The organism is Mesorhizobium sp. M5C.F.Ca.ET.164.01.1.1 (genome assembly GCF_004792125.1).
Taxonomy (GTDB): Bacteria; Pseudomonadota; Alphaproteobacteria; order Rhizobiales; family Rhizobiaceae; genus Mesorhizobium; species Mesorhizobium wenxiniae.
In genome coordinates, this window is sequence record NZ_SRTG01000003.1 from 179,460 (window position 1) to 233,893 (window position 54,434).

The following is a 54,434-nucleotide window of genomic DNA, read 5'->3' on the forward strand; positions in this document are numbered from 1 at the left end:
AAATGTCTGCCAGCCTTGCCCGAGCGCGTCAACAGATTTATGTATCAATCAACACAGAAAGGATGCCATGCCAGAACGAGGCCGCCCCCGCACCTTCGATCGAACCGCTGCCTTGCGGCGTGCAATGGAGGTGTTTTGGGCAAAGGGTTACGAGGGCGCATCGATGAGCGAGCTGACCGCGGCGATGGGCATCAACTCGCCCAGCCTCTACGCCGCCTTCGGCAGCAAGGAAGCGCTCTTCCTCGAAGCGGTCGAGCTCTACACGCAGGTCGAAGGCACCGATATCTGGTCCGCACTGGAAAAAGCGCCGACAGCGCGCCAGGCGGTCGAACGCTTCCTGCGCCAGACGGCCAAGGCCTATTCGCAGACCGATCGTCCGCAAGGCTGCCTGATCGCACTCGGCGCGCTGCACCAGGATTCAAGCCGCGGCGCCATCTGCGATGACCTGCGCCGCCGTCGCGCTGAAAGCCGCGCAGCTTTGCTGAGACGGCTGGAACGTGGCGTGGCGGAAGGCGAATTGCCGGAAAATTTCGACTGCGGCACGGCCGCGACTTTCTATGCGACGGTGCAGCACGGCATGTCGATCCAGGCGCGCGACGGCGCATCGCGTGCCGCCCTTCTGGCGACGGCGACCGGGGCTATGGCGGCGTGGAAGGTCCTGGCTGGCACGGACATGGTGTGACAAATAATGGCGGCCGAACTCGCGTTCGGACAGAAGAAATAAGATATTCAGGTCAATGCAGCAGCGACGGTTCCCGGTGTTCGGCAACGAAACCGATCGCACGCTCGACCACGCCCCTATCGGCGAGAATGCGGCGATGGCCGAGCCCGTCGGCCCAATAGAGCCGCACATGGTCGCCGGCGCCGGCATAGAGCCTTGCATGGTCGGCGGACACTTCGCGGTCGTCCGGCGCATGGATGACCAGCGTTGGCACCGGCGTGCTGGCAAGCTGGCGGTCGCCGACGAATTCGTGCAGCGGCCGGCCAGCGATACGTTCGACCCGGTCGGCCATGGCGGCCTGCGAGCGTGGGCCGACACTGAGCATGCGGCTGAAATCATTGAAGATCGCCGGCAGGGAACTCGGCGCCGCAATCAGCACCAGCCGCTCGGCGGCCAGCGGCGGAATGTTCTTGACCGAACCGACGACGGCATTGGCGGCGACGGCACCGCCGAAGGAGTGGCCGACGACCGCCACGAACGGGCCGAACCATTCGCCGGTCAGCCGTGCGGCTTCAACAGCGCTGACCAATGTGAGCCGGCGGCCCTGCGATTGGCCGTGGCCCGGCAGGTCGAGTGAGACAACCTTGTAACCGGCGTCGCGATAGCCTTCGATCAGCGTGCGCATATATTCGGTGCGCGAACGCCAGCCATGGATGACGAGTACCGTGCCGGCGGCCCGCCTGCCCGGCTCTGGCCTGAATTCATGCACCATGACGCAGCCGTTTTTGGTCTTGAGCCGATGATGGCGCGCCTCGGTCATGAAGCCGGCGGCGCGGTCGACGGCGCGTCGCTCGCCGTCGCTGAGAACCTTGGCGTTCGGCGTGCGGCAGAACAGTTCGAACGCCGCGCGCCCGGTAAGGCGGGGAGCCACGTGTTCGGCAGCGGCAAACACGCGCCGGATGACCTTCAATCCAAATGATGCCATAGTGGCGAATCCGCCCGTTCGTTCAAGCATGAACATAATAGTTCAAACATGAACATTAAACAAGAGCTACCCTGGGACAACCCGCGTTTTCGCAACTGGGTCGCAGTGGCGCGCGCCTGCCACGTACTGGAACGCACGCTGGCGGCGAAGCTCGCGCCGCTGGACCTGAAGCCGGCGCAGCTCGACGTGCTGATGAACCTTTACCGCCATCCCGGCATGTCGCAGCATGACCTCGCCCGCCGGCTGCTGGTCGGCCGCTCCAACATCACCATGCTTTTGCCGCAACTCGAGACACGCGGCCTGCTGCGCCGCGAAGGCGATCAGAAGGACAAGCGGGTGCTGCGGCTGACCTTGACCGAAGCTGGCACGGAACTGCTGATGCAGGCGCTGAAGGTCCATATGGCGCTGATCGAGAAAGCGATGAGCCAGTCGACGCCGGAGCAATGCGACATGATCGGCGAGCAGATGCGCAAGATTGCCGACGTCCTCAAGGAGGCGTGACTGGAGCATCGGACCCAAAAGCGAAAACCGGTTTTGGGAAAATCCGGTGCTCAAACAAAGGATGGAGCTCGCGGAGCGATCCGCTCACCACATCGACTTTTTCGCGCGCTCCGGCCATTCCGTGTCGTAGGTCTCGCCGTCGATGCCTTTCCGGCTGGTGATTTCCAGGATTTTTCCGGGTGTCGGCAGCGACTTCGGGTCGACATGCCTCGCCGGGTTCCAGAGTTCCGACCGATGGACGGCGCGAGCGCACTGGAAATAGACCGAATCGACATCGATGACTGTGACCGAGCGCGCCGGCTTGCCGTCGACGCTGAACGAGGCGCAGAGCGCGGCATCCGTGGTGATATGGGCGCGGCCGTTGACTCGCAGCGTCGTGCCGGAGCCAGGTACCAGGAATAAAAGGCCGACGCGCGGATTGCGGAGGATGTTCCGGAGAGAATCGGCGCGGTTGTTGCCGCGCCGGTCCGGCATCATCAGGGTTTTCGGATCACGGATGCGGACGAAGCCGGCGAGATCGCCGCGCGGCGAGCAATCCAGCCCTTCCGGCCCGCTGGTCGCGAGCGCGGCAAAAGGCGAGGCTTCGATGAAGGCGGCGTATTCGGGAATGATATGGTCGAGTTCCTTGACCAGCGAGGTTTCGCCGGGCAGGCCATAGAGCGCTTCGAGCTGCTCGACCGTGGTGATGACGGACATGTTTTCGTCTCCGAACCTTTGCCGGCGTTACTCCAACTCCATGACGTTTTAGCGACGCGCAAGTGGCTGGCTGTCAGGAAACGGGTGTCGAGGGGACGACATGAAAGTGCAAGCCATGCTGACCGCATGAAACGGATCATGCCGGCAGCACGGAGATCAACAATGGACAAAACCCTCGATCGGCGAAGCACCGCCATGGAACTTCTCGAAAACATGTTCGACATTGAAATGCGTTTCCTGCGCTCAGACTCCGACAGGGTCGATATGCTTGCCGGCGCATTCCACGCCGAGGTCGTCGTGCATGAGCCGCAATCGCTTCCCTATGCCGGTGACTGGAATGGGCTCGACGGCATCGGTGCTCTTTTCCACAAGATGCAGGAAATATGGAGCGATGTGGCTGTGGAGGGTCTTCAGGCCTCCCAAAGCGATGACACGGTGTATATGAGCTGTACGCTCCGCCTGACTGCCCGTGCAAACGGTGCCGTTGTCGTACAGCCATTTGCGGAGGTCTTGCGTTTCAAGGAGGGTCGCCTGATTGAAGGCACGCCGTTTTACTACGACACCGCCGAGATAGTGACGACTCTTGGCTCGTCGGTGCTTGCGGCAGAGACCGCTTAACGATCGCGGCTTAGCCCCTTCTCTTCCAGCTCGGCGAGATAGGCGGCCCAGCGTGCCTCCTTCTCATGACCCAGCGTATGCAGGTAATTCCAGGTGAAGATCCCGGTATCGTGAAAATCGTCGAAGGTGATGCGGACGGCATAGTTGCCGACCGGTTCGATCTTCAGGATCGCAACGTTGCGCTTGCCGGGAACGGTGACACGCTGTTCGGGCGAATGGCCCTGCACTTCGGCCGATGGCGAGGCCACGCGCAGAAACTCCGCCGCCAGTTCGAACGGCTGATGGTCAGGGAACGTCACGGTAAGCAGCCTGCGGTCCTTCGAGACCCTGAGTTCCTTCGGCGCCGTCATGGTGATAGGTTCCGCATCATCTGTCCTCTCCCTACGCCGCTTCGCGCAGCGGGAAAAGGCCGCTTCTAAACTTCCGACACAATCTGTCGGGGGCGCGATGCTACCAAGGATCGAGACCTCTTATCTTGAATGGCAGGTTGGATCGTATCACATAGCCATATATAACGATGCCGTTCGCAGCCACTGGAAACGCACTAGCATGGACATGATCGATCCTTTTGGTCGCACGATCAGCTATCTCAGGGTGTCGGTCACCGACCGCTGCGACTTCCGCTGCACCTATTGCATGGCCGAGGACATGGCGTTCCTTCCCAAGAAGGATCTGCTGTCGCTGGAAGAGCTCGACCGGCTGTGCACGGTTTTCATCGAAAAGGGTGTCAGGAAACTGCGTCTTACCGGCGGCGAGCCGCTGGTGCGCAAGAATATCATGCATCTGGTGCGCCAGATTTCGCGTCATCTCGAAAGCGGCGCTCTGGAAGAACTGACGCTGACCACCAACGGCTCACAGCTTTCGCGTTTTGCCGCTGAACTCGCCGATTGCGGGGTCAAGCGGATCAACGTCTCGCTGGACACCCTGGACCCGGAAAAATTCCGCCAGATTACCCGCTGGGGCAATCTCGACAAGGTCATGGAAGGCATCGACGCTGCGCAGGCAGCGGGACTGAAGGTAAAGCTCAATGCGGTGGCGCTGAAGGATTTCAATGACGCCGAGCTGCCGGAGATGCTGCGCTGGGCGCACGGCCGCGGCATGGAGTTGACGATCATCGAAACCATGCCGATGGGCGAGATCGACGCCGACCGCACCGACCAGTATCTGCCGCTGTCGCTTCTGCGTGCAGCGCTGGAGCGGCAGTTCACGCTGACCGATATCCCCTACAAGACCGGTGGTCCGGCCCGCTACGTCCATGTCGCCGAGACCGGTGGCAGGCTCGGCTTCATCACGCCGATGACGCATAATTTCTGCGAGAGCTGCAACCGCGTCCGGCTGACCTGCACCGGCACGCTCTATATGTGCCTCGGCCAGGAAGATGCCGCCGATCTGCGTGCACCGTTGCGTGCCTCCGAAGGCAACGAATTGGTCGCCGATGCCATCGATGAAGCCATTGGCCGCAAGCCGAAGGGCCACGATTTCATCATCGACCGCCGGACCAACCGCCCGTCGGTGTCGCGGCACATGAGCGTCACCGGCGGCTGATCTTCTCGATCACACCCAGAAAAAGTCTGGTCCGCAAACGGTTGCCGATTTACTGGCGAAACGTTCCAGCCTAGCCTCCTGCTCCGGAGCGGATCCTCGCTCGGTGGGGGAACACAACATGCAACATGCGCAAATTCAGTCTTTCTCTTGCATTGCTTGGGCTCGCGGCTGTGCCCGCGGCCGCCCAGTCGATCGGCGGCACCTATATCGTCGCCGGCACCAATTTTGACGGATCGTCCTATGGCGGCGAGGCAACCATCACGCTGACCAGCGAGACGACCTGCACAATCCACTGGGAGACAGGCGGCTCGTCCTCGGACGGCATCTGCATGCGAAACGACGATGTCTTCTCGGCAGGCTATGTCATGGGCAAGGCGGTTGGCCTTGTCGTCTATAAGGTACAGGAGGACGGCTCGCTGCACGGCCTGTGGACGATCGCCGGCAAGGAAGGCAATGGCACCGAAATGCTGACGCCGAACTAAGTTCTGCTGTCCTGGCACACCAGACATCGCTAAGCCACGCGAAAGGCTGTGGCCCAGCCTTTTGACGTTGCTGTCTTATGACCGGCTGCTACAGGCTTGATGCAAAAGCACAACCCGGTAACGCCTTTGCGTCTTTCTCCAAATCTTCGCGGCGCGCTGTTCATGGTGGTGGCCATGATTGGTTTCACCCTCAACGACGCGATCACCAAAGTCTCGTCGGAATCCATGAACATGGCGCAGGTCATGCTGATCCGCGGCGCCTTCGCTTCGCTTTTCGTGGGCCTGCTTGCCTGGCAACGCGGTGCGCTTGCCCTGCCCGGCTCGATGCTGCAGCCGATGGTTGCAGTGCGCGTCGCCGGCGAAGCCGGCGCTACTGTGTCGTTCCTGGTTGCTTTGGCGCATCTGCCGATCGCCAACGTCTCGGCCGTGCTGCAGGCGCTGCCGCTGGCGGTGACGATGGGCGCAGCGCTTGTGTTCAACGAAGGCGTCGGCTGGCGGCGCTGGCTGGCCATCGCCAGCGGCTTTGCCGGGGTGCTGATTATCGTGCGGCCCGGCTTCGAGGGATTCAGTGGCTATTCGCTGCTGGCGCTGGCCTGTGTCGCCTGTTGTGCGGTGCGTGATCTCGCCACCAAGCGGATACCGCAAGCCATTCCGACATTGCTGGTGTCGACCGCCACGGCACTTGCCATGACAGTGCTCGGCGCGGCGCTGCTTTCGCCAATGGGTGGGTGGACACCGATGACGGGAGAAAGCACGGCGTTGCTGGCATTGGCGGCAGTGCTCGTGGTCATCGGTTACCAGTTCATCATCATGGCGATGCGGGAGGGCGACATCTCGTTCATCGCGCCATTCCGCTACACAGCCCTGCTCTGGTCGATCCTGCTTGGCCTGTTCATTTTCGGCGACGTCCCCGACCTGCCGATGATCCTCGGCGCCAGCGTCATTGTCGGTTCCGGCCTCTACGCCCTCTACCGCGAACGGGTCGTCGGCCGGCAAAAGACAGCCGCCGAAAGCGCTGGACCTGACATGGCGCCGGACGGCATATAGGCTTGCCGATCGCGGCGAGCGACCGCATGGACGAAAGACGATGACTAAAGACATTGCCGGCGTCATTCTGGCCGGTGGCCAGTCGCGGCGAATGGGCGGCGGCGACAAGGGCCTGCTTGCGCTCGGCGGCGGCAGCCTGCTGGACCATGTCGTTGCGCGCTTTGCTCCGCAGGTCGGTCCACTGGTGCTCAGCGCCAATGGTGACCCGGCACGGTTTGCCGGGGTTGGGCTTCCGGTGTTTGCCGATACGGTGAAAGGTTTCGCCGGACCGCTCGCCGGGATCCTGACCGGCCTCGAATGGGCTGCCGCGAACACGACTTGCGAGGCACTTGTCACGGCTGCGGGCGATACACCGTTCCTGCCCGAAAATCTGGTTGAGCGGCTGGCCGCGGCAGTCGACGAACGTCCCGGCGCGATCGCCGTCGCCTGTTCCGGCGGCAAACGGCATCCGACATTCGCGCTTTGGCCGCTGGGGCTGCACGACGCATTGCGGCGTTTTCTGGTCGATGAGGATGTCAGGCGGGTTTCCGCTTTCATCGACCGGCATGATTTTGTCGATGTGGAATTCCCGATGCTGATCTCGGGAGGCCATCTGCACGATCCTTTCTTCAACATCAATACGTCAGACGACCTCGTTCGGGCCGAACGTCTGTTGCAGAGCACGGAGCCATGATGAGACGCGTCTTCGGTATCACCGGCTGGAAGAATTCCGGCAAGACGACACTGACCGAAAAGCTGGTCGCCGAACTCGTTCGGCGTGGCTGGAAAGTCTCGACGGTGAAACACGCCCATCATGATTTCGACATCGATAAACCGGGGGCGGACAGTTTTCGCCACCGGCAGGCCGGAGCCACTGAAGTCGCCATCGTGTCTGACAGGCGCTGGGCGCTGATGCACGAATTGCGCGGCGATGACGAGCCGACGCTGGACGCGATCCTGTCGCGGCTCGGCACCTCCGACATCGTGCTGGTCGAAGGCTACAAGCGCGAGGCGCACAGCAAGATCGAAACGCGGCGGCTGGAGGCTAAGGACCAGGCACCGCTTTCGGCAAATGATCCACAGATCGTCGCCATCGCCGCCGACTTCGCCTTAGCGTACGAAAGGCTGCCTGTCTTCGATCTCGACGACACGAAATCGATAGCCGACTTCATCGAGCGCGCGACAGGTTTGAGGCGCTGAGGGTACTGCTGAAGGAGCATTCTTCCGCCCCCCTATTTCCTCGCTGATATGCCTGCCCCAACGTCAGCATTGTCTGGGAATACGAACCCCCGCAAGCAACGGTTTTACAGTTGCTTTTTTTTGGGAAAGAATGGGAGTATCGCGTCAGCGGGGCGGTCAAAAGAACCGCCCACAGAGCCGTTTGGAACGACGGCCGGGAACATACAGAGAGGACCATCATGCGTACTGCACTGCGTATAGCGCTCGCCGCATCGGCCGCGCTGCTGACCCTGGGCGTTGCCCAGGCCCAGGAGAAAACCTTGAGGATCGGCACGGAGGGAGCCTATCCGCCATTCAACAACCTGACTGCCGATGGCCAGCTCGTGGGCTTCGACATCGACATCGCCAACGCGCTTTGCGAAGAGATGAAGGTGAAGTGCACCTTCGTCGCGCAGGATTGGGACGGCATTATCCCGGCGCTTCAGGCCGGCAAGTTCGACGCCATCGTCGCCTCGATGTCGATTACGCCGGAGCGTGCCGAGAAAGTCGACTTCACCAACAAATACTACAACACGCCGCCGGCGATCGCCGCGCCCAAGGACAGCGACATCAAGGGCGTGACTAAGGAGGACCTAGCCGGCAAGACGATCGGCGTGCAGGCGTCCACTACCCACTTCAATTATTCAACCAAGGCTTATACCGACAGTACAATCAAGCCGTACCCGACCGCGCAGGAATACCAGCTCGATCTCGCCAATGGCCGCGTTGATGCGGTCAACGATGATATCACTGTTCTCGAAGGCTGGCTTGCCACGCCGGACGGCGCCTGCTGCAAGCTGATCGGTGCGATCACACCCGACATCGAGATCCATGGCCCGGGCGCCGGCATCGCGGTACGCAAGGGCGATACCGAGTTGGTCAATCAGTTCAATAAGGCGATCGACGCCATCCGCGCCAACGGAAAGTACAAGGAAATCAACGACAAGTACTTCAAGTACGATGTCTACGGCGGCGAGTCCTGATCCTTCCGGATTGACAGCGAACGGCGGGACATTCCCGCCGTTCGCACAAGGAGCGGCGCACGAGGAGTGACGCCGCGCTGCTCTCAAAGAACCCATACAGGAGAACAGGCAGGCGGATGCAAAGCGTTTGGACGCTGCTCAGTTGGGGACCCGAGGGCTGGCTCGACGATATTGCCTACGGCGTTTTCATCACCGTTTCGCTTGCTGCCGCGACCCTGCCTGTCGGTCTGATGATCGGGTTTCTGGTCGCACTGGCCAAGCAGTCCAATGAGCCGTCGCTGCGGCTGGCCGGCAATATCTACACCACGATCTTTCGTGGATTGCCCGAGCTGCTGACCTTGTTCATGATCTTTTACGGCGCGCAAATCGGCATCCAGCAGTTGATGCGCCTGTATGACCCGACCGCTGCGGTCGAAGTGAACGCATTTGTTTCCGGCATGATCGCGCTCGGCGTCGTCTTCTCGTCCTACGCCAGCGAGGTCTTCCTCTCCGCGTTCCGCGCCATCCCGAAGGGACAGTATGAGGGCGGCTATTCGGTTGGCCTGTCGGGCTGGCAGACGATGCGACTGGTGGTGCTGCCGCAGCTTATTCGTATTGCCCTGCCGGGCCTTGCCAATCTGTGGCTCATCCTGCTCAAGGATACAGCGCTGGTTTCCGCCATCGGTCTTGCCGACATATTGCGGCAAGCGGGCGTCGCCGCCCGCGTCACCAAGCACGCATTCCTTTTTTTTGGGGTCGCTGCTCTTATCTATCTGCTCCTCGCCATCATCTCGTCCTTCGGCATCAATGCCATTGAACGCAGGGTTGGCCGACAACAGGTGCAGCGATGAGCGCGGCAGCAGCCGACGTGGCGACCAAGGTCGAAAAACCGCCAGCAATACCGCGCGGCTGGTCCCGGCAACGTGTATTGGGATATGCGTTGGTCAGTCTCTGGATCGTGCTCGGCATCGGCATGATTGTATACTTGGTCGAGGCTTGGAATTCCGAACTCGTCCAAAAATACGCCCCGGGCTACATCTCTGGCCTGGGCGTGACTCTCACGCTTGTCGCTGTGTCGATCGTGTTGGGAGCCGTCCTTTCAGTTCCTGTCGCCTACGCGCGGATGTCCAGGAACCGGATCCTGTCCAGCTTTGCCTACGCTTATGTCTACTTCTTCCGCGGTACTCCGCTTTTGACCCAAGTCTTTCTTATCTACTATGGAGTGGGTTCGTTTCGACCGGCACTTGAAGCTGTCGGCCTGTGGGGCTTTTTTCGGGAAGCCTGGTACTGCGCCATTTTCTCGTTCACCCTCAATACGGCAGCCTATCAGGCTGAGATCCTGCGTGGCGCAATCGAGAGCGTCCCCAGGGGTCAGTGGGAAGGCGCTGCCTCGCTTGGCCTGCACAAACTGCAAACACTGCGCAAGATCATCCTGCCACAGGCGCTGATCGTGGCGCTGCGTCCCTATGGCAATGAGATCATCCTGATGATCAAAGGCTCTGCCATCGTGGCCCTCATCACCGTCTATGATCTGATGGGCATTACGAAGCTCACCTATTCGCGCACTTTCGACTTCCAGTCCTATATCTGGGCGGCGATCATCTATCTGATCATTGTCGAGATACTCCGCCACGCGGTCGAGTGGATAGAACGGCGTATTACCATCCATCTGCACCGCTGACTCCCATAGCTTTGCCCGATCCGCTAAGAAGGCCGGAAACACGGCTTGAAGGGATTCGAAATATGACATCGGTGGCATTTCTCGGTCTTGGCGTCATGGGCTATCCAATGGCCGGACATCTCAGGAACAAGGGCGGCCACGACGTCACCGTCTACAACCGCACCAAGGCAAAGGCCGAGCAATGGGTTGCCCAGCATGGCGGGAGTGCCGCCAACACGCCGGCAGAAGCGGCCGACGGCAAGGATTTTGTCTTTTCCTGCGTTGGCAATGACGACGACCTGCGCGCGGTGACGATTGGAGCCGAGGGTGCGTTCCAGACGATGAAGAAGGGGGCCGTCTTCATCGACAACACCACGGCCTCCGCTGAAGTCGCGCGCGAACTGGCCGAGAAGGCGGTATTGGGCGGTTTCTCGTTCCTCGACGCACCGGTCTCCGGCGGTCAGGCCGGCGCCGAAAACGGCGTGCTGACCGTCATGGTCGGCGGCGATCAGAATGCCTTCGAGCAGGCGAAGCCTGTCATCGATGCTTATGCCCGCATGGTCGGGCTGATGGGCCTGGCCGGCTCCGGCCAGCTCACCAAGATGATCAACCAAATCTGCATCGCCGGTCTTGTCCAAGGGCTGGCCGAAGGCATCCATTTCGGCAAGAAGGCCGGGCTCGACATCGAGAAAGTCATCGAGGTGATCTCGAAGGGAGCGGCCGGCTCGTGGCAGATGGAGAACCGCCACAAGACGATGAATGCCGGCAAATATGATTTCGGCTTCGCTGTCGACTGGATGCGCAAGGACCTCGGCATCTGCCTGGCGGAGGCCGACCGCAATGGCGCCAAGCTGCCGGTGACGGCACTTGTCGACCAATTCTACAAGGATGTGCAGGGGATGGGCGGCAAACGCTGGGATACGTCTTCGCTGCTGGCGCGATTGGAAAAGTAGGCTTGCCGTGGCCGAGCTGTCGCCTCAATCCAGCGCCGAGGAAATTGTCGTCCATCTGCGCTCGATCGGCTCGGAGGAGAATCGCCTTGGCATGCTGCGCTACGGCATCAAGATCGAACGTGCGCTCGGTATCTCGCATGGCGTGCAGCGGCAGATTGCCAAGAAAATCAAGCGCAACCATGAGCGTGCCTTCGAGCTATGGCAGACAGGCATCATGGAAGCGCAGTTCATCGCTTCCGTCACGGCCGATCCGAAGCGGTTCTCTGCCGCGGATGCAAGGCGATGGGCGGCAACTTTCGACTCATGGGATATCGTCGACGGCGTCTCAGATCTCTTTGTCGATACGGATTGCTGGAGGGAACTGATCGCCGAATTCGCAGTCGACGAACGGGAATTCGTTCGACGCACGGCTTTTGCCATGATGGCCTGGTCGGTGGTCCACCGGAAGAATGAACCAGAGGCGACCTTTCTCGACTTCCTGTCGATCATCGAAGTGCATGCCACCGACGGCCGCAATTTTGTGAAGAAGGCGGTGAACTGGGCGCTTCGTTCGATCGGCAAGCGATCGATGAATTTGCACGGCGCTGCCCTTGCCTTGGCACAGAAGCTGGCTGTTTCGACCGACAAGACGGCGCGCTGGGTCGGCAAGGATGCCGCGAGGGAACTTTCCGATGCCAAAACGCTCGCGCGACTCGCCAGGAAAGGCTGACTGGGACGAAATCCTCTTTACGGAGGTGACGCGTTCGACACGCGCTGATTTCGAAAATCTGTTCGAGCAGGCGGGCGGCCCAAAATATTGCTGGTGCATGGCCTGGCGCCACCTCGAAAACCGCGAACATGCGTCCAACTATGAGAGGAGACGGGCTATGATGGCGCTCATCGAAGCCGGCACGCCGGTCGGCATCGCCGCCTGTGCCGAAGGCAAGACCGTCGGCTGGTGCTCCGTGGCGCCACGCGAGACCTATCGCAAGCTGTCGCAGGAGCAGGACCACAGCGAGGCGGGCGTTTGGTCGATCGTCTGCTTCTATGTGCCGAGGGCGTCGCGCGGCCGTGGACTGGCAAGCGCACTGCTCGACGCGGCCATCAATCACGCCTTCGCCAAAGGCGCCAGGACGATCGAGGCTTATCCGGTCGACCAGGCATCGCCGAGTTACCGTTTCATGGGCTTTCGAGACATGTTCGTGGCCCGCGGATTCCACGAGATCGGCATGGCCGGCTCGCGCCGGCATGTGATGCGGCTCGACCGTTGACCCTGTCGGCGACGGCAGCTTTACTCCTGTCAAATGGAGAGCACACGATGAGCAATCGTCCCAAATCGACTGCGGCGCTGGCGGCCGTGCTGATTTCCATCGCGGCGGGCAGCGCTTCCGCCGAAACCGCGCGCATATTCTGGAAGGATCTGCGTCCGGAGACCCAGCCTGCTGCCGAAAGTGTCGGTTTGCCGATGATCGCGGCAAAAATGCCCGATCATGGCGAGACGCTGTCTCTCAATCTGCAGGACAAGACCGTCCAACTGGCGGGGTACGCGTTACCGGTCGATCGCGAAGACGATCTCGTCTACCAGTTCCTGCTGGTGCCGTGGACAGGTGCGTGCAGCCACATGCCGACGCCGCCACCCAATCAGATCGTCCTCGTCACGCCCGTCCGCCCCTACCGGATGTCGGAAGCCTATCAGCCGGTTTCCGTGACCGGCGCCCTGGAGCCGGGCATGGAGAAAAGTCAGCTCTTCATCCTCGACGGTGTCAGCGTCATCCAGTCGGGCTACACGGTACGCAAGGCGGAGGTGATGGACGTCGACGTGGTGCCGGACACCATCACACAGCCGGCAAACTCACCGTGGCGTTTTCTCAACAAGAAGAAGAACTAAGCGACAAAAACTCATGCAGCGTTCGCGCCCGATTCCTTGTCCAGCACCATGTAGTCCAGCGGCATTTCGGTCGTGTACTTGATCTGCTCCATGGCAAAGGACGATGAGACGTCGCGGATCTCGATCTTGGCGATCAGCCGCTTGTAGAATGCGTCGTAAGCAGCGATGTCGGGCACCACCACGCGCAAGAGATAGTCGACGTCGCCGCTCATGCGGTAGAACTCGACCACTTCCGGAAATTCCTGGATAACCTCCGAAAAGCGCCGCAGCCATTCATGGCTGTGCGAATTGGTGCGAATCGACACAAAGACGGTGACACGCACATTGACCTTTTCATGGTCGAGGATGGCGACGCGCCGCTTGATGACGCCTTCCTCCTCGAGCTTCTGGATGCGCCGCCAGCAGGGCGTGGTCGACAGTCCGACTTTTTTGGCGACATCGGCGACCGCGAGCGTCGCGTCCTCCTGCAAGAGGCGGAGGATTTTTCTGTCAAGACGGTCCATTGGGTGCTCCCACAGGGATAGACTAGGAATAGATTGGCTATAGTCCTTCTTATTTAGGCCATTCACAAGAAAGAAATTCTGCCGGATGGCGTAAAAGCAAGTGATTTCTTGCTCACGCTTCAGCCGAGGCGATAGCGGATTTCCGATCTCAGAAACGGCAGCAAATCCATTTCAAACCATGGATTGCGCTTCAGCCAGCCGGTGTTGCGCCACGACGGATGCGGCAGCGGCAGCACTTTCGGGTTGCTGGGCACATCCCAGATGGTGCGCCAATCCATCACCGTCTCCGTCAGCGAGGGCCGGCGCGCGCCGCCCATGTGCCAGGATTGCGCGTAGCTGCCGATCGTCAGCACCAGGTCGATGCGCGGCATCAGTGCCATCAGCGGCGCACGCCAGGCCGCTGCACATTCGCGGCGCGGCGGCAGGTCGCCGCCCTTGGCATCCTGGCCGGGAAAGCAAAAGCCCATCGGCACGATAGCGAATTTTGTCGTGTCGTAGAATTCTTCGCTGCTGACGCCCAGCCAGTTCCGCAACCGATCGCCGGAGGCGTCGGTGAACGGCATGCCTGACACATGCACCTTGGTGCCCGGTGCCTGGCTGGCAATCAGGATACGGGCGCTCGACGACGGTCTCAGCACCGGGCGCGGCTCGTGCTGCAACGGGCGGCCGACCGGGTTTTCGACGCAGATACGGCAGGCGCGTACCCTCGCCGCGAAGTTTTCCAGCTCTTCGCTCATTCTCGGGAACTCATTCTCAGGCGGCGGCGCTCGGCCGGATGGAGATCGCCTGATGCCAGCGCAGCACGTTGGGACAATCTTCCGGCACCTTGATACGCGCCGGCTTCATGAAGTCGATGGCAATCAGCCCGGTGATGTCGGCGATCGAATAGGCATCGCCGGCGACGAATTCCCGGTTCGCCAACTCGTCGTCGAGGAGTTTCAGGAATCCAACGGCTTTCGGCTTGTTGGCCTCGCCCCATTCGAGAATTTGCGGAACCTCCCATTCCTTCATCGCCGGATGAATGTGCCGGAACGCGGCGGCGACGCAACTGAGCAGGTTGAGCTCCATGCGTCTTTGCCACATCTCGACTAGCGCCTTGCCGAGCGCGCCGCGTCCGAACAACGCTGGTTCCGGGTGCAACTCCTCGAAATAGCGGCAGATGGCGACGGATTCGGTGATGACGGTGCCGTCGTCGAGTTCGAGCACCGGCAGACGCTGCAGCGGGTTGCGCGAACTGACCGGCTGCTCTCTGTGTTCCAGCGCCCCCATGTCGACGGGCACCAGCGGAACTTGAAGCCCCTTTTCGGCAAGGAAGACGCGAACCCGCCGTGGATTGGGCGCCCGGCCGCCGTCGAAGAGTTTCATTCCATCCTCCTATCGCATCGGCCCGAAATCCGAATCGATTTTCGTAAACACGATGCGAAGATTCAAAAATCTTAGCGCATGCCTTGTCCAATGAAAGCACGTCGCTCTGATCAGGTCTGTTGCAATAACTATAAGGTTGACCATCACCAGAAGCGAAAAATTTCTTGCAAGCCATCGCCGATCGAAGCCAAACGACCGTGCTTTCTTTCGACCACCTCGGGATCGTGGCTCTCGCGCCAATCGTGCGGCTCGTCGAAAGTGCCGGCCCAGATGCCGGCCTTGCCGGAGCGGGCAGCGGCTTCCTCAGTTTCGAAATCGCCATAGGCAACCGCCCAGCCGGCCTGGACTTGGGCGCGGTTGAGGTCCTTGCCGCCGGCGTTGCAATCGCCGAGCAGCCGGCCGTAGCGGTCGCGCTGCCAGCCGGTGCAGGAGACGGGTTTGCCTGATATCAGGCGCACCAGCGACTGCCGCGCCAGCTTGCCGCAGGGATAGTCGGCGCCGGCCTTGCGGCAGACTTGCGAATATTCGGGGGCGTCAATGCCGCGCATACGGATGCGCTCGGTACCGAGCGTGATCGTATCGCCGTCATTGATGACGGCGGCACCCTCCGTCTTGCGCGTCTCGATCCGATCAAGGCGCGCCGCCAGAAGGATCAGCAGACCGAGGACGATGACGGTTAGTGCGTAGTCTACCAGCCGGCGCCAAACGCTTCGCGGCCGCGGCGGGACGTACCGCTGTCGCGATCGCCGCGACCACGAACGGTTCATATGGCAAACCGTTGGTTAATCATTCGAATGTAGCTTAACAATTTGAAACCGCTGCCCGCATAAATTGAAGTCTCCATGCCCTTGCAACGCTCGACCACAGCGGACAAGTTTATTGTGGACCGCAGGAAACCCCATCGCAACAGCGATGTGGCGCGTGCGGTGCGCAAGACGCGCGACCGTCTTTCGCAGCAGAACGGAAATCCTGATTTCGACCGCGAGCTTTTGAAACTCCATGCCCGTGCGATGAAAGGAGGCGCGATCATCGTTCCGCTTCTCGTCCTGGCGACCGCCGCGACGGGTCTGTTTGCTGGAGTGGGTAAGGGAATTGGCGTCTGGGCGCTTTTTATACTCATCTGCTACACCATCGTCGTGTTCATGGCGAGGCGTGTCGACCGAACGGAAGCTGCCGAACTCAACCCGCTGCAAACGCACAGTGATTTCCTGATAGGCCATTTCCTTTGCGGCCTGGGCTGGGCCTGGTTCGCCTGGCTCGGTTGCGACGCTTGCCAGGTCGACCAGTTCCAGCTGCTAAAGGCGGTGGTGATGTTGCTTGCCATGGCGGCGACCGCGATCTCGGCCTCATCGCTGCGCGGTGCGTTGCTGGCGACCTTCGCCGTTCCGGTGGTTGCCTATGCCTATGCCGGTGCCAGGCAGTGGATGCCGGTCGAACTGATCATGGCCGGGTTGCTGATTGTCTCGCTGCCCTTCTTCGCCTATGTGGCGCGCCGCCTCAATCGCTCGTCCTTGATGTTGCTCTCGTTCCGCTCCGAAAAGGACGCGCTGATCGCCGAATTGGACACCGCGAAATCGATGTCGGACGAAGCGCGGCGACGGGCGGAGGACGCCAATCTGGCAAAGTCGCGGTTTTTGGCCTCGATGAGCCACGAGCTGCGGACGCCGCTCAACGCCATTCTCGGTTTCTCCGAGGTGATGGCGAACGAGGTGCTCGGCCCGATGAGCAACCCGACCTATCGCGACTATGCTCGCGACGTCCATGACTCTGGCCAGCATCTGCTCGACCTGATCAACGAAATCCTTGACCTGTCGCGCATCGAAGCGGGCCGCTACCAGCTCAACGAAGAGCCGATGATGCTGCTTTCTGTTGTCGAGGATTGCTGTCACATGATGGAGCTGAAGGCGCGCAACAAGGATATCCGGATCGTCCAGGATTTCGAAAACGCCTTGCCGCGCCTGTTCGCCGACGAGCGCGCGGTGCGACAGATCGCGCTCAATCTTTTGTCGAACGCCATCAAGTTCACCGGAACTGGCGGCGAGATCCGCGTGCGCGTCGGCTGGACGGCGGGCGGCGGTCAATACCTCTCGGTTAAAGACAATGGGCCTGGCATACCGGAAGATGAGATTCCGGTCGTGCTGTCCGCCTTCGGCCAGGGCTCGATCGCCATCAAGAGCGCCGAACAAGGCACCGGGCTTGGCCTGCCGATCGTCCAAAGCCTGCTCGCCATGCATGGCGGCGAGTTCGAACTCCATTCCAAACTGCGCGAAGGCACCGAGGCGATCGCCATCTTTCCGTTGAGCCGGGTGATGGAGGAATTACCGGCGCTGCCGACCAGAGCCGTTGCTGCGCGCCGGCGATAGTCGCTTAATGAACCGCCGCCATGCCCGAGCTGGTGAGCGCAGCGGCTTTGACCAGGCCCGCCGCAAGGGCGGCCCCTGCCCCCTCACCGTGGCTTACGCCAAGATCAAGCAGCGGGCGCAAGCCGAGCCGCTCGGCGGCCCGGCCATGCGCCGGTTCCGGCGACAGGCTAGCAAGCAGGCAATGGTCGAGCGCAGCCGGATTGGCTGCCTGGAGCACCGCGGCGGCGGCTGTCGCCACCAGTCCATCGAGCAGAACGGGGACCTTCTGCATCCGGGCGGCGAGGATGGCGCCGGCGATCGCCGCGAACTCACGGCCGCCAACCCGGCGCAACGCTTCGAGCGGGTCGCTGAGACTTGTGCCGTGGAAGGCAAGCGCGGCAGCGACCACTTCCGCCTTGCGCGCCCGCATCGATGCATCGGCGCCCGATCCGGATCCGACCCAATCTGCGCTACTGCCTCCGAAGAGTGCCGCACACAAGGCCGTTGCAACGGTCGAATTGCCGACACCGAGGTCGCCAAGGCAAAGCAGATCGGTGCCGCCGGCGATCGCCTCCATACCGAAGGCCATGGTGGCGGCGCAGCCGCGCTCGTCAAGTGCTGCATCCTCGGTGATGTCGGCGGTCGGAATGTGCAGGGCAAGATCGAACACTTTCAGCCCGAGATCATAGGAGATGCAGATCTGATTGACTGCCGCACCCCCGGCCGCGCAAAGCTCGACGGCGTTGGCCGTGGCAGTGACGGGCCGCGGCGAAATGCCGTGGCGAGCGACGCCATGATTGCCGGCGAAGATCGCCACCAGGGGCCGGTTCACCGCCGGCGGCGCACGGCCGGTCCAGGCGGCAAGCCATGCGGCGACGTCCTCGATGCGGCCGAGCGAACCTTTGGGTTTGTCGGCCTTGGCAAACAGCGCACGGACGCGGGCTTCAGCCGCCGTGTCGGCCGGCGGCAGGGTCGCCAGAAGATTGCGAAAATCGTCGAAGGGCAGCGCGCTGGTCATGTTCGTTGGTAATCGTTCCCGGAGTTGATGAGCGGCATACCCGCCTTGTTCGGCCGGCACAACTGCCTGAATTGGCGCGAAAGCGGTTGCCGGCGGCGCATTCCGGAGGGCTTGCATTGGCCGTGCCGTTACACCATGTGGAGGCGAGACAAGGGATTCCTGACGGAATCCTGAGAGAACATCATGACGGTCATCGAATCCCCATGCATCCTGGTCTGTTCGATCGATATGAAAACCGGCTTCTGCTTCGGTTGCGGCCGCACGCGCGAGGAAATCGGCGCCTGGATCGAAATGACCCCTGAAATCCGCCGCAGCGTCATGGCCGAGCTGCCGGCCCGGCTGGAAATGGTTGAACGCAGGCCGCGCCGGGAAACGCGCCGCACCCGCCTCGCGCGCGAACGCGACGTCCTCTCATGAGCCATATATATGAACCGGTTTTTTTGGACTTTGATGATCGTGATCGGGGCAGGCGTGGTCCTGCTCATGCTCAACGATTCCGCCGGCAGCACATTCGGCGTCGAGAACTACGATTTCAGCCGGCTGATCTGGCTTGGCGCATTGGTCGCGCTCATCGGCGCCGGCCTGCTCAGATCAGGCAGGCCCTTGGGCGCGATGGCCCGCAACTTCGGCACCTGGGCCGTCATCGTGCTCGCACTGATCGCCGGCTATCAGTACCGCTATGAATTGCAGGATTTCGCCAGCCGGGTAACCGCCGGCCTTGTACCCGGCAGCCCGCTTGCATTGGGCCTGGAAGACGGCCACGCCACGGTGACCCTGGACAAGGCCGGCAATGGCCATTTCGAAGCGCGCATCATGGTCAACGGCACGCCGGTCCGGGCCGTGGTCGATACCGGCGCAACCAGCACCGTGCTGACCGCGCAGGACGCGCAAGCGGCCGGGTTCAATCCAGTCGCTCTCAATTTCACTATACCTGTTTCCACCGCCAACGGCATGGCGCGCGCCGCCGCCGTGAGAACCGACGAATTGGCGATCGGCGGGATCGTGCGCAAGGACATGCCGGTCATGATCGCCGCGCCCGGCATGCTCGGCCAGAGCCTGCTCGGGATGAATTTCATCGGCTCACTGTCCGGTTTCGACGTGCGCGGCGACCGCATGATCTTGCGCGACTGAACAGTCAGGCTGCTTCGGCGTCCGTCCTGCCGAAATCGACTGCAGCGAAAGCCGCCTTCAGCACATCCGGTCCAGCGCCGGGCCTTGTCGCATCGGTCGAAAGGATCTGCCGATAGCGGCGCGCACCGGGCAGACCGTGGAACAGGCCGACCATGTGACGAGTGACATGGCCAAGCCGCCCGCCCCGATCGATATGGCGCGCCGCATAATCCGCCATGGCATCGATCAGCGCGGCAAAATCGAACGTGTTGGGTTTGCCGCCGTAAAACGCGGCGTCGACGCCTGCCAGAATGCCTGGCGTGTGATAGGCGGCGCGGCCGAGCATGGCACCATCGACATGATCAAGATGGCGAAGCGCTTCTTCTACCGACTGAATGCCGCCGTTGATGCCGATGAATTTGTTTGGATTTTTGGCCTTCAGCCGATACACCCTGTTGTAGTCGAGCGGCGGGATGTCGCGGTTTGCCTTCGGGCTCAACCCTTCCAGCCACGCCTTGCGGGCATGCACCCATAGCGCTTCGGCGCCGGCCGCGAAGACGCCGTCCGCCAGCGCATCGAGCGCCGGCTCAGGATCCTGTCCGTCGACGCCGATGCGGCATTTGACGGTGACGGGGATACTGACAGCAGCCTTCATCTCCGCCACGCAATCGGCGACAAGGACTGGTGCTTTCATCAGGCAGGCGCCGAACGTACCCGACTGGACGCGGTCGGACGGGCAGCCGACATTAAGGTTAATCTCGTCATAGCCGAAGGCCTCGCCGATGCGCGCCGCCTCGGCAAGTTTCTGCGGATCGGAGCCACCAAGCTGCAACGCGACCGGATGTTCCGTATCATCGAAGCCGAGCAAGCGCTCGCGCGCGCCCTGGATGACCGCGTCGGCCACCACCATCTCGGTGTAGAGCAATGCCCGGCGCGTCAACTGGCGATGGAGGAACCGGCAATGGCGGTCCGTCCAGTCCATCATAGGCGCAACGGAAAATGTCATATATTTTTCAATCATTTAACGACAGTTTTTAAACCACGCTGAGATTGGACAGACTGACATTGCCGGCCTGTATGTTATGTGACTCATTTCATTCTATTTTTCAAAGCGTACCCACCAATGTCACTCAACACCGCTTTTCTGCTCATGGCACAATAAATGGTAAGGCCATCATTCCGCTGGATGAGGTCCGGCGCGATTTCTTTTCGCACCTGACGCTGCCGAAAGTTCTCCGCAAGCTCAGTTCAGGCGACATCGCCTTGCCGCTGATGCGAATAGAAACAAGTCAGAAATGTGCCAAGGGTATCCATTTGCAGGATTTGGCAGACTACCTCGATAAGCGCAGACAAGTGGCCCAGAGGGAGTTTTCCAAGCTGAGCGGTTGGAAAATGCAGATATAATGCTGAGGAAGGTCCGCTTCGCGCCTGATATCGGCCATTCAGGATCAATGCGATCTCTATCAGAAAGCGGACGTTGATCTGCATAAGATTGTAAGTCGCGGTTGCGCCGGGGCTTCTTAGCCGAAGCCGCGCCCGTCGAGATTGCCGGCAGAGACGTGATGCCCCGTTGACTACGCCACGTCTGCTGCGATGAACCAATCGTTAACTTCCCGCATTTCGGCACGGGCCTCTTCGAACCTACCCTGTGACCGCAATAGCTTCGCCAGACTATTGGTCGCCTGCAACTCCCAACTCCTGGCGTTCTGCTGCCGCGCAAAGGCAATCGCCTCGCGGAAAGAAGCCTCCGCCGCTCTGTCTCCTGCTCCATTTGCAAGTTCGATCTCACCGCGAATGCGAAGCAAGGCAGCTGTAAAGTAATGCTCGCCGATCTTTTCGGCCTCGCGCAGACCTTTCTTAACGGTCTCCGCCGCTATATCGAATTGCCCGGAGTTCATGAGAGCCTTGGCGAGCAAACCTAAATAGCACGACTTGTCGACCTCCTGATCTTCAAGGTCACTTTCGGTCAATGCCATCATGTGGCTTCCCCCCGGACTGTCATCGAGGCCAGATGCAGCCAGGCCGCCAAAAAAGCGCGCCACCCTTGCCCAGAGATTGAAGCCGTTTTCCTGCGCCAGCGGCAGGAGTTCATCCGCCAGTCGAGCGATCAAACTGCTCTCTTCGCGGAAGGCGAACAACACGCACCCGTTTCCCAAGCAGGCGGCCAAGCGATATGCGGACTGCTGCCGAACGGTCGCCTCCGCCTCGCGATAGAGTTTCAGTGCTTGATGGCGATATCCCAGAATATGCAAGGTCCAGGAAAGGTAGATCATCGCCATGCTCGGGAAGTCGCTACCGACCTTATCTGCACTGCCCTCATGGCTAAGAGCGCGCTCAAGATATTGCCGGGCCGCCACCAGCTCGCCCTGACAGAACAGAGTCATCCCCTTGAACTGCAAACCTATGACGAGTGCGTTCAGGTAGCCGCCCTGCTCGCCGACCCGAATTAACTCATCGCTAGCCGCAAGGGCCTTGCCAAACTGGCCCGAGTTGAAATGGGTGCCGAAAAGCCCGTCGAGCGCCCTGATCGTCGATTCCGGTTCGCCAAGCTTCCCGCTCAGTGCAATGGCCCGCTGATAGGCGGCACTGCCTTCGCCCGTCACGTAGCCTTGCGCCGCGTAGAGCACGTCGCCCAGCTCCAGTTCGAAGCGAAGCAGCCTGCGGCTGCGATCGTCGGATTCGGGCAAGAGCTTCGCGGCTTCAAGGCCCTTCCTAAAGGTACGCACCGCGTCAGCTTTTGCCCAGGTCTTGGCCGCCTTCAGCCCTGCCAGCAGCCAGTAGTCAGCGGCGCGATCGAACAGACCTGCGTCGGCGAAATGCTCAGCGAGCACTTCGGGATAAGCTGCGTTGTGGTCGCGCAGTTCGAGACATTCGGCAATCAATTGGTGAACATGCTGCGCACGTTCGTGCAGAATCGTGCCTCTGGCGGCCTGCTGCAGGAGCACATGGGTGAACGAAAAGCCCGCGCCGGCCGTCCCACGCTCGGCTACGATCAGCCCCGTGCGCATCAGGTCGCCAACTGCGGGGCGCAACTCCGCGTCGGGCCAATCGCAAATCTCGCGCAGGACGTCGAAATCGAATTTGCGGCCGATCGCCGCTGCGATCTGCGCAACTTCCTTGGCGGGCCCCAGCCTGTCGAGGCGGGCAAGCAGCGAGAACTGCAGGGAGTTTGGAATGTTGTTCGTAAGAGACGAACGCTTCGGCTGAGACACGTCCAGCCGCAATCCGGTTTCGACCACGCTCCGAGCAAGCTCTTCGATATAGAGCGGGACGCCTTCACTGCGATCGAGCACCACTGAAACATCGGCAGCGAGCGCATTCGGACTGATGTCATGGACAATCGCCTCGGCATCCTCGCGGCCGAGCGCTTCAAGCCTGATGTGATGCACATCCGGCCTGTCGAACCATGGAACGGTTGCGTTGTTCCTGCTCGATACGAGCAGCAGCGCAGGAGTCGAAGCCAGGCTGGCGACGATTTTGTCGAGAAGCTCGCGCGAGGTCGCGTCCGCCCATTGCTCATCTTCGAAGAGGATCAGGATCGGGGTAGTACGCGCCAGATAACTGACCAGATCCATGAGCGCTTGCTCGGCGATGTTTCGCTGTCGTTCGGCGCTTATTCCGTCGAGTCTGTCCGGCCTGGTCGTAGGTATGCCGAGCAGGCTTGAGAAGATCGCCAGCGCGACGTCGCTGGACACCGAACCGATCGACAATCCGTTGCTGAGCTTTCGCAGCTTCTCTTCCGTCGAGTCATCGTCCTCGATCGTTGCGATCCTCTGCAACTCTGCGAGGAACGGATAAAGCGTGCTGTTCTCAAAGGTCGGAGAACATTGCATGGTCAGTTGCGGAAAGCTGCGCAGGCGCTGCTGGACCTCGTTGAGCAACCGGGATTTGCCGATCCCCGACTCCCCCGAGACCCACACCGCATTGCCGCGCCTGTCGCGTACGACGGTCTCCCAGCGCTCCATCAGCAGTCGCAGCTCGGCATTGCGGCCGCACAGCTTGGTCATATGCGCACGCTTTGCAAAGCGGGTTGGCACCATGCGCTGCCGTTGCACCTGCCAGACCTGGACTGGCTCGGCGAATCCCTTCAGCTCATGTTTGCCGAACTTGGTGAAATCAATCGCGCCGCTCGCGGCCTCGAAGGTCGCCGCGTCGACAAGGATCGTATTCGGCTTGGCCAGTACCTGCAGCCGCGCCGCCAGATGCGCGACGTGGCCGAAGGCGACGGTGGACACGCCGCTCGGCGCACCGACGAACTCCCCCACCACGACCTGGCCGCTCGCGATACCCACCCTCACTTGCAACGAATATCCCTGATTTGCCGAGATGGTGGCCACTGCATCGACGATCTCGAGTGCCGCCAGCACCGCGAACTCGCTGTCGTCCTCGCCAGCTGTTGGATAGCCGAAATAGGCCTGCATGGCGTCGCCGATGTAACTAGCCGTCACACCCTTGCGGCGCCGGACGACGCCGCTGCAGGTCTGCAGAAAGCTCTCAATCAGGCGTTGGAAATCCTCAGGATCCAGGCGGTCGGCATATTCGGTTGATCCCACCATGTCACAAAACAGTATGGTGAGATAACGCCGCTCCGCGACAGACTTCGCCGGGCTGCTCGGCAAAATCGGGCTAGCCAATGGATCCGGCGTGGTCACGCTCCGGGACCTCCTTGGTGCGGCGACCATGTAGCACCCGGTCATGTTATCGCAAATCCCGGCGCTCACCAGCCGCTTTCGATTGCGTCAAGCGGATCATCGAAGCTCGCCGCATTGAACATCGGCGTAGATCAAATGGTCTGCCTCGCTAAATGCCGCTTGGCTCTGGTCGAAGCAGAACCGTTTGGGCATCAAGCGGATCAAGGTGCGTCGGTTGCACTCGCCAGGTAGATCGATTTGGAAGGAGCGCGGCGACATCGACGGCGTCGGATCGCTCCATTTCGTGTGACCGCCAAACGAAACGTTCTCGATCAGTAAGCTGGAGCCGGCTGAGCTGACTGGACCGGAGATGGCCTCGATGCTGGTGCCCTTTGCCTGCTCGATGCTCGGATATTCGCCGCTTTGCGGCGGATCCCCGGTTGCCGGAATGGCGCCCGCGCTGACTGCCACATTGATCCTGATGTCGTCGCGCTCCGGAACACCGCCGTAGCTGTTGCGAAAGGTCCAGCTTACGCGAAGGAGGCGCGTCTTCATCTCCTCTCCGGGCGGTGGAGGCAGAACGTGAATCTCGGCATCGGCGAGCGAAGAGCCTTCATCCTCCGCCTCCGGCGCCGGGCAGCGCGTGTAGAGCGGGCGGTAGCCGCACCCAGAGCCGCCGGCTCCCCATAAACAGTCGCTCAGCTTCCGCCAGTCTTCTGAGCTCAGTCGCGGCGTGCCGGAGGACAGCTCATTGCCGGAACCCGGCAACATCCAGGGATGGATGCCGCCGCTGCCGACCGCCCAGTCCGTCCGGTGTGCGGCTATCTCGGCGTAGACGATCTGTTCCTCGTGCAGCTCGAGCAATTGGACCCAGGTTGGCAACGTGACCGTCGGCTCATGCCCCGCTGCGTCCGCGGCAAAACGGCGGCCCGTGACTTGTGTGGTAAGCGTGTGGCAGCTTGTGCAGTTGCCCGTCGGATCTTCGACCGTCCTGGCTTGACTAAGTTCATTGCGGTAGGTGCCGGTGTAGCCGGAGCCGACCACGCGGAACGGTGCGCCCGGCAACCGCGGCCGACGCGGTAGAAAATCGCCCAGGCTGAAGGTGGTCGATCTGGAATCGCCGGCTGAACGGAAACCGACCCTGCTCTGCGCAATGTGTGGATCGATCACATAGGGGCTTTTGTTGTCATGGCATGCATGGCACGAGATCTGGAACGTCGGATCATAGATTTTCTTCGCCGCGGCCCTTCCGACTTCATCGGAATAGTTGCGCCCGCCCGGCGGAACGAAGGGCTTTGACCAATCGAACTCGCTCCAGTCCTTGCGGCCGTCGAAGAAGACAATTTCTCCGGATTTCCGGTTGAACCCAATGCTGCCGAAGACAGAAAACCTCGGATCCGACCGCGTCCAGTAGGGATCGGTGCTGACCTCCTGGCTGATATTGGATTTTCTGCAGAGGAACAGCCATTCAACGTTGCCGCGCACGACCCTTACGACACGTGAGTTCAGCCCACAGTAGGTCGTGCTGCCAGTCAGCGAAGGCTTGTCGCACTTGGGCAATGTCGCCGTCCACTTTACCACCTCTCCGCTTACGTTCCTGTGCTCGAACTCCAGCGGAGAGCCTGGTTTTGTCGGATTGGGCTTGAGGTCGACGACATTGCCGTCAACTTCCAGTGGGATGACCTTCATTTGTGGGCTGTCGCAATCGCCATCGGGAATAGGACCGAACACCGCCCGCGCTTCATCGCCAGACCTAGTTATGACGTCGGTGCTCTTTGAGGCTGGCGCCCAAAAGATGTCAGGGTTCCATCGCGTAACAGCTTTGGCGAACGACTTCGAATCCACATCGTCCTGATCGGAGCCTTGCCTCTCGCCGGCTCGCGGCGTCGATACGAAAGGTGCATGACGAAGCCCGATAGTCCCGGACAACAGGAGAAACGCAAGGACAGCAGCGATCAGCGCAACGGCACGCATTTCAGCCCACTGGAGCGTGCCAGTGAACCCATAGCCGATCTTTGGGCATCATCGCTTCTTGGCTGCGACAGAGCCAGCAGCATAGTCGGCGTGGACTGTAAGCGATTGAAATCGCCAGATGTCGTCATCGCCCTTTACAAAAGAGGCCCGGGCATCCGCCGAATAGTCAAGAACCGGTGCCGGAGAGTGGGAGTCCTGCAGAGTGACCAGGACTATCGATTTGGTATTCACTGTCTTATCGTCAACCACGTCGAACAAGGTGTTGGTCACGAGATGCCGGGTCTGGAGTTTATCATCTTCCAGTTTCTTGACTATTATTTTCATTTGCACGAGAAGATCGTCTGGCGACTCCGGACCAAGGTCGAGTGTCAACTTGAGGATACTGCTGCTTGTACTGCAAATCTCATAGTAAGACGATTTCGGTTTCGCAAAGAGGGCAGTGAACGCGGCTGCATTTCTTTCGTCGATCGTCCAGGCATAGCGGGACAAAAGATCTTGAATTGCTTGACGATCTTCGGCCGGAGGATTCTCGAGATTCCAACCGGGAGTAGCATCTGTTCCGCAGGAATCAGCTGAAGCAGTGCCACTGAAAGCAAAACAGAACCAACAAACCAGGGCAAAATTTCTCAAACTCGCGCAATTAGTGATTATGCCTTTCCGACGCTCGCTCATGATGGCCCCCTCTATGGAGCTTGATGGGAAAGTACCCATTCATCTTATACCACCCCGAAAAAGGTGTCAGTCGAAATCGGTGACATTCGCGGCCGCGGACATGATTTCGTGTTCCTGAATTTCTGAATTGCGGTAAGTTTGAATCCCCGGCCTGCAGCAATTCATACCCAATTGCCAGGTGGGCTGCGGGCGATTTTGGTATGTTATGGCAAACTAAAAACTCGCCTAGACGCAGCAATACCGTATAATCGTGGTTATATGGGCGTAAAATGCCAAGTATTGTTCGGAATGTGGCACTTATACTTTCGTATTTTTTTAGCGTTATCCCGCTGGCGTTCGCGCAGCAGAATCAGGAAATCGAGATAGTTCTGCAATCCCGCCTACCTTCTTATGGAAACGATACCCCCCTTATTATTGACTTTACTCTCACCAACCGATCGCGCAGCTCGATCAGGGTGCTCAGCTGGACCACGCCAATCAACGGCGTCTCCGCGGACTTATTCTCAGTGACGAGGGGATCGCAGCCAATTCAGTATATAGGCCGTTTGGCAAAGCGAGGAGAGCCCACCGAAGCTGACTTCATCACTATCGAGCCCGGACAATCGATTTCGGTGCCCGTCGATCTGTCATTGTACTACGCTATCTATGAAGCAGGGAACTATGCCGTTACCTATGATACCGAGGGAGCGGATCTGCTGATCGGCCGTCCAGGTGCCCTGAGACGGGCGGCAGTTGTGAGCAACGCTGCCACGTTCAGGCTTCTGTCAGGTCGGATTCCTCCACAGCGGGTACCGCTGTCGGTGCCTGAATTCGACCAGTGTGACAGTTCTCAACAGGATGATCTTGGCGCTGCGCTGGCAGAAGCAAGCAATATAGCTTCGACTGCCCTGCAGGTTTTACAGAACACGCCTCCAGCCCAGCAACCCAATTCCCAAAGATATCTGACCTGGTTCGGGGCACATACCGTGGGGCTGTACACAAGGGTCGCCGGAAATTTCTCGAAGATTTCGGATGCTCTTAGAAACAAGGCGATATCATTTGGATGCCACGGCAGCGATTGCCTACCAATCGACTATGCATATGTATACGCGAACCAGCCTTACAAGATTTTTGTCTGTGGCAAGTTCTGGTACGCCGCCCTGCAAGGAACGGATTCGAGATCCGGAACGCTCATACACGAAGTGAGTCACTTTGGCGTCGTCGCCGCGACAAGGGATTTTGCCTATGGTCAAAATGACGCCAAGGCACTCGCGGCTGAAAACCCACCTAGAGCCACATATAACGCTGACAGTCATGAATACTTTGCCGAGAACTACCCGGATCTTCCGATGTGAGGAACACCACACGCAACTGAGCTAACATGGATGCGGGTGGGTATTGCCATCGGAAATGAGCAAAGATCACCTAGGGGTTCCAGCCTCGTTAACGCAAATGAGCATTCCGGCGAAAGGTAATTGGGAGAAGGGGCCGCCACGAGCGCTCGGAACAATCGCTACCAAGCCCCTGAGCGGATATCCCACTTTCTTGTCAACCCTTTCTTGCCAAACGGACCGCTTGGGGTGTCGGTCATTCCGGTAGACGGCCGTGACTTTGGCCAAGCAAACGGCGGAAACGATAGCACGTGGACAAGGAAGGCCCTGTGGGCGTAAGCGGAAACGGGAGATACTTAGGCGCCACTGCGCCAGCATTCCGGCTCGAAAACTCACACCCTGAAGTTCGCAGGTTCAAATCCTGCACTAGTCATGCAACTCTGAAACGCGATCCATTTTGTGCCCAAACGCTGATGACGAGTACGACGGCAGTACAACTTCGCGGACGTGATGCCCCTTAAGTTGCTGAATATACGTTGCTTTTCGCGACGTCCGTCCAATCCATCATAGGCGCCGTGGCAAGTTTATGACCTAACATATTAATTTCATTATCTTTTCTATGTCTCAGTCCGTCCAATGCCCCGTTGGAGCGACTAGGAAATTTGGCAACATATGTCTATCCAAACATAACCCATGTTACGATCTTGCCACCGCAGCTGAAAGCCACTTTTATAAATACGTCTCTCAGTGCACACGTGGTGCACACACAGTCGGAGGTGACCCTGTCTTCAGAAACGGCAACCATGCGTTCGTGCAAACGCAGCCCCTGGCTTTTCTGTGCGCACATAACACGCTCAATCAACGGTCGCGGTTTGGGAGCATGCCCCCGATTTGACCTCGCACAAGCCCCCAGACCCATGCGTCATCTACATTCCGCGCATGATTCTCAATCTGCTCATCGGCACCGTCGTCATAAGCCTGACGGTCTTGACCCGTACGTTTGGTCTGATCGCCGTGACGCATGCAATGGGATATCTGGTCGTCCCGTTTCTCATGCATGGGCGCCGCAGCCGGATCGTCGCGATGATCAGCGTGGTGATGGGGCTCTTTGCCGTTATGACCACCGAAATCTGGCTCTGGGCCGGGCTTTACCGGTTGCTCGACATCTTCGCCGATTTCGAAATCGCCTTGTATTTTTCGACTATCACTTTTTCAACCGTTGGCTACGGCGACATCGTACCCGCTCATGGATGGCGCGTGCTGGCGGCGCTCGAGGGCGTGAACGGCTTCCTGCTCATAGGCTGGTCGACTGCTCACCTGATCGCGGCGGGAACCCGCATCGGCCCGTTCAAGGCCGGGGAGCATTTCTGACCAGTGTTCAAATTGCCGCCGAATGCCTGCTCTTGCCGCTTTCGAAATATGTGTCGAATCTCGCCGCGATGCTGCGGACAAACGGGCGACTTTCTGCAGGGACGACGAAATTGTCGCCATCGAGCTCGAGCAGCCGGGCCGGGTCGTTAAGGGCCACGGAACTTGCCTTGAGGAGGAGCCGCTGGCCCCGCTGGCCAAAGCGCTCCACCAAATCGATCGCGGAGAAGGCGAAGTCGCACATCAGCCTCTCGATTATCCAGCCGCGAACGCGGTCGTCCTCGGAAAACGCGATGCCCCGGATTGCGGCCAGTGCGCCGTCTGCAACCATGCGACCGTACTCGGCGGTCGCCGGCATGTTCTGTGCGTAACCTTGACGAAATTGGCTGATGGACGACGGGCCGAGGCCTATCAACGTTTCGCAGCGATCCTCGGTGTAGCCCTGAAAGTTCCGGTGCAAAGTGCCGGTGCGGGCGGCCACTGCCAGCGCATCCTCCGGTTTGGCGAAATGGTCGAGCCCGATTGGTTCATATCCCTCGTCTACAATAGATCGCGCGGCCAATTGCGATTGAGCAAACCGCTCTGCGGGTCCGGGCAACCACGCCTTGTCGATCATCGTCTGATGCTTCTTGAACCAGGGCACATGTGCGTAGCCGAACAGCGCCATCCGGTCCGGCGCCAGAGTCAGCGCCTGCGCCACGGTGGAGGAGACGCTGTCCTGGGTCTGATGCGGCAAGCCGTAGAGCAGGTCGAGATTGACGGATTCGACGCCGCGCGAACGAACGCCCTCGACTACCGCTTTGGTCTGCAGGAAGCTCTGCTCGCGGTTGATCGCCTTCTGCACCTTCGGATCGAAATCCTGGACGCCGAGGCTCGCCCGGGTCATGCCGATTTCGGCCAGTGCGTCGAGGCGGGCATCGTCCATATCGTTGGGTTCGATTTCGACGCTGATCTTGGTGCCGGGAAGGAACTCGAAACTGTTGCGCAGGGCGGTTCCCAGTGCCACCATATCCTCGGGTTTGAGCATCGTTGGCGAGCCACCGCCGAAATGGACGGCACCCACACGGCCCTTGCCTCCGACAAGACTGGCGACGGTAGCAATTTCAGCGTGCAGTGAGCGCAGATACGTCGTCACCGGTTCGTAATGGCGCGTCTGCTTGGTGTGGCACGCACAGAACCAGCAAAGCTTGTCGCAGTAAGGGATGTGCAGATAGAGCGAGATCTCGTCGCCATCATCGAGCCCCTGCAGCCAACCACGATAGACGGCAGCATCAACGCCTGCATGAAAATGCGGCGCGGTCGGGTAACTGGTATAGCGGGGGACATTCTCGAGTCTGGCAGCCAATTCCGGTCGCATGTCGCCTTCCATCATCCTTGCGAGGTTGAATTCTGGCCGCAGGTCCCCATCGCCGCCTTGATTTCGGTCAAGGCTCTCCGCGGACAAACTGCCGCAAGGGATTTGCAGCCGCCGGTGCTATCTTGCGGGCACCTTGGATCCGTCGGGACGATCATCATGACAGTGCGGGAGGACGTTCACAGTGCCGGCATTCCAGTACTTTGCCAGTCTTGCGAGGCACGGCATCGCGGCGTCTGCGGTGCGCTCGATCCCGACCAATTGGTCGCACTCGCCAAGACCTCGTCAAAACACAGGGTTGAGCCCGGGATCGAACTGATCGGCGACGCCGAGACCGTCGACAGTTATTCGAATGTGCTTTCGGGTGTGGTCAAGCTGACAAAGAGCCTTTCGGACGGACGCCAGCAGATCGTCGGCCTCCAGTTTGCGCCCGACTTTCTGGGACGGCCGTTCAAGGTGGAAAGCGCGATCAACGCGGAAGCCGCAACCGCCGTTTCCCTGTGTTCGTTTCCGAAGGCCGCCATCGAACGGTTGATGAAGGAATCGCCGGAACTCGAGCATCGCCTGCTCAAGCAAACGCTGAACGAGCTCGACGAAGCACGCGACTGGATGCTGACGCTGGGGCGCAAGACCGCTGCGGAAAAGGTGGCAAGCTTTTTACTGATGATCGCCAGGAATATCGATCCCACGGTTGACCCCACCGCAAAATCGGCGACCTTCGACCTGCCGCTCACACGCGCCGATATCGCCGACTTCCTTGGCCTGACGATCGAGACGGTGAGCCGCCAGCTGACCAGGCTAAGAATGGACGGCGTGATCCGAATCGAGAACAACCGGCATCTGACTATCGACAGCCTGAGCCGACTGGAGCGACGCTCCGGCGCCTAGATTGCTCCCTGGTCGATGATCCCGATCGCCGGCAAGACATGCTCGCGTTCAAATGCGATGTGACGGCGCATGCTTTCGAAGAAGCCACGCAGCATGAAGCCGACCGCTTCGGCATTCTCGACTGTGTCGCCATGGCCGATCGCCAGCAGGATTTCAGTCACCTCCCCGGCAAAGCATTCGTCTTCGACGTGTTCGGCGCGCAATCGCCGGGTTGAGGCAAGGTTGGCATTGCTGCCGCCTGTAGCGGCCTCATAGGCGGGAAAGATGATCGTTTCTTCATATTGATGAATATTGCGCAACAACGGAACGATTGCGTTGGCTATGCCAAGGCACTTCAGGCGATCGACGTTCGGCAAAGCGTCCGCGATTTTCTCCAGAGCATCACAGAGCTGCAGTTTTTCCCCATGTGCGCGCTTCATCACCGCGCTCGGGATTGCCTCTCTGCCGGATTGGTCAGCTAGCGTCGAATTCTCACGGCGCACTTCGAACAGCGACGATCCCCGCTCTTTCTGTTCCATCAATGGCCGCCTCCCACTCGTTTGCGAGATCGACGCTGCCCAATCCAAAACCGTGCAGCTTTGATTTGGATCAAGGCGGCGACGATGTAGCCGCGGAATTGGTGTTGCTGCGGATTGGCGTCCGCGCATCGGGATCCGCGGTCGGGGACATGTCATGAAGTTCGGCACAGAAATCGTCGCTTTGGGCCTTTTCGCTTTTCTGGCGTTGGTGGCAGCCGGCTTCGGCGTGGACGAGCCGTTTCGTCAGCACATGTGGGTGCTGTTCTTCGTGCTGCTTGGCTTTGTCGTCGTCCTTCTGCGCAACACCAGCTTTGCGCCGGCAGCACCGATCGATCCTTCTGCCTACATGGATGGGCCAATTCGCTACGGCGCCATCGCCACCATGTTCTGGGGTGTTGTCGGCATGCTTGTCGGCGTAGTCATCGCACTGCAGCTCGCCTACCCCGATCTCAACATCGAGCCCTGGTTCAACTTCGGCCGCCTGCGGCCATTGCATACGTCCGGCGTCGTTTTTGCTTTCGGCGGCAATGCGCTCATCTGCACGTCCATGTATGTCGTGCAGCGCACCAGCCGTGCCCGTCTGTTCGGCGGCAATCTCGCCTGGTTCGTGTTCTGGGGTTATCAGCTTTTCATCGTCATGGCCGCGACCGGCTACCTGCTCGGCATCACCGAGAGCCGCGAATATGCCGAGCCCGAATGGTATGTGGATATATGGCTGACCATCGTCTGGGTCGCCTACCTCGTCCTGTTCCTCGGCACCATCCTGAAACGCAAGGAACCGCATATCTTCGTCGCCAACTGGTTCTATCTGTCCTTCATCGTGACCATCGCGATGCTGCATCTGATCAACAACCTATCGATGCCGGCGTCTCTCCTGGGCTCCAAGAGCTACTCCGCCTTCTCCGGCGTCCAGGACGCCTTGACGCAATGGTGGTACGGCCACAATGCCGTCGGCTTCTTCCTCACGGCGGGCTTCCTTGGCATGATGTATTATTTCGTGCCCAAGCAGGCGAACCGGCCAGTCTATTCCTACCGGCTGTCGATCATCCACTTCTGGGCGATCATCTTTCTCTACATCTGGGCCGGGCCGCATCACCTGCACTACACCGCCCTGCCCGACTGGGCGCAAACGCTCGGCATGGTGTTTTCGATCATGCTTTGGATGCCCTCTTGGGGAGGCATGATCAACGGCCTGATGACGCTGTCCGGCGCCTGGGACAAGCTGCGCACCGATCCGATCATCCGCATGATGGTGATGGCCATTGCCTTCTACGGCATGTCGACCTTCGAAGGTCCAATGATGTCGATCAAGGCGGTCAATTCGCTGTCGCACTACACCGACTGGACCATCGGGCATGTCCATTCCGGCGCGCTCGGCTGGGTAGGCATGATCTCGTTCGGCGCGATCTATTACATGGTGCCGAAGCTGTGGAACCGTGAACAGCTCTATTCTCTGCGGCTCGTTACCTGGCACTTCTGGCTGGCGACCCTCGGGATCGTCGTCTACGCCGCGGTGATGTGGGTTTCCGGCATCATGCAGGGCCTGATGTGGCGCGAGTACGACGAGCAAGGCTTCCTGGTCTACTCGTTCGCCGAGACCGTGGCCGCCATGCATCCCTACTACTTCATGCGCGCCGTGGGTGGCGCGATGTATCTCGCCGGTGCTGTCATCATGACCTGGAACATCACCATGACCATCCTCGGCTACCAACGCGAGGAGGAGCCGATGCCAGCCTCCATCCCCGCCCTTCAGCCCGCACAATAAGGAGCCAGAAAATGGGCTTGATGGACAAACACGCGATCATCGAGAAGAACGCCACGCTTCTTCTCGTTGGTTCCCTCCTGGTGGTGACGATCGGTGGCATCGTAGAAATCGCACCGCTCTTCTATCTCGACAATACGATCGAGAAGGTCGAGGGCATGCGGCCCTATTCGCCGCTCGAACTCGCCGGACGCAACATCTATGTGCGTGAGGGCTGCTACCTCTGTCACAGCCAGATGATCAGGCCGTTCCGTGACGAGGTCGAGCGCTATGGTCACTACAGCCTGGCAGCCGAGTCGATGTACGATCACCCGTTCCAGTGGGGATCGAAGCGCACCGGGCCGGACCTCGCCAGAGTCGGAGATCGCTACTCGAACGAGTGGCACGTTCAGCATCTTATCGAGCCGCGTTCGGTGGTGCCGGAATCGATCATGCCGAGCTATGCCTTCCTGAAGGTTACCGCGATCGAGGTGAAGGACTTCTCGACGCACCTTATCGCAAACAGGCGCGTCGGTGTCCCTTACTCCGATGACATGATCGCTCACGCCAGAGATGACATTATGGCGCAGGCCGATCCCAATGCCGACACATCCGACCTGGAAGGCCGCTATCCGAAGGCCAAGCTCGGTGACTTCGACGGCAATCCGCAACAGGTGACCGAGATGGATGCCCTGGTCGCTTATCTGCAGATGCTCGGCACGCTGGTCGATTTCAAGACCTACGACGAAGCCGCTGGCTACCGCTGAGGAGAAGGACCATGGATTACCACTGGATGAGAGAGTTCGCCGACAGTTGGGCCCTGCTCGCCATGGCACTTTTCTTCGTCGGAACGGTCGCCTTCGCATTCCGTCCCGGGAGTGGCAAGCAGGCCGATGAAGCCGCCCGCATTCCTCTGAAGGACGACTGATCATGAGCGATGAACATATCGACGAAGTGTCGGGTATCTCCACCACCGGCCACGAGTGGGATGGTATCAGGGAGCTCAACAACCCACTTCCGCGCTGGTGGGTAATAACGTTCTACATCACCATCGTCTGGGCGATCGGCTACACCATAGCCTATCCGGCATGGCCGATGCTGACCTCGGCGACCAAGGGCGTGCTTGGCTATTCGAGCCGCGACGACGTCAACAACGAGCTTGCTGCGGCCGAAATCGCCAAGGCGAAATATGCCGCAGCGATACAATCGAAAACCGTCTCGGAGATTGCCGGCGACGACGCGTTGCGCGAATTCGCTGTTGCCGCAGGCAGCGCTGCGTACAAGGTCAATTGCGTGCAGTGCCACGCTTCCGGTGCCCAGGGGTCCAAGAGCTTTCCCAACCTCAATGACGATGACTGGTTGTGGGGGGGCACGGCCGAGCAGATCCAGCAAACGATCACGCACGGCATACGCTTCGCATCCGTCCCGGATACACGCCTGTCGGAAATGCCGGCTTTTGGCGAGATCATCACCGGCGACCAGGTCGCACAGGTCAGCACCTACGTCGCCAGCCTGTCCGGCCCGGTTCAAGATGCAAAACTGGTCGAGCCGGGCGCCAAGGTTTTCGCCGAAAACTGCGTGGCCTGCCATGGCGACACTGCAAAAGGCAACAAAGAGCTCGGCGCGCCCGATCTGACCGATGCGATCTGGCTTTACGGGTCGAACGAAACGGCAATCGCTGCGCAGATCCGCGCCCCCAAGCATGGCGTTATGCCAGCCTGGCTTGAGCGTCTCGGCGAGACCAAGGTCAAGGAGCTCGCGGTCTACATCCATTCGCTTGGTGGTGGGGAATAGAGGGGGTCCTATACCCGGCCCTTCGCCAGCCAAGCGACGAGGCCCGGCTTGCGCCGGGTCTCGACTGCATTCCGGCGTTCGCGATTGACTTGCATCAACGCGCAGCAGGCCGCCCTGCGGCAAGCCTTGTTCAACGCGGCATTTCGCGCACCGGCCGAAGAACGAAGTCCGACTGCGCGCGCCGAAATCATAAGCTGCGCGACTGGAGTTTCTCGTGCTGGATAATACGCAGATAGAACGGCTCGAAGCCGAGGCGGTCAACTCCGCCACGGTCCGCCAGCCGCTGTATGCACCGCGCAAGAAGATCTTTCCCAAGCGCGCCTCGGGCAGCTTTCGCCGCTTCAAGTGGCTGGTGATGGCGATCACGCTGGGCATCTACTACCTGACGCCCTGGCTGCGCTGGGATCGAGGTCCGTTTGCTCCCGATCAGGCCGTGCTGATAGATCTTGCCAACCGCCGCTTCTATTTCTTCTTCATCGAGATTTGGCCGCAGGAATTCTTCTATGTCGCCGGCCTTCTCGTTATGGCCGGCATCGGCCTTTTCCTGATCACATCCACAGTTGGCAGAGCCTGGTGCGGCTATACCTGTCCGCAGACCGTATGGGTCGATCTGTTTCTGGTTGTGGAGCGCGCGATCGAGGGAGATCGCAATGCCCGCATGAAACTCGACGCCGGACCGTGGACCGCGCGCAAGCTTGTGCTGCGGGTATCGAAACACGCGATCTGGCTGGCCATAGCGGCAGCGACCGGCGGCGCCTGGATCTTCTATTTCGCCGATGCGCCATCGCTGATTGGCGAGGTCTTCGCTGGCACCGCTGCGCCGGTCGCCTACATCACCATCGGCGTGCTGACGGCTACCACCTACACATTCGGCGGGCTGATGCGCGAGCAGGTCTGCACTTATATGTGCCCGTGGCCGCGCATCCAGGCGGCCATGCTCGACGAAAATTCGCTCACCGTGACCTACAATGACTGGCGCGGCGAACCTCGCTCGCGGCACGCCAAGAAGGTCCAGGCCGCGGGGCAGCCGGTCGGAGACTGCGTCGATTGCAATGCCTGTGTCGCCGTCTGCCCGATGGGGATCGACATTCGCGATGGCCAGCAGCTCGAATGCATCACTTGCGCGCTGTGCATCGATGCCTGCGATAGCGTCATGGACAAGCTCGGCAAGGAGCGCGGGCTGATCTCCTATGCGACGCTGTCCGATTACAACGCCAACATGGCGGTGGCGACAGCAGGCGGCTCTTGCTCGGTGAACCCGTCGCTCGTCCGGACCGACGGCGGCGCTTTCTCCGACAGGTTAGCCCATTTCCATATCCGCAAGATCTTTCGGCCGCGCACCTTCATCTACATGGGTGCATGGTCGGCGGTCGGCATTGCGCTGCTCTATTCGCTGCTGACGCGCGACCGGCTCGAGGTCAATGTTCTGCACGACCGCAATCCGCAGTTCGTCACGCTGTCCGACGGTTCGATCCGCAACGGCTACACCGTCAAGCTGCTCAACATGATCCCCGAGCCAAGGACGATCGTTGTCACCATGCAGGGCCTGCGGGGAGCCGAAATGAGCGTCGTTGGTATCGACCTTCCCGCAGACCGGTCCTTCGCCGTCGCGGTCGAACCCGACCGCCTGAAGATGCTGAGGGTTTTCGTGCGCCAGCCGGCGGACCAGGTCGGAAGCGCAACACAAACCTTCAAATTCCGTGTCGAGGACCAGGCGAGTTTCGAAACGGACGAATACACCGCCACCTTCAATGCCCCGGAGATCGCCAGATGAGCGCCAGTACGCAAAGAACCCGCGAATTTACCGGCAGGCACATGCTGACCACCATTCTCGCCTTTTTTGGTGTGGTCATCGCAGTCAATCTGACGATGGCGACATTCGCCAGCACAAGCTGGACCGGCCTTGTCGTCGAAAACACCTATGTGGCCAGCCAGCAATTCAACCAAAAGGCCGAGGAAGGGCGCGCACAGGCGGCGCTCGGCTGGACTGGCAAATTGACGATCTCTTGGGGCGAAGTCCGCTATAGTCTCAGCGATGCCGCCGGCAAGCCGGTTCCCTTGCGTAGTGTCAAGGTGCTGTTTCGTCATCCCGCCTACGAGGGCGCGGACCAAGCCATCACTCTCGCCGTTGCCTCGGGCCAGGAATTTGCCGCGCAGCACACGCTAAGGGATGGCGTCTGGATCGTCGAAGTCGACACCGATGCCGGTCTGGCAGAGCCTTATCGCGACGTTCGCCGGATCATGATTTCTCAGGGAGCACTGCAATGAGCTGCTGTGCGCCGGGCGCTGAAATGGCGCTGGATCTGGGCGGAGCGACATCCAGCTTGCCATCGAGCCAGGAGATCAGGTTGGCAAGCCGCTCGCTTGACGATGACCTTCGCCAGACCGATCTGTCGGTACCGACCGTCCACTGCGCGGCCTGCATCCAGGCGATCGAGACGGCTCTCGGAAAGCTCGATCGCGTCGAGGGCGTTCGGGTCAACCTGTCGACGAGACGGGTATCGATCCGGTGGCGTGGGGATGAGGTTCCGCCATTCGCCGCCGCGCTTGGTCGGCTGGGCTACCCGGCGCATCTGTTCGACCCGCAGGTTGGCGAGAAGGACAAAACGCTTTCGGAGCTGATCCGGGCCGTCGCGGTTGCCGGCTTTGCTGCGGGCAACATCATGCTGCTTTCCGTCTCGATCTGGTCAGGCGCTGAAGGCGCGACGCGTGACCTGTTCCATTGGGTCTCGGCGCTGATCGCCATCCCGGCGCTCGCCTTCGCCGGCGGCATCTATTTCCGCTCGGCATGGAATGCATTGCGTCACGGTCGCATGAACATGGACGTGCCGATTGCGGTTGGCGTTTCGCTCGCCTACGCAATGAGCCTCTACGAGACCATCAACCATGGCGACCACGCCTATTTCGACGCGTCGGTGTCGCTGCTGTTCTTCCTGTTGATCGGCCGCACGCTGGATCACGTGATGCGCGAGCGTGCCCGGACCGCCGTGAACGGCCTGTCACGGCTCGCGGCGCGGGGCGCCATGGTGCTGCGCGAGGATGGTTCGCGCGATTACCTGCCGGTTGAGGAGATCGAACCCGGCTTGCAGCTGCTGGTCACCGCCGGCGAAAGGATTCCCGTCGACGGCAAGATCATTCGAGGCTCTTCCGATCTCGACTGTTCACTGGTTTCCGGTGAAAGCACACCCAGAACCGTGTCGTCAGGGGAAACCGTGCAGGCCGGCACGCTCAATCTCACAGGCCCGCTGATCATCGAAGCAACAGCCGCCGCAAGGGATTCCTTCCTGGCCGAGATGGTCCGGCTGATGGAAGCCGCCGAGGGCGGTCGCGCGCATTATCGCAGGATCGCCGACCGCGTTTCAGCGCTCTACGCTCCAGTGGTTCATCTGACCGCCTTGGTGACGTTCCTTGGCTGGATGGCGGCTACCGGCGATTGGCACCAGGCAGTAACAATCGCCATCGCCGTTCTCATCATCACCTGCCCATGTGCGCTCGGTCTCGCCGTGCCGATCGTGCAGGTGGTCGCTGCGCGGCGTCTGTTCGAAAGCGGCATCATGGTCAAGGATGGTTCGGCCATGGAGCGCCTGGCGGCGATCGACACGGTGGTGTTCGACAAGACAGGAACGCTTACGCTCGGAAAGCCCCGGCTCGTCAACGCGTCGTCCATCGATCCGGCCATGCTGGCTATTGCAGCCGACATGGCCGTGCATTCCCGCCATCCATTCTCAAGGGCCATAGCCGGCGCTGCGGGCTTTGCTGCTCAGCCGAAGCTCGAGTCCGTCAGCGAGCACCCTGGTTTCGGGATCGAAGCTACCGCCATGGGAAGCACCTGGCGGCTTGGCCGGCGCGGCTGGGCCGGGTGGAAGGCCCGAACCGCCGGCGAAAGCGGATACGGCGGAACGGTTTTGACCAAAGATGGGATCATTGTCGCGTCCTTTGTCTTCGAGGACGCGCTGCGTTCAGACGCCAGAGCGGCCGTCGAGCAATTGAACAATGCCCGGATTTCCGTGGAAATGCTGTCGGGCGATATCGCAGTTGCCTGTGGCGAAGTCGCGGAAATGTTGCGTATCGACCGCTTTGTCCCGGCGCTGCTTCCTTCGGGTAAGGTCGAGTATATCGAAACGCTGTCGAAGGACGGCCACAAGGTGCTGATGGTTGGCGACGGTCTCAACGACACCCCTGCGCTGGGCGCGGCACACGTCTCGATCGCTCCAGCCACGGCGGCCGACGTCGGCCGCAGAGCAGCGGATTTCGTGTTCCTGCGCGAAAGCCTTTCGGCAGTACCCCTTGCCCTCGACGTCTCGCGAAAGGCAGGACGACTGATCCGGCAAAACATCGCCATCGCAATCGTCTATAACACCATCGCCGTGCCGATCGCCATCCTGGGGCACGTCACGCCGCTGATCGCGGCAATCGCGATGTCGGCTTCGTCACTGCTTGTCATTGGCAATGCGCTGAGGCTGCAAGGCTTTGCCGCGAGCCCATCCGAGACGGTTCGTACGCGCGGCAAACGTTCCAGTATCGGCGCATTGGCACGATCCTCATGACGACGCTTGTCTATCTCATACCCGTAGCTCTTTTTCTCGGCGCGCTAGGTCTGTCCGGCTTCCTGTGGGCCTTGAGGAGCGGTCAATACGAGGATCTCGACGGAGCTGCCGAGCGGATCCTGATCGATCGGGACGAAAAGCTAGACAACTGATCGGAGCCAAGTGCGGATAGCGGCGCTGGTACGGAAGACTTCGCCACTGCATGTGTCTGGCTCGAACATAACCCAAAACTCGAATAACGCGCAAGATTGCCGTATCCCAGTCTATCTCTCGCCAAGATTTAACTCCTTCAATTTGCGCCAACGCAAAGAAACACTGCGACTGGTCAGGTAAATTCTACTCATCCGCAACGATTGATAGATAGGAGACTGACATGTTCACGCGACGCGAAGCCCTCTTCGGAGCAGCCATCGGCGCTGCCGCCGTGGCGGCGATGCCGGCATTTTCCGCAACGTTCGCCCCGGCAGACATCGGGGCGCTTGCCCGCGAGAAGGTCAAGCTCGTGGCACCGCCGTTCGTCCATCCGCACGATCAGGTCGCCAAGGGCGGCCCGAAGATCGTCGAATTCACCATGACGATCGAGGAGAAGCCTGTTGTCATCGATGCCGACGGCACGACGCTCAATGCGATGACCTACAACGGCTCTGTTCCCGGCCCGCTGATGGTTGTGCACCAGGACGACTACGTCGAACTGACGCTCATCAATCCGGACACCAACACGCTCGCCCACAACATCGATTTCCATGCCGCAACCGGGGCGCTGGGCGGCGGCGAACTCACGCTGGTCAATCCTGGCGAGCAGGTGACCCTGCGTTTCAAGGCTACCCGCTCGGGAACGTTCGTTTATCACTGCGCGCCCGGCGGCTCGATGATCCCCTGGCATGTCGTATCCGGCATGAGCGGCGCGATCATGGTCCTGCCGCGAGATGGTCTGAAGGACGACAAGGGAAAGCCAGTCGAATACGACAGGATCTTCTATATCGGCGAAAACGACTTCTATATCCCGCGTGACGAGAACGGCAACTTCAAGAGCTATGAAACGGCCGGCGACGGTTACGACGACATGATGAAAGTGATGCGCGGATTGATCCCGACACATGTGGTGTTCAACGGCAAGGTCGGTTCACTGACCGGCGACAATGCGATGAAAGCGAAAGTCGGCGAAACAGTATTGATCGTCCATTCGCAAGCCAACCGCGATACTCGCCCGCACCTGATTGGCGGTCACGGCGACTACGTCTGGGAAGAGGGCAAATTCGCCAACACGCCGGCTAAGGATCTGGAAACCTGGTTTATTCGCGGCGGATCGGCTGGCGCGGCGCTCTACACTTTCCTGCAGCCGGGCGTCTACGCCTACGTCAACCACAATCTGATCGAGGCTGTGGAACTCGGAGCGACCGCCCATTTCACGGTCGAGGGCGAGTGGAATGACGACCTGATGACGCAGGTCGAGGCGCCTAAAGCCATCGTCACGAACTGACGACACCGCAATTACCCGGACAGCGTCGCTGTCCGGGTCCGGACAAAAGCCATGCCGCTCTCCATCCTGAAGGTTGCCTCGATCGCCATCGCGGCCGCAACGGTTCCGATGGGCTTGTCCCAACTCGCGGTCGGCTGGAGCGGACATCGACAATCCCACCCTGTCGCCATCACGGTCACCTTACCTCCCGGTTCGATCACCTATTCCCTGCCGGGCGAGTTCCTGCGGGGCGAACACCCGCAAGCCAATCCCCGCCTCAAGCGACGGTTCAACAATCCCATCGAAATCATGACCTATCAGGTCAGCGTGGCCGACTATGCTGACTGTGTGAAGGCCGGTGCCTGCCAGTCGCCACAGGAGGCACGTGAGATCCCGCCCAATGCGCCGGTGACCGGAGTGAGTTATCTCGATGCCAGCGCCTATGCCCGGTGGTATTCTCAAGCGACCGGCGATTACTGGCGGCTGCCTACAGACGAGGAATGGGCCTTTGCGGCAGCAGAGCGCTTCAGAGGCGGATTTGAGGGGATACAAGCCGACGCCAACAACCCCGCCAAGCGTTGGCTTGCTCGCTACAAGGCCGAGGCCCAACTCGATCGCAGCCCGGACCCCTTGCCGAGGAGCCGAGGCTCCTTTGGCGTGAACTCCCGTGGCCTCGCCGATCTTTCCGGCAACATCTGGGAGTGGACATCGACATGCTACGTCCGCGCAACGCTGGCGGCAGATGGAACTGGTGTTGCGAGTTCAATCGACAATTGCGGCGTCCATGTCGTCGAGGGCTTTCACCGGACCTACATGTCGAACTTCGTCAGCGACGGCAAAAGCGGGGGCTGTGCCGTCGGAACGCCTCCCGACAATCTGGGATTCAGGTTGGTGCGGGACCGACCGGGGTGGAGGAAGCTGATCCTCGGTTACCTCGGCATCTGACAAATAGAGGCAGTTCCACAGGTTCGGTCCTACCGTCGCGGGCCTGCCGCCGCCCGCTTCACCCCGCCCTTGGCGTCATCAATGCGGTTCCGTAGACCAGGATGAAACCGGCAAATGCCGCCACCCATGCGGCGCCGGCCAGATGGATCACCCCGTCATCAGGGACGAAGGCGCCCAGGATTCTCAATGAGCTCGCGAGAAGGATGGCCGCGAAGACAAACGACGTTCCTCTTCCTGCCTTGAGCTCGCGCCCTGTATGTCCGAGCGTTGCGCGGGCCATTACAGCAAGAGTCATCGAGCCTATCGCGCCGGCACCAAGGGCGTGGAACCCTGCCGCCGCGGGCACGGCGTCGGGAAAGAAAATCGAGGCCGAGACCAAGGCAAGACCGACTGGCACAAAGGCATATGCGGCATGGAGCACAAGCACGAGCGGATCCCGTGTGGTGCGCTCTCCTGCCCAGCGCGACAAACGACATGCCTGGCAGATTGCGGCGGCGGCGATGAGCAGTCCTGAGGTGCTGCTGTCCGGGATGACCGTCCATGCACCCAGCGCGGCGACGGAGATGGCTATCGATGCCATGTCGAAGCGATCGAAAGGCGCCGGAAGCCTGCCGGGGTTTTCGCGGACGAGCCAGTTGCGCGTGAAGCTCGGAATGATGCGCCCGCCGATGAGCGAGATGAGGATGATCGCCGCGGCGATGCCGAGCCTGCGGCTGACGTCCGATGTGCCTTGAAGCTGCGCCTCGACATGGAACGCGCCATTGGCGCAGGCCAGAACGGCCAGCGGCAGCAACACTTTGAGATTGCGCCAGTTCCGTCCCGCCACGATTTCGCGAGCCGCCGCCGCGCTGACCGCAAGCAGAAAAGCCACGTCGATCACAGCTGCTGCTTCCCAACCGATATCCGCCGAGAAGAAAACGGCGGCGCGCCCGGCAATCCACAGGACAACGAGTGCCAGCAATGGTGGACCTTGCACGGGTAGCCTGCCGGTCCAGTTCGGGATGGCGGTCAGCAGGAACCCGGTAACGATCGCCGGCAGGTAGCCGAACAGCATCTCATGCACATGCCAGTCGACGGGAACAAACGCGCTGTGAGCATCGAGTTCACCCGCATACATCGGCAGCCAAAGCATGACGGAGAGCCCGGCATGGAGCGCGCCGAGGAAAAAGAAAGGCCTGAATCCGTAGGAAAGAAACGCAGGCCCGGAGTAGGCCCGCAGACGTGGAATTCCCATAATTTGTGTCTCCAGATGAAAGAGGGCCGGATGAACCGCCGCCCCCGGTCCGTCCGACCCAACCTGCCCCACAGCGGGCAGGCATGGCTGTATGGGAGTTTGATCAGTTGGCCGGAACCTGGCTGAGCAGGTCCGCGAACACCTTCTTTGCTTTTCCGCTATGCTTGACCGCCGTGGCTGTATCGAGGTTGACCGGCTTGCCTACAGCGATCAGCGCGACCATGCCCATGCCGTAGTGAGGTGCGCATTTGACGCCGTAGACACCCTCCTGGGTCAGCGTAACGGTGACTTCCTCGTTCATTTTTCCCTTGAACGGTTCTGCACCATCCGGAACCATGCCTTTGATCGACTGGGCGTCGTGGGTCTTATCGGTCGGTACGAACTTGACGGTGTCACCGGGTGCAGCCTGGACGAAGGCCGGCTGGAAGACCATCGCGCCATTTTCGCCCTTGTTGAGCATCTGCACCACGTGCTCTTCCGCGTTTGCGCCGCCGGCGAGCGCGAGGATGGAGATTGCGGCAGCCAGGATGGAGAGTTTCATCGATTTGTCCTTTGTTTCGTCGTCGCGGCATTTGGCCGTTCGATGCCATTTAGCCTGATCTGCCCCGAGAGAATTTGCGCTGGCGCAAACTCGGGGTAAGAAGGTCTCCCGCACGACTGATGCGGAACCGTAAGCCGTGAGGACATCTGCTTGGCTGCGCTGGACCGATCACTGATATCGCGGCTGCCCCTCTTCCAGGGGATGGCGCCTGAAGAGCAGAGCGAGATACTCCGAAGCGCTCGATCGTCCCGCTATGCCAAGGACTCAGCGATCTTCGAGCAGGAAACCAAGGCCCATTCGTTCTTCGTGCTGATCGCCGGGCATATACGCGTCGTCCGCACCACGCCGGACGGACAGCAGGTCATCGCCAGATACATCAGTGAGGGCGAAATTTTTGGCGTCGCCGCGGCTCTCGGCCGGACGACCTATCCCGCTAGCGCCATCGCGGCGGTGGACTGCGTGGTGCTGGCCTGGCCCAATGCTCTTTGGCCGGAACTGGCGCGCCGGTTCCCAGTGTTTGGGGCAACCACATACCGGACGGTTGGGAACAGGCTGCAGGAGACGCAGACGCGGGTAGTGGAGATATCCACGGAACAGGTGGAGCAGCGGGTCGCTCACGCGCTGTTGCGGTTGGCGAACCAGACTGGCCGAAAGACCGACAGCGGCATCGAAATCGACTTCCCGATTTCAAGGCAGGACATTGCCGAAATGACCGGGACGACCCTGCATACCGTCAGCCGGTTGCTCAGCAAATGGGAAGAGAGTGGGATAATTGTCAGTGGACGCCAGAAAGTCACGGTCAAGGATGCGCACCGGCTTGTGGTCCTCTCAGAGAGCCGAACCAAGGGCTGACTGTCACCTGCCCGCTCGAACAGCCGATTCCAGATCCACCAGGAAGTCGGCCTCGTTGACCTGATGCTCCCGGCACGCCTCGGCAACGGTATGAAAGGTGCCGATCGGGCAGCCGACGCAAAGCATCCTGTATCTCAGCGCCACAGCCACCGTTGCCGGCCATTTCCTCATGATCTCGTCGACGACCATGTCGGGATTGATGAAACTGCGCTCCTTCACGACGAAGTCTCCGCGATTGCGAAGCATCTTCATAGCTCCAACCGACCGCCACCTTCGTTGCGCTTTCGCAACTTGATGAGCGGTTTGCGGCTGATTGCGAACTAGACAAACGTCATGACGGCGATCGCACCGACGACGATCAGAACGAGCCCGCCAATCAACATCGGGAGCAGCGTGTTGTCCAGGTCGATGCCCGACTCGAAATGGTTGGCTGTCGGCGTATCGTCCTTCTTTGGCTCAGTCATGGCTCGTCTCCATTGAAGAAGGGGATATGTAGAGGGTGAATCACGTGGCGTTGGGGTTGTAGGTGCAGGCCTTATCCGCCGTTTAGCACCACGCCGGAGCTGCGGGACGGAGACGGCCCGCCGAGGAAGTCCTGGGGCATCAGGGCGACGTCGGCCAGCGTGTAACGGTCAAGGATACTCTGGAAGGAGGTTATCGCTTCGCCAAACATGCCTGAAAGCTTACAGCAGCCAGTGAGCACGCATTGATTTCCAGTGGCGAAGCATTCCACAAGCGCGAAATCCGGCTCCGTCAGCCGTATGACATCGCCGATCCGGATCATCTCGGGCCGGCGTCCGAGGGCAAGCCCACCCGAACGGCCGCGGGTCGCTTTCAGGTAGCCGCTGCGCGTCAATGTGTTGGCGACCTTGTTGAGGTGCGTCCTGGACACGTTGAAGGTGCGAGCGACTTCCTCGATCGTGATCAGGCGGTCGCCGGCGGAGGCCGCATACATCAGCATCCTCAACGCATAGTCAGAGAAGTTGGTCAGCCGCACGAGTGATTCCTCCGATGAATCGCGGCGCCTTTATAAACGCCACGCACAGGCCACCCCGGCATCACAGGTCTTTCTCGGCGATCGGTTCTAAGCCCATCGTGGTCTCGCCACGGCTGAAGGCGACCGCGAGACGGAAACTGTGAGCGATGCGCAGCGCGCGATCCATGAACAGCGCCGCAACCTCGGGCGCGCAGATGCGACGCACCGTTGCGCGAAACAGCTTCAGCCAACGCCGGAAATGCGCCTCGCCAAGGCCGGAAATCGCCAAGTGTGGCGGCAATGGGCGGCCTTCATAACGGGACGACCGGAGCAGCGTAGCGGACCAGAAGTCGCACATCTTCGCCAGATGGCGCGGCCAGTCGTTGGGCTCGATCCTGTCACGAAAAATTGGGCCGAGAAGTTCGTCGCGGCGAATTTCGGCATAGAAGCCGTGAACCACACAACGGATCATGCCCTCGTCAATCACGTCTGGCAACGGGGCACCACCGATGATGATCGTTCTCTTGCTCCGACCATTCGCAGTCATGCGCATGCTCTTGGATTTCGAAGGCCCAAAGACCTCAAGGGGATTCCCACACTCATACAGCTCCGCAACGCGCCGAGTGAAGTCGCGTCCACGACAGCGATCGGTGCATTTGCTTTCAAAGGAGGCCTTCGTCGGTATGGGTTCAGAATCGCACCTTAAAGAACATTATCAATATATCTTTAATTGGCAACCTTGCTGATGTCCGCAAAACCGCACGTATCACCCCGCGCAAGAACTGCCTGCGCCTCGCATTGTCGTTAACGGCGCGCCTTTGCGGGCATCGCTCCCTGGTTCCTGCCATGGCAGCCTTGATAGCAAGAGCGGGCAGCCCGTGGCTTGAGGGCCGGTCGGCTGTTTACATGAGAGCGGAGTTGCAGGCATTCGCGGGCGGTATGCGCCGGAACGGCATCAGCGGGCAGACGCGACACATTGCGCGAACAATGACCGCCCAGGAAATCGACGAAGCTGCAGCACGCGACCTTGGCGACACTAACAGTAGTACGCCCGCACGACGCTCTATCGTTGGCCGGCTGCGTGCTGCAGCCGTGCGATCAGGTCGCGGTTGCGGCAATAGTCTGGCGGATCATCGGCTTGCTGGTGTTCATCGAGCCAAGTCGAGCATTCGTCCTGATGGCCGCAGGAGCGGCAGCGGTCCACCGCCCGGTTGGTGACCGCTACATAATCCGGCACGACTTTCAATTGTCTGTCGACGCCGAGCTTCCGCATCATGCGTCCCATCAGGGCGGTTCTGGCGTCGACTGAAATCAGGTAGTCGAGAAAATTCACGTGGGTCACTCCTGTTTCTCGGCCGATCATTGCCATGTCGGCGGCCGCTGCATTGATCTCGGTCAATCGGACCCGTCGGGACCATGGGTCTGGCGTGAACGCCGCAAGTGGCGGACTTGAAGTTCTGATTGACCGGCGGTCAATACGACATGAGGCGGTTGATGCTGCTCTCTTCGATCAGCGTACGCGTGACGCCGCCGAACGCCCATTCGCGCAGGCGGCTGTGACCATATGCTCCGGAGACGATCAGGTCGGCATGGATCGAGCGCGCGAATGTCAATAGTCGATCGCCGTCAGCCTCGCCGCGGATCAGTTCGGTTCGCGCCGTAATGCCGTGATGTTCAAGATAAACCGCGACGTCGGCGAGGCTGTCACGGATGTTGTCGTCGCAATCGCTATCGATTGTGACGATGACCACTTCGTTGGCCTTCGCGAGAAAAGGCAGTGCATCCGCCATCGCCCGTCGCGCCTCCCTGGTGTCTTTCCAGGCAACAAGCACGGTTTTTGCCATGACATGTTCGATATTACTTGCCGCGACGAGGACTGGCCGGCCTGTACCGAGTGCAAGGCTCCCGATATCCACGGCGCGGTAGACATTTTCTCCCTGCTCGCCGCTGGTAACGATGAGGTCGGCCGCTCGGGCGGAAACGCTGAGGAAGCGGGTTGGACTACTGACCGCTTGCCCCCATTCACGGCTGACCGAAGCCGGAACCAGCCTCTCGAATTCGGCGCGCAGCTCGGCAAGCCGCTTTTCGATCTCGGTCCGCTGGATTTGCATGATCTCACCTTCGTAGACCATGCCGTCGCCGGTCGCGACGAGCGGCGGGACATCCGCTGCCGCCAGGCCGATAAGATGGGCTCCAAACCGTTCCGCAAGCTCGACCCCCAACTTCACCATGGGTGCAGGAGGTGCATCTACTGCAAGGTTCACGATAATTGACTTGTAGGACATTGCGGACGCCTTTCGCTGGAGCGTTTGAATGCGATGATGAAGTGCATCCGCCGGCACTCGACGCCTTGATGCGAGTCAAAACACCACCTACCAGTCGATCACGACTCTCTGGCTTGATCGGTTTTGCATTGCGGGAGGAGATGTGCAGGAAGAAAGATGAATGATAACTAGACTGCGTTGCGGGTTCCCCGATCAAAGGACTTCATTTGGACGACAAACAAACACGTGACTTATCAACCGGCGCTCGCGGTGAAGGGCCGCCCACGGCCGATCACGACCGGCTCTCCCTGATGTTCGAGCGGGCCCCGGGGTTCATGACCTTGATGCGTGAGCCGGGTCATCTCTTCGAATTGACCAATGCCGCCTATCAGCGCCTGATCGGTGAACGGCAGGTTATTGGAAAGTCGGTACGCGAGGCCCTGCCCGAGCTTGAAGGCCAAGGCTTCTATGAACTGCTGGACCAGGTATACGCAACTGGTGAACCCTATATTGGCCGGGGGGTGAAAGTCGCTCTTCGCAACAAGGATGACGAGCCGACCGAAGAGCATATCCTCGATTTCGTCTATCAGCCCATCAAGGCCGACGATGGCCGCGTCACCGCTATCTTTGTCGAAGGCACCGACGTCAGCGAGCTTTCCTATGCAAACGCCGCCCTTCGATTGCGCGAAGATCATTTGCGCTCGATCCTGGCGACGGTGCCCGACGCAATGGTCGTCATCGACGAACAAGGCCGTATTCAGTCCTTCAGCACGGCTGCCGAAACACTGTTCGGTTACCAGTCCAGCGAAGTCCTCGGTAAAAATGTCAGTCTGCTGATGCCGTCGCCCTATCGCGAAGAGCATGACGCCTATCTGCACCGCTACCTGACGACCGGAGAGCGCCGGATCATCGGGCTCGGCCGCACGGTCACCGGAATGCGCAAGGACGGCTCGACCTTTCCCATGGAACTTTCGGTCGGTGAGATGCATCCCGGGACCGGCCGCTTCTTTACCGGCTTCTGCCGCGACCTGACCGAACGCCACAAGGCAGAAGCCAGAATACAGGAGCAGCAGCAGGAGCTTCTCCATATGGCGCGGTTTACCGCGCTCGGCGAAATGGCCTCGACGTTGGCACATGAGATCAACCAGCCGCTCACGGCCATTACGAATTACCTCAAAGGCAGCCGACGGCTTCTCGAAAAAAGCACTGATGATAATGCACCGATGCTGAGGGAAGCGGTTGAAAGGGCAGCCGACCAAGCCTTGAGGGCCGGAGATGTCATTCGCCATCTTCGGGACTTCGTCGCCAGAGGTGAGAGTGAGCGTCAGGTAGAACGCCTGCCGGCAGTCATTGAAGAAGCCTCCTCCCTGGCCTTGGTCGGGGCAAGAGAAATAGATGTGCGCGTCAGCTACAAGCTTGATCCGGCCGCCGAACTGGTCTTGACCGACCGCATCCAGATTCAGCAGGTTCTGCTCAATCTGATGCGAAACGCGGTGGAAGCCATGCAAGGAGCACCACGCCGTGAGCTGCACGTCACGACCGTCGCCCGCGATGACGGCATGGCCGAGGTGAGTGTGATCGACACAGGCACTGGACTAGCGCCGGAAGTCTCTGCCCAGCTTTTCCAACCATTCGTCACCACCAAAAAGCAGGGCATGGGCGTTGGCCTCTCCATTTGCCGAACTATCGTCGAATCGCACGGTGGTCACATCTGGGCCGAGGCAATGCCCGCTGGAGGAACCGCTTTCCGGTTCACCCTGCGCATCGTGCAGAAGGAAGAAGTCGACAATGGCCGGTAACGATCTTGTGCATGTGGTCGACGACGACGTCGATGTTCGCAAGTCGCTTGGTTTTCTTCTGGCGACGGCTGATTTCGCTGTACGCCTATACGAATCGGCGACAGCTTTTCTGGCCGCAGCGACGGGCAATCTCGACGGCTGTATCGTGACGGACGTTCGCATGCCCGGCATTGACGGGATCGAGTTCCTGCGACAGCTCAGATCCCGCGGACATTCGCTTCCGGTCATTGTCATGACTGGTCATGCCGATGTTGCGCTCGCCGTTCAGGCGATGAAAGAAGGTGCCGCCGATTTCATCGAAAAACCTTTCGACGACGATATTCTGATCGATGCGATCCGCTCTGCGTTGGAGAACCGCAACCAGACGAATGCAACCCATCCCCAATCCGCAGAAGTCCATGGACGTCTGTCGACACTGTCGGAACGGGAGCGGCAGGTGCTGGATGGGCTTGTATCAGGTCTGCCTAACAAGACGATCGCCTATGACCTGGGCATCAGCCCGCGCACGGTCGAAATCCACCGCGCCAATGTGATGAGCAAGATGGGTGCGAGCAGCCTGTCGCATCTCGTGCGCATGGCGTTGGTCGTGGAATCCAGACACTAAATAGAGCCACCGATAGGTCTATCGTTGCTCGTCGGCACGCTCTCCGACTGCCAATCGCGCCAGTGGGTCGGGTGGATGTCGACACGCGCGCCGGTCGCTGCGTTCTTCCAGCCTTCTCGGCGCTTTACACAGGGAAATACAAGCGCATGCTCGCCGTCCTCATCGAAGACGGCGAGTTCGAGATCACGATCGAACGGAGCGCTTAGGATTGGCTTCCACATCCTGTCATGATCCCTGCAAGTGCCATGTCGCGCCTTGATCTGAATCATTTCCGAAGTCGCCTAATGCGAACTCTTCCTGACAGCGTGTCGATGCCGCCTGTGACGAGCCGAGTTCTTGATCGCGATCAATGACCGCCATGGCGGGAGGAATATGGTCCGGTCAAAACAGGAGATCGCACCGATGCGGGTCCGCACACTTTCTGCCTTGGAATGTACGAGATTGCTGGCGGCCAATCGTGTCGGCCGCTTGGCATGCACGAAGGACGGGCAACCCTATGTCGTGCCGATATACTACGCTCACGCCGACAACCAACTTTATGCGTTCTCCATTCCGGGCAAGAAGATCGACTGGATGCGAGCCAATCCGCTGGTGTGCGTTCAGGTCGACGAACGCAGCGAAGGGAGGGGTTGGAGAAGCGTGGTTGTCGACGGCCGATACGAAGAACTGCCGGATCGGATCGGCTACAAGCTTCAGCGCGACCATGCATGGTCAGTGTTGAGCAAGCACGTCGACTGGTGGGAGCCTGGCGCCCTCAAGCCGATCACGCCCGAGGTGTCGGTCGGCACGCCGCATGTGTTCTTTCGGATCCTGGTGCAGCAGGTGTCCGGTCGGGAAGCCGTGGAATAGTATCGTTTATTGGCCAGGACTGGCTAGAAAACGAGAGGGCCGGTGCATCGCGCTGGCCCTTCGTTTTGAGATCAGAGGTTTGTTCAACGCGCCACGAGAACGGGAAGCGACGGGCCGTCAAGCATTGACTTGGTGACGCCGCCGAAAATGCGCTCGCGCAGCCGCGAGTGACCATAGGCACCCATGACGACCAAATCGGCGGAAACATCGATTGCGTGCTGGCGCAGCACTTCTGCATCCGAACGGTTAAAACTCGGCAGCCGGTCGACCGTAACCTTCGCGCCGTGTCGCGCCAAGTAGGCTGCGGCATCGGCTCCGGGTTCAGCTCCGTGGTGGCCCTCGCCTTCAACAGGATCGATCAAGGTGAGGTGCACGTCGTTCGCGCCCACAAGGATATCAAGTGATTCCCGAACGACCCGAGAGGCTTCGATGCTTGAGTCCCAACCAACCAGAACATGCTTCGGCTTAAGGGTTGGAGAACTACCGTCGGGAACGAGCAGCAACGGCTTGCCTGACGAAAACAGCACCCCTTCGATTGTCTTGTCCCTCAAGGTCTCGTCAGCGAGCACATTGGGGCCGATAACCGTCAGATCCGCATAGCGGGCGCGGCGGCCAATGGCTTCGTCACCCCAGACAAGTTCGGAATATTCGCTGGAAACATCGACGGACAGCGCACTATTGGCGAGAAGTGCCGAGACCGCCATGGTCCTCGCCTCGAGCCGCTGCATGTCTCGCTCTCGCTCCTGCAACCAGACTTCGGAAACCACCTCGACGCCGACCAAAGGCATGGGCGCGGCAAACGCTGCGACGAGCACCGAAAGATGCGCGTCGACTTGTTCGCAAAGCTCGGCCGTAAGATTGATGTCGTTATTCCCGAAATCGGGCCCGGTGACGGTAAGTATCGTTTTGAAAGACATGGCGGCAGCTCCTGATCTGCGTCGAAATGCGACTGTCGCAGGAACTGTATCGGCACGGCCCTTGGTGAACTTTGCGTTGAATCAAGAAGCATCCAGCACGATTGATCCGGATCAACGTGCGTATGCGCTAGCGGAGTAAGCTTCCAGCGATCAATTGGTGAAGGCGGACATGAAACTCCATTTTATTGCTGCGGCCCTCGCCAACGCGACCTGCAATTCGGCCATCGCGCAAGAAATGAGCTATGGCCAGGCGGAGTATCTGAATTCTTGCGCCGTTTGCCACGGCCTGGAGGGCAAGGGTGATGGACCATTGGCCGACGAATTGTTGAAGCGCCCGGCCGACCTGACGCGTCTCTCAAAACGGAATGGCGGCGAATTTCCTTATTGGCTCGTTTTCGCAACGATCGACGGCCGCTCTATCGTCCCGGAGCATGGCGACCGTGAGATGCCCGTATGGGGCCGCCAGTTCCTTCCCGACGATGCAAAGAAATACGGCCCGAAAGCCGGAGAGAGCGTCACCGAGGAACGCATCCATAACTTGGCTGGTTACGTCCAGACGCTACAGCGGTAGGGACGAGTGAAAGGGCCGAAACAATCGGGGACCACGCGATGATCGTTGAAGACCAGGAATCCGTGACTTCCATGCTGATGAACCCCGCCACGTATGGCGGAAACGACGCGGTCGAAGCGATCGAAACGCATATCTCGCGTATCTTCCTGGTTGGGCGCCGTGCTTTCAAGATGAAGCGGGCGGTCAAGCTGCCCTATGTCGACTTCTCGACGGCCGCTCTCCGCCTTGCGGCGTGCGAGAAGGAGGTGGAGCTCAATTCGAAGACGGCGCCCGGCCTTTACCTCGGTGTGAGGCGCATAACACGACAAGCCGGCGACGGGCTCGCCCTGAACGGAGCCGGCGAACTGGTCGATGCGGTCATCGAGATGGTCCGCTTCGACCAGTCGAAGCTCCTCGACCGGATGGCCGTTGGCGGTGACCTAACGCCTGCGCTGATGACGGGTGTCGCGCGCATGATCGTCCAATATCATCGCGATCATCGCGGTGTACCGCAGATTCACGACGGCAGCGGCTCGTCGAACCTGGCAGATGTGCTCGATATAAACGAAGCTGGCTTTGCCACCAGCCGTGTTTTCGAGCAAGCAGAGATCAAAACACTCACCGAGAGCTTTCGCACCGCGCTTGAACGTCATTCCGGGCTGCTCGACCGACGCGAGGCAGCGGGCAAAATCCGACGCTGCCACGGAGACCTGCATCTGCGCAACATCTGTCTGATGGACGGCGAGCCGCGTCTTTTCGACTGCGTCGAATTTAATGATCAGATCGCCAGCACCGACGTGCTCTACGATCTTGCCTTCCTGCTGATGGACCTCTGGCACCGCGGCTTTCCCGATCTGGCCAATCTCGTGATAAATCGGTACCTCGACGAGGCTGACGACGAGGACGGTTTCGCCCTCCTGCCTTTCTTCATGGCCGTGCGGGCCGCGGTGCGCGCGCATGTCACCGCGACGCAGGTCGAGGAAGGTACTGCCGATTCAGCCAGGCTGGTTGCCGAAGCCAGATCTTATTTCGCACTGGCCCAGGAGCTTCTCCGGGAAATGCCCCCTCGCCTGATCGCGATCGGCGGCTTGAGCGGTTCCGGCAAGACCACCATCGCCGAGCTACTCGCCGCACA

60 protein-coding genes and 3 pseudogenes (1 of these 63 only partly in view) are annotated in these 54,434 nt (G+C 60.2%); 39 read left to right on the forward strand and 24 right to left on the reverse strand.

Annotated features, from left to right (window positions below; genetic code table 11):
- Nucleotides 1-67: 67 nt before the first annotated feature.
- On the forward strand, nt 68-682 hold the full coding sequence (locus tag EN807_RS21825) for a TetR/AcrR family transcriptional regulator (RefSeq protein WP_135936626.1): 615 nt from the start codon (nt 68-70) through the stop codon (nt 680-682).
- A 52-nt stretch (nt 683-734) separates the two neighbouring features.
- Here EN807_RS21825 and EN807_RS21830 read toward each other — a convergent pair whose 3' ends face one another.
- The gene (locus EN807_RS21830; protein ID WP_135936627.1) at nt 735-1,646 is read right to left on the reverse strand and encodes an alpha/beta fold hydrolase; all 912 of its coding nucleotides are present in this window, start codon (nt 1,644-1,646) and stop codon (nt 735-737) included.
- A gap of 48 nt (nt 1,647-1,694) precedes the next feature.
- Here EN807_RS21830 and EN807_RS21835 point away from each other — a divergent pair, with 48 nt between their 5' ends.
- The gene (locus tag EN807_RS21835; protein ID WP_029352506.1) at nt 1,695-2,147 is read left to right on the forward strand and encodes a MarR family transcriptional regulator; all 453 of its coding nucleotides are present in this window, start codon (nt 1,695-1,697) and stop codon (nt 2,145-2,147) included.
- Between the two features lie 84 nt (nt 2,148-2,231).
- Here EN807_RS21835 and EN807_RS21840 read toward each other — a convergent pair whose 3' ends face one another.
- Nucleotides 2,232-2,843 (reverse strand): pyridoxamine 5'-phosphate oxidase family protein, encoded by a 612-nt coding sequence (locus EN807_RS21840; RefSeq protein WP_135936628.1) that lies wholly within the window; start codon nt 2,841-2,843, stop codon nt 2,232-2,234.
- 162 nt (nt 2,844-3,005) lie between these two features.
- Here EN807_RS21840 and EN807_RS21845 point away from each other — a divergent pair, with 162 nt between their 5' ends.
- The gene (locus EN807_RS21845) at nt 3,006-3,461 is read left to right on the forward strand and encodes a nuclear transport factor 2 family protein (RefSeq protein ID WP_135936629.1); all 456 of its coding nucleotides are present in this window, start codon (nt 3,006-3,008) and stop codon (nt 3,459-3,461) included.
- Here the strand turns inward: EN807_RS21845 and EN807_RS21850 are convergent.
- Nucleotides 3,458-3,811: a DUF971 domain-containing protein gene (locus EN807_RS21850; protein WP_135936630.1), complete on the reverse strand. Its 354-nt coding sequence runs from the start codon at nt 3,809-3,811 to the stop codon at nt 3,458-3,460. The genes EN807_RS21845 and EN807_RS21850 overlap by 4 nt on opposite strands.
- Before the next feature lie 199 nt (nt 3,812-4,010).
- Here EN807_RS21850 and moaA point away from each other — a divergent pair, with 199 nt between their 5' ends.
- From moaA to EN807_RS21910, 12 genes are all read left to right on the forward strand, one after another.
- On the forward strand, nt 4,011-5,006 hold the full coding sequence (gene moaA, locus EN807_RS21855; RefSeq protein WP_135936631.1) for a GTP 3',8-cyclase MoaA: 996 nt from the start codon (nt 4,011-4,013) through the stop codon (nt 5,004-5,006).
- A gap of 125 nt (nt 5,007-5,131) precedes the next feature.
- Nucleotides 5,132-5,488, forward strand: coding sequence for a hypothetical protein (locus tag EN807_RS21860; RefSeq protein ID WP_135936632.1), 357 nt, complete (start codon nt 5,132-5,134; stop codon nt 5,486-5,488).
- Between the two features lie 126 nt (nt 5,489-5,614).
- A complete protein-coding gene (locus tag EN807_RS21865; protein WP_135936633.1) occupies nt 5,615-6,535 on the forward strand; it encodes a DMT family transporter in 921 nt (306 codons plus the stop codon).
- A 40-nt stretch (nt 6,536-6,575) separates the two neighbouring features.
- Nucleotides 6,576-7,208: a molybdenum cofactor guanylyltransferase MobA gene (mobA, locus tag EN807_RS21870; RefSeq protein ID WP_135936634.1), complete on the forward strand. Its 633-nt coding sequence runs from the start codon at nt 6,576-6,578 to the stop codon at nt 7,206-7,208.
- Entirely contained in the window at nt 7,205-7,714 is a 510-nt protein-coding gene (gene mobB, locus EN807_RS21875; protein WP_135936635.1) for a molybdopterin-guanine dinucleotide biosynthesis protein B, read from the forward strand. The genes mobA and mobB overlap by 4 nt, the downstream gene beginning before the upstream one ends.
- Nucleotides 7,715-7,932: 218 nt before the next feature.
- Nucleotides 7,933-8,715 carry an ABC transporter substrate-binding protein gene (locus EN807_RS21880; RefSeq protein ID WP_127211438.1) on the forward strand — a complete coding sequence of 261 codons (783 nt, stop codon included), beginning with the start codon at nt 7,933-7,935 and terminating at the stop codon, nt 8,713-8,715.
- A 116-nt stretch (nt 8,716-8,831) separates the two neighbouring features.
- Complete coding sequence (locus EN807_RS21885) at nt 8,832-9,545, forward strand: ABC transporter permease (protein WP_065010016.1); 714 nt, start codon at nt 8,832-8,834, stop codon at nt 9,543-9,545.
- The gene (locus tag EN807_RS21890) at nt 9,542-10,375 is read left to right on the forward strand and encodes an ABC transporter permease (RefSeq protein ID WP_135936636.1); all 834 of its coding nucleotides are present in this window, start codon (nt 9,542-9,544) and stop codon (nt 10,373-10,375) included. The genes EN807_RS21885 and EN807_RS21890 overlap by 4 nt, the downstream gene beginning before the upstream one ends.
- A gap of 62 nt (nt 10,376-10,437) precedes the next feature.
- The gene (locus EN807_RS21895) at nt 10,438-11,307 is read left to right on the forward strand and encodes an NAD(P)-dependent oxidoreductase (protein WP_135936637.1); all 870 of its coding nucleotides are present in this window, start codon (nt 10,438-10,440) and stop codon (nt 11,305-11,307) included.
- A gap of 7 nt (nt 11,308-11,314) precedes the next feature.
- Nucleotides 11,315-12,016, forward strand: a complete 702-nt coding sequence (locus EN807_RS21900; RefSeq protein WP_135936638.1) for a DNA alkylation repair protein — start codon at nt 11,315-11,317, stop codon at nt 12,014-12,016.
- A gap of 157 nt (nt 12,017-12,173) precedes the next feature.
- The gene (locus tag EN807_RS21905) at nt 12,174-12,557 is read left to right on the forward strand and encodes a GNAT family N-acetyltransferase (protein WP_246684266.1); all 384 of its coding nucleotides are present in this window, start codon (nt 12,174-12,176) and stop codon (nt 12,555-12,557) included.
- A 47-nt stretch (nt 12,558-12,604) separates the two neighbouring features.
- Nucleotides 12,605-13,174 carry a DUF3299 domain-containing protein gene (locus EN807_RS21910; RefSeq protein WP_135936640.1) on the forward strand — a complete coding sequence of 190 codons (570 nt, stop codon included), beginning with the start codon at nt 12,605-12,607 and terminating at the stop codon, nt 13,172-13,174.
- A gap of 11 nt (nt 13,175-13,185) precedes the next feature.
- Here EN807_RS21910 and EN807_RS21915 read toward each other — a convergent pair whose 3' ends face one another.
- The 4 genes and pseudogenes from EN807_RS21915 to EN807_RS21930 all read right to left on the reverse strand — a co-directional run bounded on the left by EN807_RS21915 (nt 13,186) and on the right by EN807_RS21930 (nt 15,809).
- Nucleotides 13,186-13,677: an Lrp/AsnC family transcriptional regulator gene (locus EN807_RS21915; RefSeq protein ID WP_006333679.1), complete on the reverse strand. Its 492-nt coding sequence runs from the start codon at nt 13,675-13,677 to the stop codon at nt 13,186-13,188.
- A gap of 119 nt (nt 13,678-13,796) precedes the next feature.
- Nucleotides 13,797-14,414, reverse strand: a pseudogene (locus tag EN807_RS21920) (uracil-DNA glycosylase family protein); the annotation flags it as partial.
- A gap of 16 nt (nt 14,415-14,430) precedes the next feature.
- Nucleotides 14,431-15,042, reverse strand: a complete 612-nt coding sequence (locus EN807_RS21925) for a glutathione S-transferase (RefSeq protein WP_135936641.1) — start codon at nt 15,040-15,042, stop codon at nt 14,431-14,433.
- A gap of 143 nt (nt 15,043-15,185) precedes the next feature.
- The gene (locus EN807_RS21930; protein WP_135936642.1) at nt 15,186-15,809 is read right to left on the reverse strand and encodes a thermonuclease family protein; all 624 of its coding nucleotides are present in this window, start codon (nt 15,807-15,809) and stop codon (nt 15,186-15,188) included.
- A 75-nt stretch (nt 15,810-15,884) separates the two neighbouring features.
- Between EN807_RS21930 and EN807_RS21935 the strand changes: the two genes are divergently transcribed.
- Nucleotides 15,885-17,405 (forward strand): HAMP domain-containing sensor histidine kinase, encoded by a 1,521-nt coding sequence (locus EN807_RS21935; RefSeq protein ID WP_135936643.1) that lies wholly within the window; start codon nt 15,885-15,887, stop codon nt 17,403-17,405.
- A gap of 4 nt (nt 17,406-17,409) precedes the next feature.
- Here the strand turns inward: EN807_RS21935 and EN807_RS21940 are convergent, their stop codons facing one another.
- Nucleotides 17,410-18,402: a nicotinate-nucleotide--dimethylbenzimidazole phosphoribosyltransferase gene (locus EN807_RS21940; RefSeq protein ID WP_135936644.1), complete on the reverse strand. Its 993-nt coding sequence runs from the start codon at nt 18,400-18,402 to the stop codon at nt 17,410-17,412.
- Nucleotides 18,403-18,585: 183 nt separating this feature from the next.
- Between EN807_RS21940 and EN807_RS21945 the strand changes: the two genes are divergently transcribed.
- Both EN807_RS21945 and EN807_RS21950 read left to right on the forward strand, forming a co-directional pair.
- Nucleotides 18,586-18,819: a DUF1289 domain-containing protein gene (locus tag EN807_RS21945; protein ID WP_135936645.1), complete on the forward strand. Its 234-nt coding sequence runs from the start codon at nt 18,586-18,588 to the stop codon at nt 18,817-18,819.
- Between the two features lie 9 nt (nt 18,820-18,828).
- Nucleotides 18,829-19,533: a TIGR02281 family clan AA aspartic protease gene (locus tag EN807_RS21950; protein WP_135936646.1), complete on the forward strand. Its 705-nt coding sequence runs from the start codon at nt 18,829-18,831 to the stop codon at nt 19,531-19,533.
- 4 nt (nt 19,534-19,537) lie between these two features.
- On the opposite strand, the gene dusA is transcribed toward EN807_RS21950, so the two are convergent.
- Nucleotides 19,538-20,518 carry a tRNA dihydrouridine(20/20a) synthase DusA gene (gene dusA, locus EN807_RS21955; RefSeq protein ID WP_246684267.1) on the reverse strand — a complete coding sequence of 327 codons (981 nt, stop codon included), beginning with the start codon at nt 20,516-20,518 and terminating at the stop codon, nt 19,538-19,540.
- Nucleotides 20,519-20,635: 117 nt separating this feature from the next.
- Between dusA and EN807_RS21960 the strand changes: the two are divergent.
- Nucleotides 20,636-20,916: pseudogene (locus tag EN807_RS21960) on the forward strand (pyocin activator PrtN family protein).
- 170 nt (nt 20,917-21,086) lie between these two features.
- Here EN807_RS21960 and EN807_RS21965 read toward each other — a convergent pair.
- The 3 genes from EN807_RS21965 to EN807_RS21975 form a co-directional block, all read right to left on the reverse strand.
- The gene (locus EN807_RS21965) at nt 21,087-24,164 is read right to left on the reverse strand and encodes an adenylate/guanylate cyclase domain-containing protein (protein WP_189522539.1); all 3,078 of its coding nucleotides are present in this window, start codon (nt 24,162-24,164) and stop codon (nt 21,087-21,089) included.
- A gap of 96 nt (nt 24,165-24,260) precedes the next feature.
- Nucleotides 24,261-25,832 carry a hypothetical protein gene (locus EN807_RS21970; protein WP_246684268.1) on the reverse strand — a complete coding sequence of 524 codons (1,572 nt, stop codon included), beginning with the start codon at nt 25,830-25,832 and terminating at the stop codon, nt 24,261-24,263.
- 333 nt (nt 25,833-26,165) lie between these two features.
- Complete coding sequence (locus EN807_RS21975; RefSeq protein WP_189522540.1) at nt 26,166-26,789, reverse strand: nuclear transport factor 2 family protein; 624 nt, start codon at nt 26,787-26,789, stop codon at nt 26,166-26,168.
- Between the two features lie 269 nt (nt 26,790-27,058).
- On the opposite strand from EN807_RS21975, the gene EN807_RS21980 reads away from it, so the two are divergent.
- Together EN807_RS21980 and EN807_RS21985 are read left to right on the forward strand one after the other, a co-directional pair.
- Nucleotides 27,059-28,123, forward strand: coding sequence for a M35 family metallo-endopeptidase (locus tag EN807_RS21980; protein ID WP_135936651.1), 1,065 nt, complete (start codon nt 27,059-27,061; stop codon nt 28,121-28,123).
- A gap of 867 nt (nt 28,124-28,990) precedes the next feature.
- Nucleotides 28,991-29,470: a potassium channel family protein gene (locus EN807_RS21985; RefSeq protein WP_246684269.1), complete on the forward strand. Its 480-nt coding sequence runs from the start codon at nt 28,991-28,993 to the stop codon at nt 29,468-29,470.
- 7 nt (nt 29,471-29,477) lie between these two features.
- Here the strand turns inward: EN807_RS21985 and hemN are convergent, their stop codons facing one another.
- The gene (gene hemN, locus EN807_RS21990) at nt 29,478-30,824 is read right to left on the reverse strand and encodes an oxygen-independent coproporphyrinogen III oxidase (protein WP_135936738.1); all 1,347 of its coding nucleotides are present in this window, start codon (nt 30,822-30,824) and stop codon (nt 29,478-29,480) included.
- Between the two features lie 156 nt (nt 30,825-30,980).
- On the opposite strand from hemN, the gene EN807_RS21995 reads away from it, so the two are divergent.
- Entirely contained in the window at nt 30,981-31,709 is a 729-nt protein-coding gene (locus EN807_RS21995) for a Crp/Fnr family transcriptional regulator (protein WP_135936652.1), read from the forward strand.
- On the opposite strand, the gene EN807_RS22000 is transcribed toward EN807_RS21995, so the two are convergent.
- The gene (locus EN807_RS22000; protein ID WP_082982301.1) at nt 31,706-32,128 is read right to left on the reverse strand and encodes a hemerythrin domain-containing protein; all 423 of its coding nucleotides are present in this window, start codon (nt 32,126-32,128) and stop codon (nt 31,706-31,708) included. The two genes, EN807_RS21995 and EN807_RS22000, sit on opposite strands and share 4 nt — an antisense overlap.
- 253 nt (nt 32,129-32,381) lie before the next feature.
- Here EN807_RS22000 and ccoN point away from each other — a divergent pair, with 253 nt between their 5' ends.
- The 10 genes from ccoN to EN807_RS22050 all read left to right on the forward strand — a co-directional run bounded on the left by ccoN (nt 32,382) and on the right by EN807_RS22050 (nt 42,713).
- A complete protein-coding gene (gene ccoN / locus EN807_RS22005; protein ID WP_135936653.1) occupies nt 32,382-33,992 on the forward strand; it encodes a cytochrome-c oxidase, cbb3-type subunit I in 1,611 nt (536 codons plus the stop codon).
- An 11-nt stretch (nt 33,993-34,003) separates the two neighbouring features.
- A complete protein-coding gene (gene ccoO / locus EN807_RS22010) occupies nt 34,004-34,735 on the forward strand; it encodes a cytochrome-c oxidase, cbb3-type subunit II (RefSeq protein ID WP_135936654.1) in 732 nt (243 codons plus the stop codon).
- A gap of 11 nt (nt 34,736-34,746) precedes the next feature.
- Entirely contained in the window at nt 34,747-34,896 is a 150-nt protein-coding gene (locus tag EN807_RS22015) for a CcoQ/FixQ family Cbb3-type cytochrome c oxidase assembly chaperone (RefSeq protein WP_065009122.1), read from the forward strand.
- Nucleotides 34,897-34,898: 2 nt separating this feature from the next.
- Nucleotides 34,899-35,762, forward strand: a complete 864-nt coding sequence (gene ccoP / locus EN807_RS22020; RefSeq protein WP_065009123.1) for a cytochrome-c oxidase, cbb3-type subunit III — start codon at nt 34,899-34,901, stop codon at nt 35,760-35,762.
- A 214-nt stretch (nt 35,763-35,976) separates the two neighbouring features.
- Nucleotides 35,977-37,536 (forward strand): cytochrome c oxidase accessory protein CcoG, encoded by a 1,560-nt coding sequence (gene ccoG, locus EN807_RS22025; RefSeq protein WP_135936655.1) that lies wholly within the window; start codon nt 35,977-35,979, stop codon nt 37,534-37,536.
- Nucleotides 37,533-38,030, forward strand: coding sequence for a FixH family protein (locus EN807_RS22030; protein ID WP_135936656.1), 498 nt, complete (start codon nt 37,533-37,535; stop codon nt 38,028-38,030). The genes ccoG and EN807_RS22030 overlap by 4 nt, the downstream gene beginning before the upstream one ends.
- Nucleotides 38,027-40,309: a cation-translocating P-type ATPase gene (locus tag EN807_RS22035; RefSeq protein ID WP_135936657.1), complete on the forward strand. Its 2,283-nt coding sequence runs from the start codon at nt 38,027-38,029 to the stop codon at nt 40,307-40,309. Before EN807_RS22030 ends, EN807_RS22035 begins: the two co-directional genes overlap by 4 nt.
- The gene (gene ccoS / locus EN807_RS22040; protein ID WP_065012099.1) at nt 40,306-40,461 is read left to right on the forward strand and encodes a cbb3-type cytochrome oxidase assembly protein CcoS; all 156 of its coding nucleotides are present in this window, start codon (nt 40,306-40,308) and stop codon (nt 40,459-40,461) included. The genes EN807_RS22035 and ccoS overlap by 4 nt, the downstream gene beginning before the upstream one ends.
- Before the next feature lie 221 nt (nt 40,462-40,682).
- Entirely contained in the window at nt 40,683-41,789 is a 1,107-nt protein-coding gene (gene nirK, locus EN807_RS22045; protein ID WP_135936658.1) for a copper-containing nitrite reductase, read from the forward strand.
- A gap of 51 nt (nt 41,790-41,840) precedes the next feature.
- On the forward strand, nt 41,841-42,713 hold the full coding sequence (locus tag EN807_RS22050) for an SUMF1/EgtB/PvdO family nonheme iron enzyme (protein WP_135936659.1): 873 nt from the start codon (nt 41,841-41,843) through the stop codon (nt 42,711-42,713).
- 58 nt (nt 42,714-42,771) lie between these two features.
- Here the strand turns inward: EN807_RS22050 and EN807_RS22055 are convergent, their stop codons facing one another.
- Together EN807_RS22055 and EN807_RS22060 are read right to left on the reverse strand one after the other, a co-directional pair.
- Nucleotides 42,772-43,947 carry an NnrS family protein gene (locus tag EN807_RS22055; RefSeq protein ID WP_135936660.1) on the reverse strand — a complete coding sequence of 392 codons (1,176 nt, stop codon included), beginning with the start codon at nt 43,945-43,947 and terminating at the stop codon, nt 42,772-42,774.
- A 103-nt stretch (nt 43,948-44,050) separates the two neighbouring features.
- Nucleotides 44,051-44,488: a pseudoazurin gene (locus EN807_RS22060; protein WP_065012095.1), complete on the reverse strand. Its 438-nt coding sequence runs from the start codon at nt 44,486-44,488 to the stop codon at nt 44,051-44,053.
- A 150-nt stretch (nt 44,489-44,638) separates the two neighbouring features.
- On the opposite strand from EN807_RS22060, the gene EN807_RS22065 reads away from it, so the two are divergent.
- Entirely contained in the window at nt 44,639-45,340 is a 702-nt protein-coding gene (locus EN807_RS22065) for a Crp/Fnr family transcriptional regulator (protein WP_135936661.1), read from the forward strand.
- Between the two features lie 3 nt (nt 45,341-45,343).
- Here EN807_RS22065 and EN807_RS22070 read toward each other — a convergent pair whose 3' ends face one another.
- The 4 genes from EN807_RS22070 to EN807_RS22080 form a co-directional block, all read right to left on the reverse strand.
- Complete coding sequence (locus tag EN807_RS22070; protein ID WP_189522541.1) at nt 45,344-45,586, reverse strand: DUF1858 domain-containing protein; 243 nt, start codon at nt 45,584-45,586, stop codon at nt 45,344-45,346.
- A gap of 74 nt (nt 45,587-45,660) precedes the next feature.
- Nucleotides 45,661-45,804: a hypothetical protein gene (locus EN807_RS35655; RefSeq protein ID WP_189522542.1), complete on the reverse strand. Its 144-nt coding sequence runs from the start codon at nt 45,802-45,804 to the stop codon at nt 45,661-45,663.
- A 71-nt stretch (nt 45,805-45,875) separates the two neighbouring features.
- On the reverse strand, nt 45,876-46,337 hold the full coding sequence (locus EN807_RS22075) for an Rrf2 family transcriptional regulator (RefSeq protein ID WP_135936662.1): 462 nt from the start codon (nt 46,335-46,337) through the stop codon (nt 45,876-45,878).
- A gap of 61 nt (nt 46,338-46,398) precedes the next feature.
- Nucleotides 46,399-46,863, reverse strand: a complete 465-nt coding sequence (locus tag EN807_RS22080) for a group III truncated hemoglobin (RefSeq protein WP_135936663.1) — start codon at nt 46,861-46,863, stop codon at nt 46,399-46,401.
- A 217-nt stretch (nt 46,864-47,080) separates the two neighbouring features.
- Between EN807_RS22080 and EN807_RS36715 the strand changes: the two are divergent.
- Nucleotides 47,081-47,336: pseudogene (locus tag EN807_RS36715) on the forward strand (cytochrome c4); the annotation flags it as partial.
- Between the two features lie 43 nt (nt 47,337-47,379).
- On the opposite strand, the gene EN807_RS22085 reads toward EN807_RS36715, so the two are convergent.
- Both EN807_RS22085 and EN807_RS22090 read right to left on the reverse strand, forming a co-directional pair.
- Nucleotides 47,380-47,649 (reverse strand): DUF6455 family protein, encoded by a 270-nt coding sequence (locus tag EN807_RS22085; protein WP_135936664.1) that lies wholly within the window; start codon nt 47,647-47,649, stop codon nt 47,380-47,382.
- Between the two features lie 139 nt (nt 47,650-47,788).
- Nucleotides 47,789-48,601, reverse strand: a complete 813-nt coding sequence (locus tag EN807_RS22090; RefSeq protein ID WP_135936740.1) for a universal stress protein — start codon at nt 48,599-48,601, stop codon at nt 47,789-47,791.
- A gap of 290 nt (nt 48,602-48,891) precedes the next feature.
- Between EN807_RS22090 and EN807_RS22095 the strand changes: the two genes are divergently transcribed.
- Nucleotides 48,892-50,379, forward strand: a complete 1,488-nt coding sequence (locus tag EN807_RS22095) for a PAS domain S-box protein (RefSeq protein WP_246684287.1) — start codon at nt 48,892-48,894, stop codon at nt 50,377-50,379.
- Nucleotides 50,369-50,983 carry a response regulator FixJ gene (fixJ, locus tag EN807_RS22100; RefSeq protein ID WP_135936665.1) on the forward strand — a complete coding sequence of 205 codons (615 nt, stop codon included), beginning with the start codon at nt 50,369-50,371 and terminating at the stop codon, nt 50,981-50,983. Before EN807_RS22095 ends, fixJ begins: the two co-directional genes overlap by 11 nt.
- Here the strand turns inward: fixJ and EN807_RS22105 are convergent.
- Complete coding sequence (locus tag EN807_RS22105) at nt 50,980-51,252, reverse strand: hypothetical protein (RefSeq protein ID WP_348640257.1); 273 nt, start codon at nt 51,250-51,252, stop codon at nt 50,980-50,982. The genes fixJ and EN807_RS22105 overlap by 4 nt on opposite strands.
- 133 nt (nt 51,253-51,385) lie before the next feature.
- Between EN807_RS22105 and EN807_RS22110 the strand changes: the two genes are divergently transcribed.
- Complete coding sequence (locus EN807_RS22110; protein WP_135936741.1) at nt 51,386-51,832, forward strand: pyridoxamine 5'-phosphate oxidase family protein; 447 nt, start codon at nt 51,386-51,388, stop codon at nt 51,830-51,832.
- Nucleotides 51,833-51,915: 83 nt separating this feature from the next.
- On the opposite strand, the gene EN807_RS22115 is transcribed toward EN807_RS22110, so the two are convergent.
- Nucleotides 51,916-52,749 (reverse strand): universal stress protein, encoded by an 834-nt coding sequence (locus EN807_RS22115; RefSeq protein WP_135936666.1) that lies wholly within the window; start codon nt 52,747-52,749, stop codon nt 51,916-51,918.
- A gap of 169 nt (nt 52,750-52,918) precedes the next feature.
- Here EN807_RS22115 and EN807_RS22120 point away from each other — a divergent pair, with 169 nt between their 5' ends.
- Nucleotides 52,919-53,320: a cytochrome c gene (locus EN807_RS22120; RefSeq protein ID WP_065012089.1), complete on the forward strand. Its 402-nt coding sequence runs from the start codon at nt 52,919-52,921 to the stop codon at nt 53,318-53,320.
- Nucleotides 53,321-53,358: 38 nt separating this feature from the next.
- On the forward strand, nt 53,359-54,434 hold the 5' portion of the coding sequence (locus EN807_RS22125; protein ID WP_135936667.1) for a bifunctional aminoglycoside phosphotransferase/ATP-binding protein. The gene runs 496 nt beyond the window's last position; only the first 1,076 of its 1,572 coding nucleotides appear in the window; the start codon lies at nt 53,359-53,361; the stop codon falls past the right edge of the window.

What these genes read in the sequence shown, in the direction of transcription:
- EN807_RS21970 (WP_246684268.1), bottom strand. Translation starts at nt 25,832, where the DNA reads ATGAAGGTCATCCCACTGGAAGTTGACGGCAATGTCGTCGACCTCAAG.
- nirK (WP_135936658.1), top strand. Translation starts at nt 40,683, where the DNA reads ATGTTCACGCGACGCGAAGCCCTCTTCGGAGCAGCCATCGGCGCTGCC.
- ccoS (WP_065012099.1), top strand. Translation starts at nt 40,306, where the DNA reads ATGACGACGCTTGTCTATCTCATACCCGTAGCTCTTTTTCTCGGCGCG.
- EN807_RS22105 (WP_348640257.1), bottom strand. Translation starts at nt 51,252, where the DNA reads ATGATTCAGATCAAGGCGCGACATGGCACTTGCAGGGATCATGACAGG.
- EN807_RS22080 (WP_135936663.1), bottom strand. Translation starts at nt 46,863, where the DNA reads ATGACTGCGAATGGTCGGAGCAAGAGAACGATCATCATCGGTGGTGCC.
- EN807_RS22055 (WP_135936660.1), bottom strand. Translation starts at nt 43,947, where the DNA reads ATGGGAATTCCACGTCTGCGGGCCTACTCCGGGCCTGCGTTTCTTTCC.
- EN807_RS21925 (WP_135936641.1), bottom strand. Translation starts at nt 15,042, where the DNA reads ATGAAACTCTTCGACGGCGGCCGGGCGCCCAATCCACGGCGGGTTCGC.
- EN807_RS21890 (WP_135936636.1), top strand. Translation starts at nt 9,542, where the DNA reads ATGAGCGCGGCAGCAGCCGACGTGGCGACCAAGGTCGAAAAACCGCCA.
- mobB (WP_135936635.1), top strand. Translation starts at nt 7,205, where the DNA reads ATGATGAGACGCGTCTTCGGTATCACCGGCTGGAAGAATTCCGGCAAG.
- EN807_RS21840 (WP_135936628.1), bottom strand. Translation starts at nt 2,843, where the DNA reads ATGTCCGTCATCACCACGGTCGAGCAGCTCGAAGCGCTCTATGGCCTG.
- EN807_RS21935 (WP_135936643.1), top strand. Translation starts at nt 15,885, where the DNA reads ATGCCCTTGCAACGCTCGACCACAGCGGACAAGTTTATTGTGGACCGC.
- EN807_RS21825 (WP_135936626.1), top strand. Translation starts at nt 68, where the DNA reads ATGCCAGAACGAGGCCGCCCCCGCACCTTCGATCGAACCGCTGCCTTG.
- EN807_RS22110 (WP_135936741.1), top strand. Translation starts at nt 51,386, where the DNA reads ATGCGGGTCCGCACACTTTCTGCCTTGGAATGTACGAGATTGCTGGCG.
- EN807_RS22015 (WP_065009122.1), top strand. Translation starts at nt 34,747, where the DNA reads ATGGATTACCACTGGATGAGAGAGTTCGCCGACAGTTGGGCCCTGCTC.
- mobA (WP_135936634.1), top strand. Translation starts at nt 6,576, where the DNA reads ATGACTAAAGACATTGCCGGCGTCATTCTGGCCGGTGGCCAGTCGCGG.
- EN807_RS21915 (WP_006333679.1), bottom strand. Translation starts at nt 13,677, where the DNA reads ATGGACCGTCTTGACAGAAAAATCCTCCGCCTCTTGCAGGAGGACGCG.
- EN807_RS22095 (WP_246684287.1), top strand. Translation starts at nt 48,892, where the DNA reads ATGTTCGAGCGGGCCCCGGGGTTCATGACCTTGATGCGTGAGCCGGGT.
- EN807_RS21830 (WP_135936627.1), bottom strand. Translation starts at nt 1,646, where the DNA reads ATGGCATCATTTGGATTGAAGGTCATCCGGCGCGTGTTTGCCGCTGCC.
- EN807_RS21885 (WP_065010016.1), top strand. Translation starts at nt 8,832, where the DNA reads ATGCAAAGCGTTTGGACGCTGCTCAGTTGGGGACCCGAGGGCTGGCTC.
- EN807_RS21835 (WP_029352506.1), top strand. Translation starts at nt 1,695, where the DNA reads ATGAACATTAAACAAGAGCTACCCTGGGACAACCCGCGTTTTCGCAAC.
- EN807_RS21980 (WP_135936651.1), top strand. Translation starts at nt 27,059, where the DNA reads ATGCCAAGTATTGTTCGGAATGTGGCACTTATACTTTCGTATTTTTTT.
- EN807_RS21880 (WP_127211438.1), top strand. Translation starts at nt 7,933, where the DNA reads ATGCGTACTGCACTGCGTATAGCGCTCGCCGCATCGGCCGCGCTGCTG.
- EN807_RS21995 (WP_135936652.1), top strand. Translation starts at nt 30,981, where the DNA reads ATGACAGTGCGGGAGGACGTTCACAGTGCCGGCATTCCAGTACTTTGC.
- EN807_RS21930 (WP_135936642.1), bottom strand. Translation starts at nt 15,809, where the DNA reads ATGAACCGTTCGTGGTCGCGGCGATCGCGACAGCGGTACGTCCCGCCG.
- EN807_RS22070 (WP_189522541.1), bottom strand. Translation starts at nt 45,586, where the DNA reads ATGCTTCGCAATCGCGGAGACTTCGTCGTGAAGGAGCGCAGTTTCATC.
- EN807_RS22090 (WP_135936740.1), bottom strand. Translation starts at nt 48,601, where the DNA reads ATGTCCTACAAGTCAATTATCGTGAACCTTGCAGTAGATGCACCTCCT.
- EN807_RS21895 (WP_135936637.1), top strand. Translation starts at nt 10,438, where the DNA reads ATGACATCGGTGGCATTTCTCGGTCTTGGCGTCATGGGCTATCCAATG.
- EN807_RS22060 (WP_065012095.1), bottom strand. Translation starts at nt 44,488, where the DNA reads ATGAAACTCTCCATCCTGGCTGCCGCAATCTCCATCCTCGCGCTCGCC.
- dusA (WP_246684267.1), bottom strand. Translation starts at nt 20,518, where the DNA reads ATGACATTTTCCGTTGCGCCTATGATGGACTGGACGGACCGCCATTGC.
- EN807_RS21845 (WP_135936629.1), top strand. Translation starts at nt 3,006, where the DNA reads ATGGACAAAACCCTCGATCGGCGAAGCACCGCCATGGAACTTCTCGAA.
- moaA (WP_135936631.1), top strand. Translation starts at nt 4,011, where the DNA reads ATGGACATGATCGATCCTTTTGGTCGCACGATCAGCTATCTCAGGGTG.
- EN807_RS21950 (WP_135936646.1), top strand. Translation starts at nt 18,829, where the DNA reads ATGAACCGGTTTTTTTGGACTTTGATGATCGTGATCGGGGCAGGCGTG.
- hemN (WP_135936738.1), bottom strand. Translation starts at nt 30,824, where the DNA reads ATGCGACCGGAATTGGCTGCCAGACTCGAGAATGTCCCCCGCTATACC.
- fixJ (WP_135936665.1), top strand. Translation starts at nt 50,369, where the DNA reads ATGGCCGGTAACGATCTTGTGCATGTGGTCGACGACGACGTCGATGTT.
- ccoO (WP_135936654.1), top strand. Translation starts at nt 34,004, where the DNA reads ATGGGCTTGATGGACAAACACGCGATCATCGAGAAGAACGCCACGCTT.
- EN807_RS22030 (WP_135936656.1), top strand. Translation starts at nt 37,533, where the DNA reads ATGAGCGCCAGTACGCAAAGAACCCGCGAATTTACCGGCAGGCACATG.
- EN807_RS22050 (WP_135936659.1), top strand. Translation starts at nt 41,841, where the DNA reads ATGCCGCTCTCCATCCTGAAGGTTGCCTCGATCGCCATCGCGGCCGCA.
- EN807_RS35655 (WP_189522542.1), bottom strand. Translation starts at nt 45,804, where the DNA reads ATGACTGAGCCAAAGAAGGACGATACGCCGACAGCCAACCATTTCGAG.
- ccoP (WP_065009123.1), top strand. Translation starts at nt 34,899, where the DNA reads ATGAGCGATGAACATATCGACGAAGTGTCGGGTATCTCCACCACCGGC.
- EN807_RS22035 (WP_135936657.1), top strand. Translation starts at nt 38,027, where the DNA reads ATGAGCTGCTGTGCGCCGGGCGCTGAAATGGCGCTGGATCTGGGCGGA.
- EN807_RS21905 (WP_246684266.1), top strand. Translation starts at nt 12,174, where the DNA reads ATGATGGCGCTCATCGAAGCCGGCACGCCGGTCGGCATCGCCGCCTGT.
- EN807_RS22120 (WP_065012089.1), top strand. Translation starts at nt 52,919, where the DNA reads ATGAAACTCCATTTTATTGCTGCGGCCCTCGCCAACGCGACCTGCAAT.
- EN807_RS21910 (WP_135936640.1), top strand. Translation starts at nt 12,605, where the DNA reads ATGAGCAATCGTCCCAAATCGACTGCGGCGCTGGCGGCCGTGCTGATT.
- EN807_RS21850 (WP_135936630.1), bottom strand. Translation starts at nt 3,811, where the DNA reads ATGACGGCGCCGAAGGAACTCAGGGTCTCGAAGGACCGCAGGCTGCTT.
- EN807_RS21945 (WP_135936645.1), top strand. Translation starts at nt 18,586, where the DNA reads ATGACGGTCATCGAATCCCCATGCATCCTGGTCTGTTCGATCGATATG.
- EN807_RS21860 (WP_135936632.1), top strand. Translation starts at nt 5,132, where the DNA reads ATGCGCAAATTCAGTCTTTCTCTTGCATTGCTTGGGCTCGCGGCTGTG.
- EN807_RS21975 (WP_189522540.1), bottom strand. Translation starts at nt 26,789, where the DNA reads ATGAGCGAGCGTCGGAAAGGCATAATCACTAATTGCGCGAGTTTGAGA.
- EN807_RS22115 (WP_135936666.1), bottom strand. Translation starts at nt 52,749, where the DNA reads ATGTCTTTCAAAACGATACTTACCGTCACCGGGCCCGATTTCGGGAAT.
- ccoN (WP_135936653.1), top strand. Translation starts at nt 32,382, where the DNA reads ATGAAGTTCGGCACAGAAATCGTCGCTTTGGGCCTTTTCGCTTTTCTG.
- EN807_RS21940 (WP_135936644.1), bottom strand. Translation starts at nt 18,402, where the DNA reads ATGACCAGCGCGCTGCCCTTCGACGATTTTCGCAATCTTCTGGCGACC.
- EN807_RS22000 (WP_082982301.1), bottom strand. Translation starts at nt 32,128, where the DNA reads ATGAAGCGCGCACATGGGGAAAAACTGCAGCTCTGTGATGCTCTGGAG.